Source organism: Pseudoalteromonas sp. Ld19, from assembly GCF_045064135.1.
Lineage (GTDB): Bacteria > Pseudomonadota > Gammaproteobacteria > Enterobacterales > Alteromonadaceae > Pseudoalteromonas > Pseudoalteromonas aliena.
Window position 1 is genome coordinate 229,562 of record NZ_JBISHA010000008.1, and the last position, 54,764, is coordinate 284,325.

The window sequence follows — 54,764 nt, forward strand, 5'->3', positions numbered from 1 at the left end:
ATAGGTATTTACGATGATATTCTTAATATTGTATCGCCAGGCGGTTTACCACATGGGTTAACTATGTTTGATGCGTTAAAAGGGCGTTCTGAAATTCGTAATACGGTGATTGCAAGAGTGTTTAAGGAGCTGGATTTAGTTGAGCAATGGGGCAGCGGTATACAAAGAATAAAAGAGTATTGCATCAAGGCAAACATCGGTTTACCTGTATTCTCTGAGTCAGGTGATTTTACCGATTGGGAGTTTCCAAGAAAAATACGCGACAGTAATGAAGCAGTAGTAACGACTGATGGAATAAATGATGGAATAAATGATGGAATAAATGATGGAATAAATGATGGAATAAATGATGGAATAAATGATGGAATAAACCATCAAACTATTATTCCCAAAAATATTCAGCCATTGTTAACGTGCATTAAGCACTCGCCTTCGTTGTCTACAAAAGTATTTGCTAAGCAGCTTAAAGTGGGCACGGCAACGGTTGAACGTCATATTAAGTGGTTAAAAGACCATAACGTAATCAAGCGGATCGGCGCAAACAAAGACGGATATTGGCAGGTGTTAAACAATGAAAAATAATAAATATAAACAATTCGCACTTAGCCAACGCTTTTATAGCGAAATGAACCAAAGCGATGAGCTAGACAACGCTATTCGACAAAACTTAGAGGCACTGGGTTATGGAAAATAGTAACGCATTAGATAACCCCGCCATATTAATAGAAATTAAACAGGTTATCGAGCAAGCGCGTAAACAGGTTAAACAAGCCGTTAATCACGCTATGGTGAACGCCTATTGGCAAATTGGACGGTTAATTGTTGAACAAGAGCAGCAAGGAGCGACACGAGCTGAATATGGAAAAACACAACTTGCGTTGCTCTCAACACAATTAACCGCACAATTTGGTAAGGGATATTCAAGTCGAAACTTACGCAATATGCGCAGTTTTTACTTAGCCTTTTCAAAATGGCAGACAGTGTCTGCCAAATTGAGTTGGTCGCATTATTCAACGCTTATCCGCATTGAAAATGAAAATGCACGCTTATGGTATATGCAAGAGGCCAGTCAACAAAACTGGAGTGTACGCGCCTTAGAACGCCAAATTGGTACGCTTTACTACGAGCGTTTGCTCTCAAGTAAAAACAAACAACCCGTAGAGCAAGAAGCCCAACAAAACACACAAGTATTGGCAGAGTCCGCAAAAGACTACCTGCGCGACCCCTACATTTTAGATTTTTTAAACCTGCAAGATAAAAGCTATCAAGAAAACGATCTAGAGCAAGGCATTATAAATAACTTACAACAATTTTTATTAGAGCTTGGTAAAGGCTTTGCTTTTGTAGAACGCCAAAAACGCATCCGTTTTGATGATGAAGACTTTTATATCGACCTCGTTTTTTATAATTTTAAACTCAAGTGTTTTTTATTGCTCGACTTAAAAATTGGCAAACTCAAGCACCAAGATATAGGCCAAATGGATACCTACATTCGCTTGTACGATGATCGATACACCAGCAGCGACGATAACCCCACCATAGGTTTAGTTATATGCAGTGAAAAAAGCGAAGCCGTTGTTAAATACTCTGTACTGAGCGACCAAAAACAACTCTTTGCCGCAAAATATTTAGCCCATCTACCCAGTGAAGAAGAGCTGCGCATAGAACTCCAAAAAGAGCGCGAACGTGTGCAAGCGCAGTTGCTTAACCAGCAAGTTAAAGGCCAAGATAATGAATAAACAAATTGGGTGTGTTGTTGATAGCCAAATGAAGCAAAGCGATGAGCTTGATAAAGCGAACTGTAAAAATTTGGAGGCGCTGGGATATGGGGAGTGATTGGAAGTCAGGGAAATTAGGAGATTATGTCTCTTCTTGTTTAGGTAAAATGCTCGATAAAAAGAAAAACAAGGGTGACTATCAGCCATATCTTGGTAATAGTAATGTTAGATGGGGATATTTTGAATTAGATAATTTGTCAGAAATGAAGTTCGAGCCTCATGAATTGAATCGTTATAGTTTGAAAAAAGGAGACCTTATAGTTTGTGAGGGTGGTGAACCTGGGCGATGTGCTATTTGGGAAGAGGACGTTCCAACAATGATGATTCAAAAGGCGCTTCATCGAATTCGACCGTTTAATGAATTAGATTCTAAATATCTGTTTTATTGGTTCCTTAATGCAGGAAGAGCTGGAAGATTAGATCCTTTTTTCACTGGGACTACAATAAAACATTTAACAGGTAAAGCCCTCTCTCAATTACCAATTGATATACCTCCAATGGAGCATCAAAGGTATAGTGTTAATATCCTAAGTAGTTTAGATGATAAAATACAGCTAAACAAAAAAACCAACCAAACCTTAGAACAAATGGCGCAGGCGTTGTTCAAAAGTTGGTTTGTTGATTTTGATCCGGTGTTCGACAATCTACTTGCGAGCGTTGATTTTAACTTAGAAAACCTTGAAACTAGTCTGCCTGACGAGCTAAAACAAAAAGCACAGCGCCGCCTAGTGGCACTGAACAGTTTAGAAAATGCGGCCGAAATAAAAACCTCACTCAGTGCGCTCGCTCACGAGTTACAAGCACAGCTACCAACAAAAGAAGCAACACAAGCAGCAGAGCAAGTATCAGAAAAAGCCGCTGAAACACCCGTTAAAGCAAACCTTAACGCCAACCCTAACATATTAGCCCAACACGCCAACACCGACGCCCACTTCCCCAATGAGTTCGAACACAACGAACAACTAGGCTGGATACCAAAGGGCTGGGAAGTACTTCCTCTAGAGTCATTAATTATATTAATTGGTGGAGGCACACCTAAAACGAGTGTTGAAGAGTATTGGAACGGTGACATTCCTTGGTTTTCGGTAGTTGATGCACCTCAAGATAGCGATGTATTTGTTGTTGATACGGAAAAGCATGTTACGCAGTTAGGTGTAGATAAATCATCCACAAAAATACTTCGCGTCGGTACTACCATCATAAGCGCACGAGGAACCGTTGGGAAATGTGCATTTGTAGGTACACCTATGGCTATGAATCAGTCCTGTTATGGTATTAATGGCATTAATAATATATCGGATGAATTTATATACTACCTTACGAGGCACCAAGTTTCTGACCTACAGAAAAGAGGTCATGGATCAGTTTTTAATACTATAACTCGTGAAACGTTTAAATCTATTTTACTACCATTCTCAGGTGATAAACTAACTAAAGAATTTGGTAAAGCTGTAACCTCATTATTTGATAAAATATTAATGAACAATCGGCAAAACGTAGAGCTTATTAAACTCCGTGACACTCTGTTACCCAAACTCATCTCTGGCGAATTACAAATACCTGATGTAGCCACCGACGATGAAACAGTATATTAATATATAGGCTAAGCACTTAACCATTTAAAATAACAAGAATAAGGATGTTTAATGAAATTTACTGAAGCCAAATTAGAACAAGCAGTGGTTGAGTTATTAGGCGAGCAAGGCTACCCGCATTTATTAGGTGGTGAGCTGAGCCGTAATAATAGCGACGTATTAATTAAAGACGACCTCCGTGCTTTTTTAACTAAACGCTACGCTAAAAATAATATTACCACCGGTGAAGTAGACTCAATAATTGCAAAGCTTGAAAAGCTGCCTGCCAGTGATTTATACGAAAGCAATAAAACCTTTTGTAATTGGCTCAGTGATGGATTTTTACTTAAAAGGGAAGTACTTACACGCGAGCGTGGAATGGTGGCAGGCAGCGCGGCACAAAAAGATTTGTATATTCAGCTGCTAGATTACGACAACGTTGAGCAAGGTATTAAAAGTAGCCTAATAGCAGGCAGTGCGATGGCACAAGCTGCTTTAGATAATGTGAATGAAGCGAGCGTTACCTACCTGCAAGACGGCAATATTTATCGCTTTGTTACCCAGTTAGAAATCGAAAGCCCCACAAGCTACGACAACGTTGAACTGCGCATTCCCGATGGCATTTTATATGTGAATGGTTTGCCGCTGGTGGTGTTTGAATTTAAAAGCGCGATACGCGAGCAAGCCCCTATTTTTGAAGCGTTTGAGCAGTTAACGGTGCGCTACAGACGCGCTATTCCGCAGTTATTTGTATTTAATACCTTGTGCGTTATAAGCGATGGCGTTAACAACAAAATGGGTAACTTATTTGCGCCTTATCAGTTTTTTTACTCGTGGGGCAAAGTAACGGGGCAAGAGCTCACCGCGCAAGAGGGTATAAACTCATTACATACCTTATTGCAGGGCTTGTTTGATAAAGCGCGTTTGCGCGATGTAATGCGCAACTTTATATTCTTCCCTGATTCTGATAATAAAAACGCCGGTAAAAAAGAGATAAAAATTGTGCCGCGTTATCCGCAATATTACGCGGCTAATAAGTTGTTCGAAAATATAAAACTTCATTTAAAGCCAATAGGCGATGGTAAAGGCGGTACGTACTTTGGTGCAACGGGTTGCGGTAAAAGTTACACCATGCAATTTTTAACACGCTTGCTGATGAAAAGCATTGAACTTAAAAGCCCCACCATTATTTTAATTACCGACCGAACCGATTTAGACGATCAACTCTCGCAGCAATTTGGTAATGCAAAAACCTACATTGGCGACGACACAGTTAAAACAGTCACCAGCCGTACTCACTTGCGTGAGTTACTTACAGGGCGTAACAGTGGCGGTGTGTTTTTAACCACTATTCATAAATTTACCGAAGACACCCAGTTATTAACTGATCGCACTAACGTTATTTGTATTTCTGATGAGGCGCATCGTAGCCAAGTTAACCTTGATCAAAAAATTACCATTACCGAAAAAGGCGTGAAAAAGACCTTTGGTTTTGCTAAATACCTGCACGACTCACTGCCAAACGCTACTTACGTTGGTTTTACCGGCACGCCAGTCGATGCCACGCTGGATGTGTTTGGTGAAGTGGTTGACTCGTATACTATGACCGAATCGGTCAAAGATGAAATAACCGTGCGCATAGTTTACGAAGGCCGCGCGGCTAAAGTGTGTTTAAACAACAGTAAGCTGGCCGAAATTGAAGCTTATTACAAAGAATGCGCCGACGCAGGCAGTAATGAGCTGCAAATAGAAGACAGCAAAAAAGCCACCGCCAACATGAATAGCATTTTAGGCGACCCAGACCGTATTAAAGTGTTAGCAAAAGATTTTGTACAGCACTACGAAAAACGTGTTGAAGAATGCTCAACGGTTGCAGGTAAGGCAATGTTTGTGTGTAGCTCGCGTGGCATTGCTTATCAGTTGTATCAAGAATTAGAAGAACTACGCCCAGATTGGTTTGAGGTTGTAGACTCTTTAAACGAGAAGGATAACGCGCAAAACTTATCGGATACCGAGCGAAAGCGCGCTATTAGCGAAGGCCGTATTGCAGCCCCTTCTGAAAAAGTAAAAATGGTGATGACCCGTGGCAAAGACGACGTCGCACGCTTGTATAATTTACTGGGCAGTAAAGACGAGCGTAAAGAGCTTGATAAGCAATTTAAAAACAAACATTCGAACTTCAAAATAGCCATAGTGGTAGACATGTGGCTAACCGGTTTTGACGTGCCATTTTTAGACACCATGTACATAGACAAGCCACTGCAAAAGCACAGCTTAATACAGACTATTTCGCGGGTTAATCGCCAGTTTGAAGGTAAAAATAAAGGCTTGGTAGTCGATTACATTGGTATTAAATCTGAAATGAATAAAGCGTTAGCGCAGTATTCAAAAACAGACGAAACCAACTTTGAAGACATTACCGCGTCGGTTATAGAAGTAAAAAACCACCTAGCATTACTTGCCGAGTTATTTCATAAATTTGACAGCAGCCCTTACTTTACAGGCGAAGCAGTTACGCAGCTAAATAGCTTAAACCACGCCGCCGAGTTTGCGCTAATTACCGAAAAGCGCCGAAAACGCTTTATGGATCTAGTTAAGCGTTTAAAAGCCGCTTACGATATATGTTGTGGTAGTGAAAAAATTAACGAAAACGAGCGTAACCACATTCACTTTTACCTCGCCATTCGCTCTATTATTTACAAGCTAACCAAAGGCGAAGCGCCCGATACCGCGCAAATGAACGCCAAAGTACGTGAAATGATAGCCGAAGCCCTACAAAGCGACGGCGTTGAAGAAGTATTTAAACTCGGCAATGAAGACGGTGGCGAAATTGATATTTTTAATGATGACTACATCGCCAAAATAGAAAAAATAAAACTCCCCAATACCAAAATTAAAATACTGCAACAAATGTTAGCTAAAGCCATAGGCGAGCTTAAAAAAGTAAACCAAACCCAAGGTATCGATTTTACTAAACGCTTTGAATCGCTGGTACAGCGCTATAACGAGCGAAAAGATGATGACATATTGGTAAGTAACGTACTTGATGAGTTTTCAGATACTATGGTTAATATGATTTACAGCGTACGCGACGAAATGAACGCCGGAGACGAGCTAGGCATTGATATAGAAGAAAAAGGCTTTTACGACGCGTTAAAAGCACTCGCAATTAAATACGACTTTGACTACCCCGAAGATAAGCTCATTGAGCTTGCCCAAGCGGTAAAAGTGATAGTGGACGACAAAGTTAAATTTGTTGATTGGAACCACCGCGAAGATATTAAATCATCCCTAAGAGTAGAGCTTATTTTAATACTGGCTAAATTTAAGTACCCACCAATAAGCCACGACGAAGTGTACAAAGAAATTTTTGAACAAGCGCAAAATGTAAAAGCGAATAAAGAGGGGTAAATTAGCCAAGTGTTGTGGTCATTATGCTAAACCGACTTGCATAGGCGTCTGTCTTGTTAAATGTATAAAACCAGAGCCCTCGTATTATGAAAATTTAGACGAGCGGGCACACAAGTGCGTTAAAGTTAGATGAAAGCTGCTGATCTTTAAAACGTGTTTTTTAGTAACACATTAATAGTGTATATAGTTAAAAACTAAAACGAGCGCAGCAGTATTTATCTAACAGCCCTAAATAGGGCTTATCTCACTATAGACGGCGACAAGCTAAACTCTAAATACACTTGATTTGTTTATTTAATAGTCAACTTAGCCCCTGTAACCCTTTATTTGTATGGTTTTTGTACTAAATTAATATTATTTTTAAAAAGTTAAAATAAAGCATTGACCCCCGCTCGAATCTCCTTATAATGCGCCCCCACTGAGACGGGAAAGGCTGAAGCATAGCGAGGCAGCAACGACTCAGAGAGTTAAATAAAACTTCGGTTTTAAATTGTTGAAAGAAAGTTTAAAGCTATTTAAAACAAAGTGTTGACTCGAAAAATAAAGGGTGTATTATTCGCATCCCTTGAGACGCTAAAGCGACTCAAAACGTTCTTTAACAATATAAAGCAATCATCTGTGTGGGCACTCGTACAGATTGAGTTCTAACAGCCAAGCTTAGTTCGCTAAGTAAGGCAAACAAATTAGAGTCTCAATTGAAAGCTGAGTGACCAACAGAAGTAACTTATTTATAAGTTGCTTCGGCACAGTCAATTCAATATCGAAAGATATTAAAATAAATTCAGAATTCATTGAGCTGTCGAAAGACATAAAACTTTTTAATTGAAGATAGGCACTACGACATCACAAGGCTTCAAATTAAAGAAACCCGTTACAGTAATGTAACGGGTTTTTTGCTATCTGGGATTTAATAAATAGCCAAGAACCCATGCTGAACTCAGTAGTGAAACAAAACACAGGCTTCAAATTGTAGAGAGCCCGAATCTAACGATTCGGGCTTTTTTACGTCTGCAGAAAAGTGAGGTTTGAATGATATACACTCGAACTGAAAAAGCTCGAAGACAAGCCTAGCCAATGATAGCGCATCATTGGCACTGTGGCTTTCGTACCAATTTCAAATTTAAAAAAACCGATACAGCAATGTGACAGGGTTTTTACTATACTCCGCTGCGGGCATCGCTTGATAAATTACATAAATTGTCATATTTATGTTCATCTCGCTTACTTTACTTGTTAATTAACGGTATGAATACTAAGATGAATTTATTATCTTAGTATTGCGATTAAGGCACTGGGCTGTTCTGAATGAATTATCAACTTTTTATAGATGACTCCACATCACTCATTGAATTCACACGTATTTATCTTGCTATCTTTTATACATTTGTAGCTGCTTTTTATACATACAGAATTATTTATAAAAACCGAACTACACCTTCTGGCGTCATTTTTCCAGGCAAACAATTTTGCTCTAGTTGGTGGAACCATATGGCATTTAAGTTTTTTAGAGCTGCTATTTGGTTAGTGTGTGTTGTTAGGCTATTTATTCCAGAGTTGGATGATTATTTACTATTATTTTCCCCTCTAAATGGTTGGCCTGGCGTTATGTTTGGTAATGTATTACTAAGCGCAGGTTTCGCATTAAGTATGTTCGTACATTTTGATATGGCATCACTTTGGCGCTCAGGAATTGATCCAAATGGACCAAAAGAGCTTAAAACGACGGGGCTTTATGAGTATTCTCGAAATCCAATGTACTTAGGTGTTGCTGCTGCACAAATTGGCTTTTTTTTAGCGCTCCCTTGCTTATTTAGTTTAGTTTGCTTGCTAGTAGGGTTAACCGCATTGTATAGGCAAATAATGGTAGAAGAAGCGCATTTAGAAAAATCGTTTACAGAGTCATATCAAAAGTATAAGCAGCTTGTTCCTCGCTGGCTATAGATCCCCATTTTATTAAAATAAGATTGTTTTAGGGGCTAAATGATAAAATTTTGCCTTGTTGTCACACGGTTTATTTCCTTCATCATAGACCAGTTTATTAAGGAATTGGTATGGCTAATTTGGTGTACTTTATTAACAATTAGTCTGCGTTTTATACGCTACTTTATAAAATAGTACAAATTAGCGGTTGAGGCGTAAATATTAGTTTATTACAATTATGTAAAATTTTTCTCCTTTAATAATGCAGAGTTGTTCTATAATATTAGTGAATAAAAGCAACCGCTTTATAAAATACAATAACACTGAAGAGATATAAATGAGTGATTTAACCGCAATAGCCAATTTATCAATATTATTAGTAGAGCCTTCAGATGTGCAGCAAAAGCTTATAATAAAATCACTAACTCAATGTGGTGTAAAACAAGTTGAAACAGCGGCGACACAACTTCAAGCTTTAACAATGCTTGAAAAGTACCAACCTGATTTAGTTATTAGCAGTATGTATTTTGCTGATGGCACTGCAGACACGTTATTACAGCAAATAAGATCTACCCCACGTACAGAACACCAAGCATTTATGTTGGTGTCGAGCGAGCGTAATAAAAAGTATCTTGAACAATTAAGGCAGTCGGGTGTACTCGCTATTTTACCTAAGCCATTTAGCGCCGAGGCTATTACACGCGCGCTAAAAGCCACTTTAGACATTATTACCGAAGAAGAAGTAGAGCTTGAGCACTTTGATATAACTTTATTGCGAGTACTGGTTGTTGACGACAGCCGTTTTGCACGTAAGCATATTATTCGTGTACTTGCTGGCATGGGGATCCCTGCACCAGTAGAAGCTGAAGATGGTAAACAAGCGATAGAGCACCTAAACTCACAATCATTTGACTTAATTGTTACCGATTATAATATGCCAGAAATGGATGGCAAAGAGCTGACCGAAACTGTAAGGGGTTCCAACACCTATTCGCACATTCCTATTTTAATGGTGAGCTCAGAAGCAAACGATACTCACCTAGCGAATATAGCGCAGGCAGGCGTTGATGCTATTTGCGATAAACCTTTCGAGCCTGCAACAGTAAGAGAGCTACTATTTAAAATAATGTCTTAAGCGTTTTTTAGTTAAATGTTGATGGGCTGATTTTAGCTAAGCGCATACCAAAAGGTATGTGCTTAGTGCCTGTATTAAGTCTTTCCTAACTTCAATATTGCTGTTTTTGATAAATTGGAATTACTGAGATAAAACAAAAGCTTATTTACTTAATTATTATGAGAGTTTGACCGATTCAACTTTATAACTGACCTAATCTATAAATAAGTAATGCGGTTTTTTTAATGTTTTTATCAAGGCTGGTTAAATCGGCTGTTTCGTTTTTAGTATGCGCGCCGCTGCCCATTAAACCTAAACCATCTAGTGCCATATCAACATGATTTGCGGCAAATGAAATATCTGCCGCGCCTGCATTACGTGGATTAGCTGCCACTACTTTGTTGTAACCTAAATCATGGCTTGCGTCGCTGTATAATTCTAATAGCTTTTTATTACCATCAGTTAATGCCATTGGCGGATAACCGTCTTCAAAAATAAGCTCTGCTTTACTGCCACTTAAGTTTTTAACCACAATTTGTAGCATGGCTCTTTTAGCATTTTCAACCTGCTTTGGTGAAAGTGCGCGTAAATCACCTGCTACATGCACGGTTTGTGCTATTACATTACTTTTACCAAACGCCGTTGCTGACGAGTTAGCACTGTCGTAATCGGCATTTGTACCGCCCACAATAAGCCCCGGGTTAAACGTTAAATTAGGTTGCGTGGCAAGTTGCTCTCTAAAGTCATTTAAAATGCGTGATGCTTCGTAAATAGCGCCATAACCAACGTTTTCGCTAAATATTTGCGAAGAATGCGCCGCATTTGCCGTTACGTTTAGCGTCCAACCAGTATAACCACGGCGCGCCGCCATAGCGGTTTTAATGTTGTTATCGCCATTTTCATAGCCAAGCGCTACATCAGCCCAAATTGCAGCATCAACAATAGCTTGTTTAGATAAGCTAAATGGGCGGCCGCTGCTTTCCTCATCGCCAGTCAGTAATACTTTTATGCTTACATTTTCGAGCAAATTAAGGGCTTGTAAGCTTTTAAGTGCAGTAATTATTATCGTGTTGCCGCCTTTCATATCAGCAACGCCTGGGCCACTTACGGTGTTTTCATCAAGCTGTTTGTAGGTAGTAAAGTTATCGTTTTTAGCAAATACCGTATCTAGATGGCCGATCATCAGTATTTTTATTGCATCGGGGTTTTTACTTTCATGGGTTGCTAATACATGACCTGCGCGGTTAAACGCACTGCCATCAAGCCATTCTACTTTAAAACCAATGGCTTTCAGCTGCTCGCTTGTCAGCGCGCCCACTTTTTTTACACCTTCAATATTAAGCGAACCGCTATTAATATTTACGGCTTGCTCTATTTCTTTAAGTGCTTGGGGAATGTTTTTATCGACCTGTTTTACTATTTCGCGCTCGTTTTTATCAAGCGCAGCATGACTTGTAAGCGGTAAGGTACTAGCAAGTGTGAGAATAAGTGCATGGCTAAATTTTAAAAATGACATAACAGCATAATAAATGAGAAATAAGAGTATTTAATATGAAGTAAAAATACAGAGGATTCAATAGAAGGTGATTATGATTTTTAACTAATAATCAAGCTGTACAACTAAACAATGATTTGCCTGATATTACTGATCTTCACCAGGGGGTATCCACATTTAGTAAAGGTAAGGCGAAGCTAACTATGTGTTTACAGGTGTTTATTTTATAGCTAGGATAAAGTCATTGTAATATAAGGACATTTGTCGGTTTGTAAAGCGACAAATGTCGTAGACTAAATTGTTAGCTTACTAAGGGAAATATGGAACATTTCGTAGAACTAGTTAAAGCATTAGCATGGCCTGTTGCAGTTATTTGGATTGCATACATATTTCGTGCTGAAGTACGTCAGTTATTGGGGCGGGTATCATCTTTTAAATACAAAAATGTTGAAGCAAGCTTTGAAAAAAGTCTAAGTGAAGCTGAAAATAGTGCTAAAAATATTGCCAAGCCTCAAGTAAATGAATCTGAAACTGACTTAAGTCAAAAAGAACAATTACTTCGTATTGCTGATGTTTCTCCAAGAGCAGCCGTCGTCGAAGCATGGACATTAATTGAAACTGCAGCACTGAAAAGCGGACTCTCGACTGGTACAGCAATTAAACGAACTAATCCTAAAATGATTTTGGATCACCTGTCAGCATCTGGTAAGTTTTCATCTGATAGTTTGGAATTAATTAATTAATCAATTGCGACAAATCAGAAATAAAGCAAGTCACTTACCTGATTTTGCTGTCACACAATCAGAAGCAGAGCGTTATTTAGACTTAGCAGTTAAAAGTGCAGCTGTTATTAGTTCAACCGTAATTTAACAACCATTTAAATAATTAGGATGACATCCGTCCTAATTATTGCTGAAACTGTCAATTAAACAAAATGATAAGCTTAACTTATAATCAATAAATAACGAGAAGAGCGATGCATCAATACGGGTAAGTCTTCGCCCGCTCAAATAAGTCACTCAAATACCTATAATCTCTTCCAAAACACAAATTAAACAGCACTAAATTCTCTTTTAATATTTCATGTGAAATTGAAGTAACTGATTGAACCAAAATAGGAACTCGGCTATGGTTTGTTTATCAATAAAGATAACTTTAAAACGAGCTAATCTACAGGCTCGTTAGATATATAAGGATGTTCAATGATAGATTTTGATAATAAAGGTTTTTTTAAGCTTAAACAGGATTCTGATTACGCAGATAAAGTAAAAGATTTACTTTTAGACGATGAGCAAATAATTGATTCATACAAGTCAATGCGTGATGGAGTGGTTTTTACAGATAAAAGAATCATCGCTGTTAATGTGCAAGGTATTACCGGAAGCAAAAAAGATTTTACATCTTTACCCTATAAAAATATTGTAGCCTATTCGGTTGAAACCTCGGGTACTTTTGACCTTGATTCTGAATTAGAGATATATTTTTCAGCTGTTGGTAAAGTTAAGTTTGAGTTTACTGGCAAGTCTTCAATGTTGGAAATTTCAAAAACCATATCTAATCATTTGTTGTAGACAATTTATAGCTAACAACACCTCTGGGGTGGGCAGTAAGTATTAAAGCTCACCTTCCACCGCAAATTCCATCAACGATGAACCCAGCCATTTTAAAAGTGTTTAGATAGGTATACTTATTATAAAGCGTATGCGTTTTTCAGCATTTAAATAGGATCCGTATCCACTGAAATGCCAACAAGCGTGTAGGTCATTAGAGTAACGAGTGGGCATTAATACCAAACTGCATAAATCTTTGATCAATTTAACGAATTAAATTGCACTATAACGTCGTTAAAAATTTTTCTTTTAGAACAACTAGATACAAAAATTTTTGCCTAGTTCTAGCGTCATTTTCTTAACGTTAAATAGACCCCATATATAAGCAGGTTGGTATAACCAAGTCTACTGGGCTTATAAACCTCGGCTGTGAATAAACCTTCCTGAATTGAACCAATTTAAACCCACAAAGATCAACGCAGCTCTGTATAAATAAACATAGCGAGGTTTGGCCCGCTATGTTTTTGTTCGCTTTAGTATTAGCCTTCTAGTTGAAAGTCGTACACTGAACCTAAATTAAGCAGCTGTGTAAGTTCATCAAGTGCTTGGTAGCTTTCGGTTAATAGGGCTGAGTCTGCAAAGTCACTCGCGCCTAATTTGTCGCGGTAGTTACGTTTTGCCCAGTCACACAGTTGTGTGTATTTAGTATCCGTTAAAATAACCTCTGGGTTTACTGCAGCAAGTTCTTGCTCGTTAAGGGCTACACGTAAACGCAAGCAAGCTGGGCCGCCGCCATTTTGCATACTTTGGCGTAAATCAAAAAACTGTACTTGGTTGACTGGGTTATCAGCCATAATCATTTCTTCAATGTAGGCATTAACAGCACTGTTGCGCTTACACTCTTGTGGTGCAACTAACAGCATTGAACCATCATCAAGGCTCACTAGTTGGCTATTAAATAAGTAACTACTTACCGCATCGTTAATACTCACTTTATCGCTTGGTACCTCAATAATGTAAAACTCTTTACTGCCTACATACGCGTCGCGAATGTCTTGTAGCGCCAGTGCTTGATTTAAAAATGCTTGTTGGTGGCACAGTAGTACATTGGCGTTACCGACTGCAATTACATCGTTGTGAAATACGCCTTGATCTATTACATCTGGGTTTTGCTGTAATAAAATTTGGCTAGAATCTTTTAAGTTATGTAAGCGACAAATTGCTTCTGAGGCTTCAAGCGTTTGCCTTGCAGGAAACTTAGCGGGTTTTGGTAATTGGCTGTTAAACGCGCTGGCACCAAATACAAACATTTCAAGGCCTTGCTCGCCATGGCTGTCACAAAAACGAGTATGGTTTGCTGCACCTTCGTCGCCAAAAAAGCCTTGGTCGGGTAAGTGAGTATGGTGCGCAAAGTATTTGTCGTTATTAAACATCGCTTTTAATAAGCGTGTAGTGGTTGCAGGCTCTAATGAACGATGAAACTTATTATTTAAATTAGCTGAAGTGAAATGTACTTTGCCGTCGGTTGTATCGGGAGATGGCGATACCGTAGCAGCATTGGCTGTCCACATTGCTGACGCTGAATAACACGCGCGTAATAAAATAGGATCAGCTTTAAACGCTTTATGAATTACTTGTGCATCATTACCGGTAAAGCCTAAGCGGCGCAGTACGTTTAAGTCGGGGCGTGCATGGGGTGCAAATACACCTTGGGTTAGGCCTTTGTCGTGCATGGCTTTCATTTTTTCAAGGCCTTGAAGCACTGCCTCTTGAGGATTTGAAAAGCTTGCTGCGTTATTTAACGAGGCAACATTACCATACGATAAACCAGCGTAGTTGTGGGTAGGACCAACTAAACCATCAAAATTAACTTCCAAAGCGTGCATACACGTTCCAACTAAAAATTTTCAATAGAGTGCCACAATACAACGCAATTGGGCTGCTTGCAAAGTTATAAACGCAGTGCTTTTATTAATTTTTGATGTTTGTAAATGTGAGCTTTTAGGAGGGGTGTTTTTATACTAGGTGGTTCATAATGCGCAAAAGCTTAGCCTAAAGTAGTTTATACATTTCAGTTTTACGCTAAGCCTTTACACAATACGCTATTATTTAACATAGGCGCGTTCTTTTTCAGCCGTGGTGTGAGTATTTGTCGGATCATTAACTTGCCAAACGCTAATGTCTAAACGCCATAAAAGGTAAAGGGTATGGTATAAGTTGAACATGGTTTTTTCCTTGGTATTTTTACTAGACACATTAGTTAATAGAAGAAGTATGCCAACATTAACTTGAATATTTTATGAATAAAAATCAGGTGGTTAGTATTTAAGTGAAAATATATACTCAAGAATTAGCACCAAAGAGGTGAAGTATTATTAAAAGATGCACCAGTGTGGTGTTTTTTAGCAAAAAGCCCTGCAACTATTTGCAAGGCTTTTTAAAAAATACAGTCACTTAATAAAGTAAATTAACGGCCTACTTTTTATATGCGCCAACAAAAGTAATTTTTTAATATCAGTCATTTTAATTAAGAGCTTAATCGGCTAAATCGCTTACGACTAAATCGAGTAATTGCATAAGTTGCTTCGCTTGTGCTGCATCAACACTATCAAATTTACACAAAATATTTTTAGGAATATTAGCCGCTTTTAACTTAAGTGATAGGCCATTTTGGGTAAGCTGTACGAACCGTTTGCGCTTATCGTGCTCATCTTTAATAACAGCCAGTAATGATTTGTCGCTCATTTTTTTGAGTATTTGGGTCATTGCACCGCCGTCTATCGCGGTTTTATCTATCAGCTCTGCAATTGTTATTTTGTCTTGTTCCCACAGCGCCATCATTACTACGTATTGTGGGTAAGTTAAATTCAGCTTGCTTAAAGGCTCACGATACGTGCGAGCAATGCTGTTAGATGCCATGTATAACCGATGGCATAACTGATTTTTTAACTTTAATTGCTCAAACGACATAGCTTTATCCTTTATTTTAATATCGTTATTTTAATTTGCACGCAAAGTATTTGCAATCTCTAATTACTTGTTCTATTATTTTGCATGCAAACTAAATTAATTACTAAACTTTGGAGTTCATTATGAATGTATTACAAAATGTAGCTTACACAGCAAAAGCTACTGCAACTGGCGGCCGCGAAGGTGTAGCTAAATCTGATGATGGTCGTTTAGATGTAAAACTATCAACACCTAAAGGTTTAGGCGGAGACGACGGACAAGGCACAAACCCAGAGCAATTATTTGCCGCAGGTTATGCTGCGTGTTTTATTGGCGCACTAAAATTTGTTGCAGGTAGCGAAAAAATAGATTTACCAAGCGACACGCATATTGACTCACAAGTGTCTATTGGCGCGATTGAAGGCGGTTTTGGTATTGCGGTAAAACTTGCTGTATCACTTGGTGATATGGATAAAGCTGCAGCGCAAGAGCTTGTAGATAAAGCGCACCAAGTATGCCCATATTCAAACGCAACACGTGGCAACATCGAAGTAGAGCTTTCAGTTATTTAATAACTAAATAAAGAAAAGTTATAAAAGCACATAGCGACAATCAGTCGTTGTGTGCTTTTTTGCGTTTTAAGGTAAAATTACTTTAACATACAAAAAATCATATATTCACTATTCCATATGTTCTGTTTTTGTTTTATTGTATGTGCACTAACACAGTGAGGACAGTATGGAACAATTCAACCCACTCCAATTTTATAAATGCCTAGCGGACGATACGCGTTTAAAAGCAATGCTCCTAATTAGCCGCGAGCGAGAGTTGTGCGTATGCGAACTGGTTGCTGCACTTGAGCTAAGCCAGCCTAAAGTGTCTCGCCATTTAGCGCAGTTAAGACAATGCGGATTATTGAGCGACCGCAAACAAAATCAATGGGTGTATTACAGCATTAATAAAGCCCTGCCAGAATGGGCTAAAACCGTGCTAACGCAAACGCTTACTGCTAACCCTTCATTTTATGAAAATGATTTAACGCGCTTAAACGCGATGGGTAATCGCCCTGAACGTATTACTAGCTGCTGTAACTAACTAATAAATTAACTTATTAAAGGTATTTAATTATGACTATTAAAGTAGGTATTAACGGTTTTGGCCGTATGGGGCGTTTAACACTGCGTGCAGCAGTTGATTGGCCAGAAATCGAGTTTATTAAAGTAAATGATGTAGCGGGTGATGCTAAAACCCACGCACATTTAATTGAGTTTGACTCAGTACACGGGCGCTTAGCACAACAGGTTTCTAGTGATGATAATAGCTTTAGTGTGGGCAAACACACGATTACAGTTACCAACAACAAAACCATAAACGAAACTGATTGGTCAGATTGCGATGTTGTTATAGAAGCCAGCGGTAAAATGAAAACCACTGAACTGTTAAATCAATATTTAGCGCAAGGTGTTAAGCGTGTTGTAGTAACCGCGCCTGTAAAAGAAGACGGTATTTTAAATGTAGTAATGGGTGTAAACGATGATCTTTATAACCCAAGTGAGCATAAAATTGTTACGGCTGCTTCTTGCACAACTAACTGCTTAGCGCCCATTGTAAAAGTGCTGCAAGAAAAAGTGGGCATTAAGCACGGCTCAATGACCACTATTCACGATATTACTAATACTCAAACGATTATTGATGCCCCTCATAAAGACTTACGCCGTGCGCGTTCGTGCGGTACAAGTTTAATACCTACTACAACCGGTAGTGCAACGGCTATTACGCATATTTTCCCCGAGCTTAAAGGTAAATTAAACGGCCATGCTGTGCGTGTACCTTTAACTAACGCGTCAATTACCGATTGTGTTTTTGAGCTAGAGCGAGGTGTTACACAAGACGAAGTAAACACGTGGTTTCAAGATGCTGCAAATAATGAGCTAAAAGACATTTTAGGCTACGAAGAAAAGCCGCTTGTATCTATAGATTACAAAACAGATCCACGTAGCTGCACCATAGATGCACTTTCTACTATGGTTATTAACAACACTCAGCTTAAATTATATGCTTGGTATGATAACGAGTGGGGTTATGCCAACCGTACTGCTGAGCTAATGCTTAAAGTTGCAAAAAGTGATTTAGTTTAATCTCATTTAATAAGGTTTAACGCTATGTTTGCGCAGTTGGCTAACTTACCGAGTTCTATAAAACAATATTTAATAATTACTGGTAACTATTGGGCATTTACTTTAACCGATGGTGCACTGCGCATGCTGGTGGTGCTGTATTTTCATCAGTTAGGTTATGGTGCATTTGCAATAGCCATGTTGTTTTTGTTTTATGAAATTTTTGGTGTGATCACTAATTTAGTCGGTGGTTGGCTTGGCGCGTATTTAGGGTTAAATAAAACCATGAATGTAGGGCTTGGGCTACAACTTGTCGCTTTAGCCATGTTGTGCGTTCCTGGAGATTGGTTAACGGTTGCCTATGTTATGGCAGCGCAAGCACTGAGTGGCATAGCTAAAGACTTAAATAAAATGAGCGCAAAGAGCGCCATTAAGTATTTAGTACCACAAGACGATGCAGGGCAAAGCCAATTATATAAATGGATTGCCATACTTACCGGCTCTAAAAATGCTTTAAAAGGGGTGGGCTTTTTTTTAGGCGGATTACTGCTTACTGTATTTGGCTTTGTAGGTGCGCTAGTAAGCTTAATCGCTTTACTCAGTGTTGCGTGGGTTATTAGTTTAATTTTTTTGAAAGGCGATATTGGCAAAGCTAAAAACAAACCTAAGTTTAAAGAGTTATTTTCTAAATCCCGTGCAATCAACTTACTTAGTGCTGCGCGCTTATGTTTGTTTGCGGCGCGCGATGTGTGGTTTGTCGTTGCATTACCGGTTTACTTAGCCGCTCAGTTTAACTGGGATCACTGGTGGGTAAGCGGCTTTATGGCTTTGTGGGTTATTGCTTATGGGCTGGTGCAATCGCAAGCTCCGCGCATAACTGGGCAAAGCGATTCAAATTCACACTCAGTCAAAAAAGCATATTGGTGGGTGGCTTTATTGAGTGGCGTAACTGGTATTTTAGCGTTGTTGATGCAATTTGATATCGCGATACATTTTACGCTTGTAATAGGCTTACTTATTTTTGGTGGTGTATTTGCCGTAAATTCATCACTGCACAGTTACTTAATAGTAAGTTTTGCTAAAAACGATGGGGTGTCGCTCGACGTTGGTTTTTACTATATGGCCAACGCAATAGGGCGTTTACTTGGTACGGTGCTTTCTGGTTGGGTATTCCAAATATATGGGTTGGTGGCATGTTTATGGGTAAGTGTGTGTTTACTCATAGCAGCAACCTTAATCACCTTTTTTCTTAATAAAATTAGGTTAAATTAGCGCAACGATCTTAAATGTAGTTTTAGTTTAGTAGTTTAGCTAATTTAGCTAGTATGATTTGGCAATTAGTCTAGACTGAAAGTAACTACGTAAAAGGAAGGTAAGTTTAATGCGGGAAATAGCGCTAGCAAAAAAGTTATTGTGGATCAGTGTGGGTGGAATACTACTCACTGTTATCGTTTTATCGACTATTTTGTGGTCTGAGCTTTCATCAAGCAATACTAAGTTGTCAATTGAAGCAGAGCAATTAATTGTCACAGAAGTCGATGAAAAGCTAACAGCAAAAGCCGCTTCATACGGCGAGAAAATTGCCGCTTTTATAAATGAGGTATACCGAGTTCCTTTTTCTTTAGCCTCTATTTTAGGTGAATCAGCAGAAAAAAACGCGTTGAGCCGTGACTCTGCCGTACTATTAAATAGATCGCTTATCACCGACAATGCTTTGTTGTCTTCTATCTATTCTCAATTTGAAAAAAATGGCTTTGACAACAATGACGCTAATTTTACTAACGGTTTTCCCCATTCAGTAAAAGACGTAGGGACGCTAGAAATTTATTTTACTCGCAGTAAACAAGGGGTAGTTAAGCAGCAAGTTGTAGATGATGCGAGTGAAAAATATATTACTAAACTTAATGAGTTTGGTTTACGTGAAGCAGAGTGGTATTTATGTGCTAAGGACAGTGAAAAGCCGTGCATCATGGAGCCTTATTTATACGAGATATCCCCCGGTTATTCTGAAATGATGACCTCTCTTACAGTGCCAATAATGAGGTCGGGCCAATTTATAGGATTAGCTGGTGCAGACATTACCTTACCTGTTTTTCAATCTTTAACCGAAAAGTTGTCAGAAGAATTATACAAGGGTAAAGCAAAAGTAACTTTATTAAGTAGCTTAAATTTAATCGTTGGTAGTAGTCATTATAAAGATAAGCTCGGGCGTCCTTTTAAAGAAGCAATTAATGACTCTGTAAACAAAAATTTTGAGAGCTTAGATGGCGAAGGAGGAGTCTATAAATCTGGGAATGAAATTTTAGTTTCGTATCCGATTAAAATAAAATTAGCCGATGTAAGTTGGACGTTACTAATTGAAGTGCCTGCAGATTTAGCATTAGCTGGACCGGTTACTTTAACTAATAACATGTCAGAAATGGCCAAGTATCTTGGTTTATTAATCTTAGTCTCAGGCTCAGTAATTGCTGTTATTGCTTTTATTGTCATGAAATTGGTTGTTAGTAGTGTGGTTGCCCCTTTAGAGCAGATCCAACAACGAGTTGATAATTTAGCAAGCTCAGAAGGGGATCTTACTCATACTTTAGAAGTTGATACGCATGCTGAGCTAATTGCCTTAGCTGCTGGTTTTAATCGTTTTTTATCTAAATTAAGAGAATTAATAATTCAGTTAAAAGCTGTTTCTGAACAAACAAAACATCAAGGCGAAATTGCATCGCATATCGCCATAGATACTAAGCAAAATGTTCAAGCACAATTTAAAGAGATTGAAAGCGTAGTAACGGCGATGAATGAAATGAGCGCTACGGCACTCGAAGTGGCTAGAGCATCTGAGCAATCGGCGCAACAAGCTGGCGAAATTAATGGCTTAGTAGTCAGTAGCGAATCGAGTTTATCTTCTGCGATGACGCAAGTTAAAACTATGTCAGAAGAGATAAAAGAAGCTAACCAAGCTGTTGAAAAAGTGGCATCGCGTAGTAAAGATATTACACAAATTTTAGATGTGATTCGTACTATTTCAGAGCAAACTAATTTGCTAGCGTTAAATGCTGCTATTGAAGCTGCACGCGCAGGTGAGCACGGTCGTGGTTTTGCTGTTGTAGCTGATGAAGTGAGAGCGCTTGCTTCGAAAACACGCTCATCCACTGATGACATAAGTAAATTAATTGATAGTTTACTTCATGAAGTTGGGAATGCTTCAACGGTTATCGAAAAGGGTGTGGTGCGTGCACAAAGTGCAGTAGAGGAAACATCTGTTGCATTTGATGCATTGCACAGTGTTGTGGTTAAAGTCGATGAAATAACAAACCAAATCACGCACATTGCTACCGCAGCGGAAGAGCAAAGCTTAGTGACAGAAGAGATCAACCGCAATTTAACGCTTATATCAGACGCCGCCTCGCAGTTATCTGACTTATCGGCGCAAGCTGGCGACAGCAGCGAAGTGCTCAATAAGTTGGTCACGCAGCAAGATTCAGAACTTAATAAGTTAAAAACGTAACGTTTGACTCGTGTTAGCATAAATATAAATAGCAGTGATTAAGTCACTGCCATTTTTTACGCAAATAATTGAGGTGTTAGTTTATAAACTCTTCATAATTTTGAACATTTGATTAATCATAGGTTGAGCTAGCGATTCAACACCTGGACGATTAAAGTAACCGCGTAGCCCTGTAAACTGAACCTCAAAAAATCGCGCATAATCTTGTGCAGATATATTATTACTCAGCTCATTATTTGCTATTGCTTGCTCAAAGAGAATTGAAAGATAGCTTTCAAATTTATCTGCTAAATCTAAACTAAGTTGATATAGGCGACAGTCTTTCTCGGCAAATTCGCAATTGGCCTTCACCAACATGCAAATTGTACTGGGTATATTTTCTTTTTTTGTGACTACATCCTCAACAAAAATGCGTAAACCATCAAGAATATTATCTGAAGTAGATAAACACTCGTTAATTTGGGTTTGCATTTGTACTGTGTAGTCTTTTAAAGATTCAATATAAAGTCCTTCCTTTGAACCAAAAGCAGCGTAAATACTGCCAGGGCGCATGTTAACGGCTTCTTGCAAATCGCGCGTTGAGGTTGCATGAAAACCTTTCTCCCAAAATAGCTGACTTGCAAGTCGGACAACGGTTTCACGCTCAAACTTTATTTTGTTAGCCATGTCATTTCTCAATTAATTTGAACACTTGCTCAATTTTAGCTTGAACAGTCGCTCAAAATCAAATAGTATGTGTTTCGAAGTTACTTAAACCTAATTATTTATTGGAGCTAAACATGTCAGAATTTACTTTATACACAGCAGAAAATGCACCTGAAGAGTCAAAGTCTCTAATGGCTGATTCAGTAGCTGCATTTGGTATGGTCCCTAACTTACATGCAGTAATGGCTGAAGCGCCAACATTACTTAAAGGGTATCAAGTGCTGCATGATTTGTTTCAAAAAACATCGTTTAATGCACAAGAGCTTACTGTAGTATGGCAATCAATTAATGTTGAACATAACTGCCATTACTGCGTGCCTGCACACAGCGCTATAGCAGCTTCAATGAAAGTTGATCAAGATATTGTTGATGCATTGGTAAATCAAACACCCCTTGCGGACTCTAAGCTTGAAACACTTCGTGAAACAACATTAGCAATGACACGTGAGCGCGGTGTGATCAGCGATGCGCAAATTGAAAAGTTTTTTGCAGCAGGTTATGGCAAGCAACAACTACTTGAAATCATTGTAGGCTTATCTCAAAAAGTTATGAGTAATTACACTAACCACCTTGCAGATACGCCTGTTGATGAACCATTTAAAAAATACGTAAAATAAATACGATTTTATAAATGACAAAAGGCAGCCTAGGCTGCCTTTTTTGTGTTTATAAATTGCGGCTATTTAAATTTAACCGTTTTTGTACTACGTGTATAAATACGTTGTTCGGGCTTTGTCCACTCACCTTTTTTTAAATAAGAGGTCGACACAATAAATTTTTCGTCTTTTAGTTCACTCATAGATTTAACTTTAGTGATACCTTCTTTACTACCCGTTACATCTTCATAGGCTACAAATTGAGTGGGGCTTAGCACCTTTAATGTGCCTTTAGTATAAAAACCTGCCGTTGTGAAGTAATAAAAAACGAGTAACTCTTTTTTGCTATCGTAAAAAATCATAGATTCGCCGCCATACTCACCTTCATTAATAGAGTGTGCAGTGCGAATAGCCTTGCCATTGAGTGCTCGTTCCCACTTACCTACATCTTGAATTGGCTTTTCGCCTTGGGCTACTTCAAAGTTAGCTTGCCAAGTACCCAAAAAAGGTTGAAATACAGCTAGTTGTTTATCTAAAGTTAGGTTATTTTCATCTGCGTAACTAAACGTAAATACACACAGGCATAAGGCTAAGAATAGCGTTTTAAAATATGTCATACTTTCACTCTCTTTTTTAGTTTTATAAAGTTAGTATAGGTGATAATTAATTGATAAAGAAAACTTTAATAACGATAGCGAGCCTTTTTATCATTTTTACTTGGCTAGCTTATACGCTAATTTATGTACCAATCTATATCAGCGTTTTGAGCGCATTAAGCTTTTTAGTATACGCGTGGGATAAACGCAAAGCTAAGCAATCGGTATATAAAAAAGTAAATCGTACACCGGAGCGAACATTGCAGTTAATAGCGCTTTTCGGGGGATGGCCTGGTGCATTAATAGCTCAACAGTTATTGCGTCATAAGTCGCAAAAAAAACGTTTTATTATTGTGCTGTGGTTATGTATTTTAATTAATATATGCATCTTGGGGTATGCTAACCATTATTTTAAAACACTCTTGTAATACTAATGCATTAATTGAGTGCATATTGGCGTTATAAGTACTCGGAGTTATCAAACATAAAAGGGTTGTGAGTTGAATATTTGGTTAGGTAGTAGAGAAGCTAATATACTTTTATAGAAAAGTACATTAGCTAAAAAGATTTATATTGTTTACAGCGATTATTGGCCTGCCGTCGCTTTTTGCAATTGAACAGTGACTACTGTTTTTTTATCAACAACAACCCATTCTCTGTAAGTAATAAATCCTTTTTTACTTACTTCAATATCGTATTTTCCTTCTTCAAGTTCAATTGCATCTTGGTAGATAGGAGAAATATTCATAATGCGAACACGGGCATCGGCTGGGTTAGCGATAACTGTTAATGAAATTGGCGCTACAACTTCTTCAACATCCATAACGACTTCATTAACTACTTGCTCAGTTTCATCAACAGATGAAGTTGTTGAACAACCGCTTAATAAAAGGATGGCTGCAAATGCGCTTAGTTTTTTCATAAATAGTCCATTTAAAAGTATTGAGTGTTTCGAAAATTTTGGAAGAGTAAATGAAGTATTCAACTTGTCGTCCCTAACTCTCGTTTTAAAAAATAGCAATAGTTTAATATGTATCTACTGCTTATTCAATTATTGTCACTTTCGTTATGTAACTCGCAGAGCAATAACTCTACGAGTTGATATGCTTATTTTAAAGTAAATTATCCAAAGATTTAGTGATAGCTTCACTTCTTTCCACTAACTGCTCTGCCGTTTTATACATTCTTTTTTTCATCAATGCATTGGCCATTGTAATATAACGTCTTGATAACTCTTTTCGAAATGAAACTAAAAGAGAAAAGTCGCTTGGAAGTCCAGTTGATTCCAAATTTACTTGCTCTTCAAAAGCTAATAGTGCTTTATGATCGGTTATATTTTCTAGCATTTCATCATAACGTTGAAATCTTGGCAGATAGAACACAACAGCGTCTGATGTTGGGTAAGTGGCTTGTTCTCCCGCATCTAATTTTGTCTGATACGAACTTAATGCATCAATTGCCGACTCTCTTTTTAGTAAATTGGTAAATAGACTTTCAGCTTTTTGTTTATCAGTAAATATAGCCTTACCAACATTTAATAACGCTTTTTGAGATACGACGTCATCTACTTCAATAGCTTGGTTTAAAGCAACTTCAAAATTCTCAAAATGTGTAGGTGAAGGGCGATATACGTAAGTGTTGTCGACTTCGTTAAGATCGCTAATTAGCTGAGGAATACTGTTGTTATCAATTTCGTTATAACGTGATTGTTCTAATAATAAGTTAATCCTTGATGTAATATCAAAAATTATAGATTGGCGCTCCCTAAGAACACTTTCAAGTTGAACCGAAAGTGTTTCTGAGTCAGGATAATATTCAAGCGCATTAGAATATATAGCAATTATTTCATCAAAGTTTTTAAATTTACTTGTGTTATTGCTACTATCGTTTGCTTGGTCAGCAAAGCTTTTCAATATAGTGTCTTGGTTAACTCTCAACAGACCTTGTTTTAACACATTATACTGTGGAGGTATTTCACCTAACCTTTGCAAAATAGCTGGGCCATTCCACGCCATCCAAGTTTCTATTTGTTGATTAATAGCATTAGCATTATCAAGCTTTGCTTCTAGCTGTTTTATGTTATTGCCATTGGATAAATTTAATTGACCAGCGATGAGGATCAAAGCCGCTGATACTGCGACGAATATCATAGTTGGCTTTAGATTAGACTTAAGTTTATTTGATATGGGCACTAAAGAGTCGTGCCGTTTCGACGTTTCTAATGAAAGTGCTTTATTTAAACTTCCCCATAACCATAGTGGGCAATTTTTAGGACGTTTAGCCGTCGTGTCTTTAGGGAGTTTGTCAGCGGCAACACGATTAAATGGATGCTTACTGCTAAGTAATTCAAAGGCAATACACGCGTATGAAAACACGTCGTCTCTGAGCGTAGCATCAGCGCCTTTTAGCTGCTCAGGACTGGCGTAAGTTGGTGTGTACCCACCAACTACACCTAGCTCGGTATTACTGTTTACTGCGTAGGCATCTTCAATACTTTTATGTTTAGCAATACCAAAATCGAGTACTTTTAAATTACCATTACTGTCAAAAATAATATTAGAAGGTTTAAGATCGTTATGTATTACGCCTCTTGAATGGGCATAATTTAAAGCATCGGCTAGTTGTTCTAAAATAATTTTGGCTTTTTTAAACACCAAACCCGAAGGCTTATTTCGTTTAATGATTTGCTCTAAGGTCTCCCCTTCGATCAGCTCCATTGTAACGTAATATAAGTCACCGTCTGAATCAGCAGAAAAAACTTTAACAATACTAGGGTGAGAGAGTTGCTGTGTTTTTGATGTCTCGTCTTTTAAAAGAGAAATTGCTTCTTCAGAGTGAGAGAACTCTTCTTGTAAAATTTTGATTGCTACAAATGCTTCTGAGCGAGTCGCATTTTCTAAAAATGTATCTCTAGCTCTATAGATATAACACATTCCGCCTTGACCAATAAGTTCTTCGATCAAATAACGACCTGATATTTTTTTACCTATTAGATTAATTTTATTTTTTGGCGGTGTTCTTTTAAGATTAGAGTCAAGTGAAGCAATTTGAGTTTTATCACTTGAGCTATTGATACTGCTCATCGTAAGTCCTTTTGTTGTGTTAATGTAAATAATCGCATAGGTAAGTTTTTTATTCTTACCAACTTTCCCTCTGATACAGTCCACCATTTTTACAAAATTCTCCCACTATAGCAATGATTCAATTGCCTAATATTTAGATCTAAATCACGTCTTTGTGGCTTCGATGTTGTTTTCAATTTGTAACTAATTTAATGTTTGTAATATTTTATAAAAATCTAACGATCTACCTTGGCGGGTACTTTGAATTTTAAAGAGCAGAGCAGTACTTTGGTTGCTATGGGTGATAATTTTCTAAAGCGTTACATAATGTGTTTTTTTATTAAGATGTTTTTAATAAATAGAATTTAAAATGGCGATACACAGCGTTTTTTTAACAACATATTTTTATAGTACTATTTCATTAATAAATTATATATTTCCCGTATTTTTTAGATTAGTAAGATCAAGACAGTGTCCATATATTAATTTCAATGTTGACAATAGTTTCTCTTGTACTTTATCCTAGTGCAATTGAAGATTTATGGGACTAACTTATCAAATGGAACTGATACTAAACATAACTAGTTATCATAGACTCTCACCTGAAATTGAAGCATCTAAGACAACAGAAAATGTACTCACCTTTGGCCGTTCTGAAACATGTGACTGGCACTTTCCCGATCCTGAAAAGATTATATCGAGTAAGCACGGAAGAATAGAAAAAGAAGACGATGCATTTTACGTTTATGACGACTCTACTAACGGTGTTTTTGTCAATTTTGGTGTGACGCCGCTTGGTCAAGGTAATCGACAACGCCTTTCAGATAAAGATGTACTTACTATTGGCGATTTTCAAATTGATGTAAAGTTAGTTGAGCCGCAGGGCGCTGCTACGAGCAATGCTGGTTTGTCTCAACACCGTGATGATTTTATGGTAAATAAGCCTGAGTCATTTTCGCAACCGCATCACTTTACAAACGAATCTCTGTTAGATGAATCTATGCCTGCTGTTGATATGGTACAAGAAAGCTTCTCTGGTGGTAATAATCAAATACCTGAAGATTGGGATGAGTTATCGAGTCTTATGGCTCCTGCATCTTTAGTTGCAGACAAGCCGGTTTTTGAAGAACCTCAAAAACCTGAAATTGCACCCGCACCTCCAAAGCAAAATGTAGCGGCGAAGGTTCACACACCAGAGCCATCATCAGCGAAGGCCGCAGTGAGCAGTGGCTCTGCGCTATCAGATGCTTTTTTAAAGGGATTAGGCGTTAAAGCCGAATTGCAGGATGCTTTAAATACACAAGAACATTGGTTCGAAATGGGGCAAGGTTTAAATTTATTACTAAACGAGCTTATGGAATCTTTGCGCCAAAGAGCGCATGTAAAAAACCAACTTCGCTTAAATCACACGATGTTTCAGACTAAGCAAAACAACCCTTTAAAATTTTCTGCGGATGTTGATGATGTTATTCAGAATTTATTCATCAGAAATAGTGCAAGCTTCCTTTCCTCTAAAGAATCAATAAAAGAAAGCTTTGTTGATACGCGCAGGCATGAACATGCATTATTGGCAGGAGCTGACGGTGTATTGAAAGGAATGTTAGCGCAAGTTTCTCCGCAGCATATAAGTCAACAAGTAAATGATAACGCCAATATACTAAAGATTATACCAGGGCAGATTGATTACAAGTGCTGGAAACTATATGAAAGTTTACATGATGATTTATCGCAAGAAGTGAATACGAAAGGTGCGATGGCGATGTCAGATGACTTCTTAAAAGCATATAACGATAGAATTAAAGAAACGCTCTAGAAAGGAAAGCAATAATGTATAAAGTTAAGCTCTATTTGATGAGTTTTAGTTTACTATTTTTAGTACTCGGTTGCAGTACTGTTAATCAATTGGTTCCGCCTTCAACGGATTTAATTATTAATGTATCCAAGAACGTAAACCCGGATACATCGGATAGACCGTCTCCGGTAGTTATGAAAATTTTTGAACTTAGTTCACGTACTATCTTTGATACGCAGGATTTCTTTAGTCTTTATGATACACCTGAGAAATTACTTGGACCTGACCTAATTAAAAAAGATGAACTTGAATTACAGCCAAACTCAGTGCAAAAATATAAAATGAGTTTAAACAAAAATACTCGTTATGTAGGCGTTGTGGTTGCGTATAGAAATATAGACCAAGCTAGATGGCGATCTGTTATTGAGGTCGATCCAACGGGTTATGACGACATAGATGTTAATGTGGAAGCAATTGCTACATACATGAGAGAGCAATAAAAAGGATTTGTAAATGAGTGACAATACTCGGGTTGCGTGGACTGAAGGGATGTTTTTAAGACCACAGCACTTTCAGCAATCAGATAAACATATTGCGAATGTAATAAAGCAAGTGTGTAGCGGGAATTTGGCCGATCCGTGGGGAATACTTGAAGTAGCAATAGATACTGAATTATTGAATTCAGGTCAATTTGCTATTGAAGCATTATCTGCGATCACTCCAGATCTACTGCCGCTGGATATGCCTCAATCAACCCCATTACCAGAACCTTTGGTAGTAGGCAAAGATGTCTATGATGAGATAGTGTATCTTGCTATACCTGCGTTTAAAAATAGCGGGATTAATATCTCAGCGCCTGAAGAAAATATAGTCACTCGTTACAAATTGCATGATTTGTCTGTAAGTGATGACTTAATTGGCTCTCAATCTCAAGAAATAATCCAAGTTGCGAAAACGTTTAGTAAGTTGGTGTTATCCTCAGATGATCACTCTGGTTATATTTTACTTCCTTTAGCGAAAATTTTAGATGTAAGTAGTGAAGGTAGAATAAAGTTAGACACTAAATATATTCCAGCCTCATTGCAGGTTGGACAGTGTAAACCTCTTGTAGGATTAGTACGTGAAATAGGTTCGATGATTAAGCAACGCGCAGAAAGTATTGCCGTTAGACTATGCCAAGGTTATGCCGGAAGTACGTCTGTTGCTGACTTTATTATGCTACAAACACTGAATAAGTATGATGCGGTATTTGAAAACCTATTAACAGTCAATAACCTCCACCCAAATGTATTTTATACGCGGCTTATTGAGCTCGCAGGAGAGTTGTCTACGTTCAGTACGGTCAACAAAAGAGTGCCTAAGCTTCCCAAATACGACCACAAGAATTTAGGACAAGTATTTAGCGAAGTCGTTAATTTCTTATATCAGTCATTAAGTCATGTAATAGAGCAAACAGCGACTGAAATTAAGCTGGAGCAAAGTAAGTTTGGTATTTCATTTGGTGCTTTAAAAGACAAATCGGTGCTTAATTCAGCTCAATTTGTTCTTGCTATCAAAGCAAGTGTGCCACATGAAGAATTACGTAAAATACTCCCGTCACAAATAAAAATTGGCAGTGTTGAAACAATTCGTGATCTTGTAAATAATCAAATTCCAGGAATAACAATTAGTAGTTTACCTACCGCACCTAGGCAAATTCCGTATCATGCAGGCTTTCATTACTTTGAGCTAAATAAGCATGGCGAACACTGGGAAAAACTTCGCTCAAGTGGTGGAATAGCTATTCATTTATCAGGGAATTACCCAGAACTTCAATTAAGCCTTTGGGCTATTAGAACTTAACTTTTAAAGGAAGAGTTTCAATGGACGAAACCATTATAAAACCTCGCCCTGGTAGATTGGGGCGAAATGCACCAAGTATTAATACTGATAGCAATGACGCTGATAAGACCGTAATGTCGGTAGAGCCACCATCAGCTAGACAAGCAAGCAATGTTAAAGTATCTATATTTAAAAACCCTCTTTTAGAAGCTGCCACAGATTGTTTTTCATTAGTTATCTCAATTAGTCAGTCAAAGGAGATGACTAATTTAGCAGCACTTAAGCATCGCTGTGTTGAAGCACTAAAGCGCTTTGAAGTTGAAGTTCGAAGCCAAAATCTACCTAAAAATGTGATTAATAATTCTCGCTACTGCTTGTGTGCAATCTTAGATGAATCGGTATTAAATTCAAAGTGGAGTTCAATGGAATGGGCCGATGAAAGCTTATTGTCAACATTCCATAAAGAAACGTTTGGTGGCGAATATTTTTACACTCTTCTTGATGATGCATTGGGTCAACCCGAAAAAAACAAACAGTTTTTAGAGCTACAATACCACTGCCTAAATTTAGGTTTTAAAGGGAAATACAGACTAGATACAGGCGGAGATAATAAAGTCGAAGAGTATCGCTCTCAACTTTATCATCTTTTAAATCAATTAGATGGCCCAGTTAGTAATAAATTATCCCCCAATTGGAAAAGCAGAGTCGCTGCAGGTGTTGAACTAAGAAATCAAGTCCCACTTTGGGTCGTTTTCTCTGTGTTAGGTTTAGTGCTGCTCACTGTTTATTTATTTATTAACATGAGGCTCAATGATGCCGTTTTTTCCGTTAATGAAAAGCTTGCCGTCATTCATCCTCTGGCAAATGACGTATCTATTGATAAAAAAGACCAACAATTACTTGTTTTAGAACAGTTATTACAAACTGAAATAACAATGGGCATTGTCGAAATTAAAAAAAGTAATGATCGTATTCGAATCTCGATTAATAGTGAAAGTCTTTTTAATCAAGGAGATTCAAAATTGCTGCCTTCTTTTCAGCCTATTCTTGAGAAACTCGCGCTTAGTTTAGAAGGGACAAAAGGGCGTATATTAATTACGGGTCATACTGATGACACGCCTATTAATACCGATAGATACCCCTCTAATTGGCATCTTTCTTTAGCCAGGGCAACACAAGTCGCTAATTCAATGGCTAAAAGTACAAACCTTAGTGGACGTTTATGGCCAGAAGGTAAAGGTGCTGCAGAGCCAATAGCCAGCAATTCAGATTCAGCTTCTCGGTCATTAAACCGACGAATTGAAATCGATTTATTATTTTAATGGGGCTGACATGAGTTTCTCGCAAAAAATTAAAAAAATGACATACGCGCTTACATCACGCACAGGGATATTAATTATAGGTTTTCTTGCTCTATCATTATTGATCTGGTTTGGCGGTCCATTAATCGCAGTTGCTGATTACGTTCCATTAGAAAGCATAGCCTCAAGATTGTTAACAATATTGCTAGTGCTACTCGTTTTTTCTGTATCAAAAATTTATCGTCTTATGCAACAAAGCAAAAGAGACGAGAAAATGGCTGATGAGCTTATTGATAGTGATGATTCAAATAGCAGTGAAGTTAACGAAGAGATCACAACGTTAAAAACAAGAATGAACGAAGCGATTGATCTGCTTAAAGATGTTAAGTTATTTAAAGGCAAAAATATTTATCAGCTGCCTTGGTACATAATGATAGGCCCGCCTGGTGCGGGTAAAACAACAGTAATACACAACTCAGGGTTAGATTATCCGCTTAAGGATAAGTTGGGAGTTGACTTAGTGCACGGCATAGGTGGCACTAGAAATTGTGATTGGTGGTTTACTAATAAAGCAGTACTGATAGACACAGCTGGCAGGTATACAACGCAAAACAGTCATGCAAAACATGACTCACGAGCATGGGAAGGCTTTTTAGGTTTACTTCGAAAGTACCGCCCACTTAGGCCTATCAACGGTGTCATGATCAGCATGGGTATTTCTGAGCTAATGAGCCAGACCAAGACCGAAAGAAATCTGCATGCTCGCGCAATAAAACAAAGATTACAAGAGCTTCAAAATCAACTTGGAATGACTTTCCCTGTCTATGTTATTTTTTCGAAAGTAGATTTAATTGATGGGTTTAGAGAGTTTTTTGGTGAATTAAGCGAAGAAGAATGTGAACAAGTCTGGGGTGTTACCTTTGAACTTGACCTTGCAAAAGACACCCAAGTTGAAGCTTTTAATAAAGAATTCCATTCGTTGATTTCTAAACTAACGGAAATGCTAAATCGTCGATTGATCAATGAGCGAAATGAAGTAATAAGAGCTAAAATATTTGAATTTCCAAGGCAGCTTAGAGTATTACAAGGTGTTGCTGATGGATTTTTAAAGGAAATATTTACACCTAACGCATATGAAGAATTGCCGATGTTTAGGGGCGTTTACCTAACAAGTGCGACCCAAGAAGGTACACCTTCGAGCTTTTTAAGTGATAGCAATTTAGGAAAATCTGAGCATATAAATCAGTCAAAAAGCTTTTTTATAAAAAATGTTTTAGAAAGTGTTATTTTTCCTGAGCAGAACTTAGCCAGCACTAATAAACACCATGATAAGCAAAATAAATGGTTACGCATTGTGAGCATTACCTTTGCCTGCTTAGCGTTATTTGGCTTTTCAATTTCTTGGTATTTTAGTTTTGCGTGGAACAGTAATTTAATTTCTGCAACAGAAGAAGCCATTGTTACCTATCAAGAACTTGATTCGGCTTCTTTTGATCGTAATAACCTACTTGTTCTCAATGATAGACTCAATGCTTTGAGAAATTTACCTGCAAGTGGACCGCTTGTAAGCGAGTTACAAGAGTCGTCATCGTTTGGCTTTAATAAGTTAAGCGAAATCAAAGAGTCGTCGGTTAACGCTTATGATCGTTCTTTACAAACGTATCTAGAACCTTTTGTAGGCAATACATTAATTAAAGAAATGGAAGCTCACCCGGAGCATCTGAGCTATTTATATGAAACATTAAAATGCTATTTAATGCTATTTCAGCCTGAATACTTCGAAAGCGAAGATATTACGGCGTGGTTTAATGCTTATTTAGAAAGAAACTTACCTGGTGATAAAAATATGCAAACCAGGGATGAGTTAATGGGCCATATTTCTGCATTACTAAACAAAGGCATCACTCAAAGTGACATCGATAATCAAGCTGTGCGTACAGCTCGTAGTGAGCTAACTAAACTACCGATAGCAGAAAGAGCATATCAACGGCTTCAAGCTGATTTTCTTAACAGCAGTATTCCGCCGTTTAGACTCACTGATATTATTAGTTTTGAAAGCGCTCAAAAGTTTACTTTTCGTAACAATGGTGAGCTCACCAGAAGTATACCTGGTTTGTACACGTTTAACGGTTTCCACGGTATTTTCAACGTTGAAAAAAGTAAAATGCTCGGTAATTTAATGGCCAGTAGCTGGGTTTATGGTGAAGAAGCATCGGGCACTTATGACATATCTAAAGACGAAATTGAGAAAAAATTAGAGCAACGTTACTTCCAAGATTATATTTATTATTGGCAGTCATTTTTGGATGATTTGAGTCTTAATCAGTATAGTTCGCCTGCTGAAGGGGTTAATGTTACAGATGTACTCGCGGGCTCTGAAGCACCAATCAAAAACATCATCGCAGCGGTCCAAAAAAATGTTCAATTAACTAAATTACCTGTATCAGAAAACCAGAAGGTCGCAGGTAAAGTTGCCGGTAATGCCGCTAAAATTGCACTGCAAACTAAGGCGAATCGGATCAAGCGATTTTTACCTGATGAAGCTCCCACGTTTGATATTAAATTACCGGGTCATCAAGTTGAAGAAGCTTTTGAAGAGGTGATAGGGATTGACTCGCAACAATTAGATAATATTCAAAAAAACCTAAGAGAGCTTAATGTCTATTTAACCAAGCTTGACCGAGGCGATCAGCTAAAAGATTCAATAAAAGATCAAATTAGCGGTAAAAGTAAGCCTAGCTTTATACGTCAATTAGAATTTCAGAGTCGTGATTTACCGTACCCGTTTAATAGCTGGTTGTTAGACATAAGCCGGGATACAAGCAATATCACTAAAAATAGTGCAAACAGACACTTAAATGAAATTTGGAAGAGTAAAGTGTTAAGAGAATACAACGCTGCAATTGTTGGCAGGTATCCTTTTGCACCGCAGGCTGATAAAGAAGTGAACATGAAAGACTTTACTCGCTTTTTTGGCCCAAATGGCACAATTGACTCTTTCTTTAATAGTTACGTTGCACCGAGTGTTGATATAAGTTCAAGTCCATGGAAGTTCGAAAAAGATATTGGTATTGGTAATGAGGCACTAAAAATGTTTGAACACGCTTACCAAATTCAAACCGCATTTTTCGACCGTGGTAGTGATACACCAAGGATTGAATTTGGGTTACGCCCACTTGAACTTGACCGTACCGTATCTAGCTTAATGATAGAAATTGATGGCCAGTCTATGACGTATCGTCATGGCCCGTTAAAAGTAACTAACTTTATTTGGCCTGGCGCTTCAGGACAAAGTAAAACAAGAGTTGTATTTACTCCTCCAAGTGGTGGACGTTCTATTAACACGACTTATCAAGGTGAGTGGTCACTTTATAGAATGCTTGATGAACTTAGCGAAAAAAGAAGTGAAACACGTAAAGATCTAGAGCTGCATTTCTCATTAATGGGAAATAATGCAAAAGTAGAGCTCTTGCCTAAGTCAATTAGACACCCATTTTGGAATACAAGTGTAGAGAAGTTTTCATGTCCGACGCGATTATAAATATTGGTTACTTAGGCAAAGTGCCTTGTTTAGGTGACTTTGTTCAAGATAATGTCTCTAAAGACTTCTCAGAGCATTGGGAGCAATGGCTGCAAGCAGCCATTGCTGTTAGCAAAGAGCAACTTGGGGATGTATGGCAAGATAGTTATTTAACAGGTCCTGTTTGGCATTTTGCTTTGAGCCCAAATATAGTGGGTGATAAAGGCGTTATGGGGACATTGCTCCCAAGTATGGATGCAGTTGGCAGACATTATCCTTTTACGGTTTTGAGTACTACAGACAATAACCCTATCGATATCTTAAATTCAGGCGTTTTTTCACTTGAATATGAAGATGTAGTTTTAAAAGTTTTAGACGGCTCGGTCGATCTTTTTTCATGGCGAAAAGAGGTCTCTAAAACGATTAAAATCGCGGCTTGTGAAAACAAGCAAGTGACTTACTCCCACTCTGTTGATAAAAATAAAGATGGTGAAGCTTTTGAATTTTCAGGAACAGAACTGAGCAGTGATGTTTTGAAAGATGCGATGCATGCATTATTGTATAAAAAGCATGGTGAATACAGTGTTTGGTGGACACATGGCTCTTGTAATATAAAGCCCATGGTACTGATAACTTCAGCATTACCTCCTATAAATCAAGTTGCGGCAATGTTAGATGGAAGATGGAAGCATTGGGAATGGAATTACACACAGGTAAAAAATAGTGATTAGCAATTTTAATACAAGTTACGCAATTACTCACCGAGGTGTTGTAAGACAGCTCAATGAAGATTCCCATGTAGAGATAAACAGCCATAACTTATGGGTTGTGGCTGATGGAATGGGGGGGCATGAGGCCGGCGAGGTTGCAAGTCAGTTAGTTGTTGACGTAATTAGAGCAAAAGTACAAGAGCGCGACTTAAAAGACTTAACAGTTTCTCACATTGTAAGTGCGATAGAAGAGGCAAATAAACAACTAAACGATTACAGCTCCCAGTATCTCGAAAACAAAACAGCGGGTAGTACCGTTACAGCATTATTTGTCAAAGATGGAAAGTATTATATTTTGTGGGTAGGCGATAGCAGAGCTTACTTGCTGCGCAATGGAGTACTTACGCAAGTATCAAGAGATCATAGCCAAGTTAATGATTTAATTGATGAAGGTATTATTTCTGTAGAGGAAGCTAAAGATCACCCTCTATCGAATGTAATAACGCGAGCTGTGGGTGTAATGGAAATCGTAAACGTTGATGTTATTCAAAATGACATTAAAACGGGCGATCTTTTCTTACTTTGTTCTGATGGACTAACAGGCGAGTTGTCTGATGATGAAATATGTTTATCATTAGAGCCAAGCAGTATTATTGACTCAGGAATGGCCTTAATGCACTCCTCTTTAGTGCGAGGTGCTCGAGATAATGTAACGTGTATTATTGTTAAATATGATGAGACTAAAAGTAATCAGCATAGTGAAACCTTTAATATTCAAGATGAAGCGACAATCCCTTTATTTACTAAATAACCTGAACTCTGGATAATAAATCTATCTCGAGCAGCTATTTTCAGCGCTAACTGCGTTGAATTTACTTGCAATAAGCCCGCTATTGACGCGTAAATTCGCCTTGTTTTCACTGAAAATTTTTGGCTAGAGAAAATAAATTTAAATATCACTATGATTCAATACGTTAGTAAATCTCTTAACCAGAGTTTAGGTTAAATAATCAGATTTGAGGTTAAATAGTTTGTTTACTGGTATAAAGTTTTTTAAAATAGGCGCTATAAATGGAACTGAATATGGTTTGACTGAATCATTTTCACACCAGCAAAAATAGTAAATTAGTACGTGATTGTTTTTGTATTCGCAATAGTCTGCACATAAATGCTAGTGTGGCTAGGCTTGTAATTTCTTATAAAGAATGTAATATAAAATCCGCCTCGCTTTATTGGGGTTTTATGGATAATTATTAGGACGACGGAATGTTTTTATTAGACGAATATATCTCCCCTATTTCAGATACTGAGTTTGCAGGCATTGATCCTCGCTCAGATGTTTCTCCTACGTCCACATATTATGCCTTAAAAGATTTAAGAAACCAGTTAAGAGCGGCTGAAAGAAATGCTTTAGTTGATGAGCAAGGTATTGCATCTTTATCTCGTGACTGGTTACCTTTGCTTGAGCAATGCAGTAAAGCAATTAAAACTGAAAGTAAAGACATTGAATATATCGCATGGTTCATAGAGGCGATGTGTCGTATTTACGGGTTTAAAGGTTTAGCATTTGGTTTTAATGTTGCACATAATTTAATTGACAGTCACTTTGAATCACTTTATCCAACATTGGATGACGATGATGAAATTTCGGATAAAGTATCGGCGTTAGCTGGCTTAAATGGATCCGCTGGTGAAGGGACTTTGATTATTCCTATCAAGAGCATCTACCTTACAGATAGCGTAAGTATCGACTCTTTTTCTTTTTGGGAATATCAACAAGGTTATGACGTATCGCGCTTAAGTGACGACAAACGAGAAAAAAAGATTACTCAGGGCTCAGTTGACTTTGAACTAATTGAAAAAAGTGCAGCAGAGACAAGTACAGAGTTTTTTGTTTCACTTAAACAAGATATAGAAAAAGCGATTGAGCAGTTTTCAATACTCAGTGACGTAATGGATAAAGCAACGGGGCAACCCCAACCAACGTCGAGTATTAAGCAAGCACTTGAAGTCAGCCTTGCGGCTGTGAAACATGTTGCAGCCGATAAGCTTGAAGCGGCTGAGAAAGCGCTTGCTGAAAATAATAAAGAAGAAGAAATTGAATTGAAAGATGATGACGTTGAATCGACAGCAACAGTGGTCGAAAAAGCGAATAATCACGAGATAAATTCAAGAGAGAATGCGATAAAAAAATTGAAAGAGATCGCTCTGTTTTTTAGAAATACAGAGCCTCACTCACCAATGTCGTACACCATAGAACAAGTAATTCGATGGAGCGAATTATCGCTGCCTGAATTATTAAATGAACTAATTACAGATAGCGATGCTAGGACTGGGTACTTTAAGTTGTCTGGCATTAAAATCAGCGAAACTGAAACATAGGTAAAAGGAGTTCTCAATGAGTATCCATGATAAATTAAAACGAGTTCGTAAACCGAGAGTACACATCACTTATGATGTAGAAACGGAAGGCGCAGAGGTAAAGAAAGAATTACCATTTGTTGTTGGTGTAATGGGTGATTTCTCTGGTGATAATACCGATGCTTTAAAACCTCTTAAAGACAGACGATTTATACAAATAGATCGTGACAGTTTTAATGATGTTTTAAAACGTATGAGTCCGTCACTGAGCTGGAAAGTTGCAAATACATTAACGGATGATGGTTCTGAATTTCAAGTCGACCTTAATTTTAAATCAATAGAAGACTTTGAGCCTGCTGCCGTTGTAAATCAAGTAGAACCATTACGTAAGTTAATGGAAACGAGAAACAAACTACGTGATTTAATGACTAAAATTGATCGTTCAGAAGAACTAGAGAATGTATTAGAAGAAGTACTAAGTAATACAGCAAGTTTAGATTCTATCGCGAAGGAATTGAAATTAGAGGAGACTGAAAAATGAGTACTGAACAATTAAGTACAGAACTAGAGTCTACTTCTGAGGCAAGTTCTTCACTTTTAGAACAAGCTATCGGCGCAACTAAACAAACAGATGCAAGCCGCGCTGAAGAGTTACTTAAAACACTGACAGAAGAAGCATTAAAAGGCACTGTTCAGTGGAATAAAAACATGACAGTGACGTTTAATGAAGCTATTCAGTTAATCGATCAAAAAATATCGAAACAGCTTAGCGTTGTTATGCACAGTGAAGAGTTTCAAAAGCTTGAAGGTTCATGGCGTGGTTTACACCACCTTGTAATGAATTCAGAAACGAGTGGTACGCTTAAAATTCGTGTTCTGAATATGAAGAAGAAAGAGCTTCATAAAGATTTAAGTAAAGCGGTTGAATTTGATCAAAGTCAGACCTTTAAGAAAATATACGAGTCTGAATTTGGCACGCCTGGTGGCGAACCGTATGGCACTATTGTAGGTGACTTTGAATTTACTAATCACCCAGAAGATGTTGAAACGCTTAGTTTAATGTCTAATGTTGCCGCAGCTGGTTTCTGCCCATTTATTGCTGCATCATCACCTTCTTTATTTGGTTTTGATAACTGGGAAGAGCTAACAAAACCTCGTGATTTAGAAAAAGTTTTTGAATCGCTAGAATATACAAAATGGCGTTCATTTAGAGATAGCGATGATTCACGTTTTGTATCATTAACTATGCCTCGCTTCTTATCTCGTCTGCCGTATGGTGCGGCGTCAAAACCTGTAGAAGAGTTTAACTACGAAGAGTTTGAAGTTGAGCCTAAAGCGGGTCGTTCAGTGAGTACTGAAAATAAAGACTACTGCTGGAGTAATGCAGCCTATGCGATGGCGACTAATATGACAAAAGCCTTTGCTCAATACGGCTTTTGTACTGCTATTCGTGGTGCTGAAGGCGGTGGTAAAGTTGAAGGTCTTCCTACGCATATATTCACAAGTGATGATGGTGATCCGGATCTAAAATGTCCTACTGAAATCGGTATTACAGATCGTCGTGAAGCAGAGCTAAGTAAATTAGGTTTCCTACCACTTTGTCATTATAAAAACACAGATTACGCTGTTTTCTTTGGCGGACAAAGCTGTCAAAAACCAAAGATATATTCGACACCAGATGCAACTGCAAATGCTGCTATTTCTGCTCGTCTTCCTTATTTAATGGCAACATCTCGTTTTGCTCATTATCTTAAAGTTATGGCGCGCGATAAAATCGGTAGCTTTATGGAAGCTGAGGATGTTGAGTCTTGGTTAAACCGTTGGATCCTGTCATACGTTAATGCGACAGAGGGTGGTGGTCAAGATATTAGAGCACGTTACCCATTAGCTGATGCAAAAGTATCTGTTAAAGAGATCCCAGGCCAACCAGGCGCTTACAATGCGGTTGCTTGGTTAAAGCCTTGGCTACAAATGGAAGAACTGACTTCTTCTTTACGTCTTGTAGCTAAAATTCCAGAGATTGGTTAATAAACTAATCTCAAGCGTTAAGGATAATGCAGTAGAATGAATCACGAAGAGTTTTCATTTATAAATCAAGACATTGCTTTTCAACAAAAAGCACAGTCTCGAATAAGTGATAATGATGCTTTGCTTGATAGATTTTTGAACGAAAAAAATCTAGATAAAGCATTGTTATTATGGCTTGAAGGCTCTTCTGATTCACCTATTTCATGGAATAAGGAATCTATAGGTCCCTACCTACAACGTATAATTGTGGAATTAGATCAACAAATATCTAATCAATTAAACACGATTATTCACGCGAAAAAATTTCAAAAATTAGAAGCCAGCTGGCGTAATTTATGGTGGCTGTTACTGCAAAGTGAGCAGTACGACAAAGAAAATAAAGTAAAAGTAAAATTATTAAATTGCGACTGGGTTACATTATCAAAAGATGTAAATAAAGCGATTGATTTTGACCAAAGTTTGTTTTTTCAATTACTTTACCAAAGTGAATTTGATAGTGCTGGAGGAGAGCCTTTTGGCGTTGTTATTGGCGATTATGAAATAACCAATACTTGCTCTGAGGGAACAACTCACAACGATATCGACACCATTAAAGAAATTTCAAGAACTGCGGCCGCTGCATTTGCTCCCTTTATTTGTTCTGCCTCAGCTAATTTGTTTGGTGCAGATAGTTTTTCAGACTTGGGCTATTATTCAGATCTTTTTAATCATTTTGAGCAGCCAGAATACGCAAAATGGCAGAGTTTTAGAAAAATGGAAGAGTCCCGATTTGTAGGATTCACATTACCCCATGTATTAGTAAGACCCCCTTACCGCAATGATGGAAAACGCCATCAAGATTTTTATTTTAAAGAACAAATAACCAACCCTGAGACAGATATGCTTTGGGGTAACGCCGCTTATCAGTTTGTATCAACAATAATAAGAGCCTATTGTGAAAGCGGTTGGTTTGGTCATATTCGCGGTATAGAACCAGGGAAAATTTCTAAAGGTCTAGTCACAGGACTTGCTCGAGATAGTTTTGCTAACGATACCTATCAAAAAGAGGCAAAACCGCCTTTAGATTTACTGGTAACCAGTAAATTTGAGAAACAATTTTCTGAACTTGGGTTTATTCCAGCATCGTCTGTAACAAATACTGAGCATATTGTTTTTTATAGTAATGCATCGGTTCAAAAAACAATAAACTACGATTCAAATGCTGCGAATATCAATGCCCGTTTATCATCGATGCTGCAATATATTTTATGTGTTTCTCGGTTTGCGCATTATTTAAAACTATTAGCACGTGACAGAGTGGGTTCTTATAGTACAGCACAGGCCTGTGAACGAGATTTACAAGCTTGGATAAATAACTATACCACGGCATCAGATTCCGCTTCTGAGCATATTAGAAGCAAGTACCCATTGAGTAATGCTAGAATAAAAGTCAGTGAAAACAAGGCTAACCCAGGGCACTATTTTTCTGTTTTGCAGTTACAACCACATTTTCAATTAGATCAAATGGTCTCTAGTATAAAATTAATTACAGAGCTCAGTCCTCATCATAAAATAAAGGAATAGTCATGAAAAAAATACATAGCTTAATTCGCGAGGGTAAACTTACTGATGCGTTATCTTGGTGCGCAACACAATTACAAGATGAGCCTTTAAACTTTGATATCAGAAGTATTTATGCTGAGTTACTTTGCATTAATGGCGAGCTTGAAAAAGCGGATAAGCAGTTAGACTTTATGGTTCAGAAAAACCCAGAGTTTGCGGTGGGTGCAGTTAATCTTCGCCACTTAATTAGAGCACAGCAATCAAGAGTTGATTTTTATCAAGGTAAAGGCATCCCTAAGTTATTTCATGAAGCGGATGAGCTTGATACTTTATTTTTAAAAATGCATATGGCTTTACTCGAAGGCGAGATTGATGAAGCGGGCAAATTAGCGAAAGAAATGGAATTGCTAAGAATTGAAACATCTCAAGGCAGCGACTCAGTAGTGAGAGATCTTGATGACAGCCTAGCGCCATATTTAGAGGTTTTAGGCACTAATGGTGAGTTTTATTTAGCAAACTTTAATGAGATAGAAGCATTAAAAGTAGAGCCAAACGCATCGTTACTTGAAAGTATTTGGTTAAGAGTTGAAATTACTATTAAAAATGATGGTCCTTCAGGTACTGCACATTTACCGCTGGTGTATGCAAACGCAGATACAGAACTAGAAAAGCTAGGGCAAGTTTCTGATTGGGTCGATCTTAAAGAAGAGCTTACTATTGGTAAAGGGATGAAAATGCTGTTTGTTAACGACGAGGCAATCACTATCCCAAATTTAAAAATAAACGTGTTCGAAAGCGTTTAATCCATTTGAACTATTATGATTGAACATAAGCAACAGCTTCAAGCATCTATTATCGATAGACTTATCGACGATGAGCCAGACTTTCAAGATGCGCCTTCTCGTACAGAAGGTATTACCATTAGTGAGCTAAGAAATAATGTACGAAGGGATATAGAAGCGTTGCTTAATGCAAGGATCCAATGGCATACCTGGCCATCGCAATATAATGAGTTAGCAACATCTTGCTTATCATACGGTCTGCCAGACTTTTCAAGTATGTCTGTAAGCTCTCACGAAGGGCGAACATTATTGTGTGAAACCGTTCGGGACACAATTTTAAAATTTGAGCCGCGATTCCTTGAAGTTGAGGTGTTTACAGATGAAGAAGTGCCTGTAAATAGAGTGCTTAACTTACGTATAAATGCGCTTTTGTATGCGGATCCTGAACCTGAATTTATCAGTTTTGACTCTGAGGTTGAGCCCGTTAACTTAGGTATGAAGATTATTGAGGCATCTTTATGAACGATGAATTATTAAAATATTACAATCGTGAATTAGCATTTGTGCGTCACTTAGGTAAAGACTTTGCAGATAAATACCCAAAAGTAGCTGGGCGTTTAAAGCTAAGTGAAGATCACATTGAAGACCCTCACGTATCAAGGTTGATTGAATCATTTGCTTTTTTAACAGCAAATATCAGGCAAAAATTGGATGACAGTTTCCCAGAGTTAACGGATGCTTTGTTGGGCCAAATGTTTCCTGATTATCAAGCGCCTATTCCCTCAATGTCGATAGTAAAATTAGAAGCAGAAAATTTATCGACAACCGGTATTATCATTCCAAAAGCGAGTGAAGTAGAAACCAATGTTGAGTCGATGAAACAATGTAAGTTTCAAACTTGCTACGAAACCTACCTTTGGCCTGTAGAAATTACCAATGTGCAGTTTGATAACAGCCCATTTGTTGCACCTAAACCACGTTGGCATGAAAAAGCGAAATCTATATTTAAGCTAGAATTAACCGGTGAGTACGAAGGTGTATCACTTGCTGAAACAGGGCTTGAAAAACTAAGAATATTTATAAATGGACAATGGCATCATACTCTAAAAGTGTATGAGTTATTGTTTAAGCATTGCATCGGTATTGCATTTGATAATGGTGAAGAAGGAATTAAGTACTTATCCAAGAGTCAGCTAAAAGCCGTTGGGTTTAGTTCAAATGAAGCCGTTGTTCCCTATTCACAACGCTCGTCTGCGGGCTATCGTTTATTAGTTGAAAATTTTACTTTTCCAGAGAAATTTAGGTTTTTTGAATTACAGGGGATAAAGTCGTCTCTGCCAAAAAAATCGAATCAATGTAATGTTTATTTTTACCTCGATACAGAGTCAGCTGAGCTTGAAAAACAAGTCGATAAAAATATGTTTTTGCTTGGCTGCACACCCATCATTAACTTATTTGAGCAAGAGCTGGAACCGATTCGTCCGGAAATAAGTGAGTATGAATACAAATTAACGCCGCGCTATATGGATTCAGAGATCTCAGAAGTAATTGGTCTGACTGAAGTCATTGCTTTTGATCATAAGGGTAACAAGCAAGTCGTGTCTCCTTTTTATGGGCAAACACACCCAAAATATCACGGTCATGCTGATTTATTTTGGCATATACGCAGAGAAACGGCCTCATGGGCAGGTGGTTATGTTGAATCCGGAACTGAAACATTTTTGTCTCTAGTCGATGCTACATTTGAAAATACCGCAATGGAGTATGGAGAAGGGAATACTGTTTTAACTGTCCGTGCAAATTGTAGCAACAGAAACTTGCCAGCCAGTATGCCTTTTGGTGATGATGAGCTGGGTTTATTGATGCCTGAGCGTGGTGATGTTATTAAAAAAATTCGCTGCTTAATCCCTTTTACTCACGCTGTTCGGCCTATTTTGGCGGACGCGACGAGATGGCAGTTAGTAAATCATCTAACCCTGGACACATTTAGTGGTGACGATGCTTGCAGCAAACTTAAAGAGGTATTGAGACTTTATGATTTTAGGGCCTCACCACAAACAAAAGGCATGATTGATAATATTTATAGAGTATTAATTACGCCCTCTACTGCACGAGTTGTGCAAAGTGGTAGAGTGAGTTTTGCAACAGGCAGTGATATTGAAATTACCTTTGCTAATGATGATTTCTCTGGCAGTGGTATGTTTTTCTTTGCATCTATTCTGGACCATTTTTTTGCGCAGTTTTCAGCTATAAATAGCTTTACGCGTGTCAGCCTTCGCTTAAAAGAACAAGAGCAAATATATTATCAATGGCCGGCAAGAGTCGGTGATAGTCCTCTTTTATGATTAAGCATATTATTTCTCAAGCGCCGCAAATCGACTTTTATAAAGCGGTTTTCATTATTGAAAATCAGCTTAAAAAGCAGGGATTAGAGCACCGCCATGTTGGTTACGATAGTAATCCCAAACAAGAGTTGATTAAATTTACATCAACTCAAAAGTTTGGCTATCCCGGTAATGCAATTACTAAATTAGAAGAAACCAGCTACGAAGAGGGTTTACATAAAGTCACGATGCAAGTGTCGTTTATGGGGTTAACGGGTTGCTCAGGTGCTTTACCACAGTTTTATAGTGAACTGGTTATGCAGCGTTTGAGATACAAAGATACGACGATGCGTGATTTTTATGACATGTTTAACCATCGTCTAATTTCACTGTATTACAGAGCGTGGAAAAAATATAAACCAGCGCTTAATCATATTAATAAAGAAAAAAATAAAGACTCGTATACCCAAATTTTAGGGTTATTAAGTGGTGGTTATAATGAGCACCAACTTCATTTTTCGGGTTTATATAGTCGAAAAATTAGAAATGCCTCTGATCTAAAAAACATTTTAACTTCTTATTTAGAGTGTAATGTTCAGATCAAGCAAATGGTTGGCCAGTGGCATAAGTTGCGATTACAAGAACAAACATGCTTAGCCAGCCAAGTACTCTACGAAGGACAACATGCTCGTTTGGGCGTTGATACCGTTATTGGTAAGCAAGTGTGGGATATATCATCAAATATAGAAGTTCATATTTCTTGTGATGATCCACTTAAAGCTAAATTACTGCTACCTAGCGGTAGTTTGTTTAAATTGACCAATAAAATAATAAAAGATTATGTGGGAAATACAGTTCAGTTTCGTTTAGTAATTGAAGCTAACTTCCAAGATTTAGAGGCAACAAAACTGTCGAATAATGATTATCAACTTGGTGCAAATAGTTTTTTGAGTGCACGTAAAAACAAGTTAACAACACACCCTACTAAGTTATCGTTTAAAGGATAATTAAAATTAAAAGGAACAGCGTATGTCTTCGATGACACTAAATAAGCTAGTTGAGAAATTAAGTCCTGATTGTAGAAAAAGTCTAGAAGCGGCTGTTTCTATTTGTAATAGTCGCAGTCATTTTACTGTTGAGCTTGAGCATTGGTTACTCGCCATGATTGAGCAAAAGCTAGATGACGTTAGACTAATATTTGGATCATTTGATATCGATATTGATAAGGTTCAACAAGACTTGAACCAGTCATTAGAGTCGTTAAAAACCGGCAGTGAATCATCGCCGAGTTTATCGGTTCATGTCACAAGTTTATTAAAGCAATCTTGGCTAAGTACCAGTATAGAATTTACCGATAACCAAATTCGTAGTGCTTATGTTATTTATACGCTAACAAAAGACGATACGCTTTCAAGCTTAGTAACACGTTGTAGCAAGCTGTTTAATAAAATTGAACCAGGTCAGCTTTTACATGCGTGGCCAGAAATAGTTGCGCAGTCAGAAGAGCGCAATCAGTCTGTGCAAAGTGCAACAACACAGACTAATTTGAATTCTAAAACCCCGAGTCTTGATCAATTTACCGTTGATTTAACTGCGCAAGCACTTGAAGGTAAAATTGACCCAATTTTAGGACGCGATTTCGAAATTCGTCAAATGGTTGATATTTTAACCAGGCGCCGTCAAAACAACCCAATACTTACCGGTGAAGCTGGTGTTGGTAAAACGGCTGTAGTAGAAGGTCTAGCACTTAGAATTGCACAAAAAGATGTCCCTGCAGTCTTACAAAATGTAAAAATCCACAGTTTAGATTTGGCTTTATTACAAGCAGGTGCAGGGATGAAAGGCGAGTTTGAAAACCGTCTGAAATCTTTAATCAATGAAGTGAAAAATGCAATTAATCCGGTAATTCTTTTTATTGACGAAGCACACACTATGATTGGTAGTGGTGGCGCAGCCGGGCAAAACGATGCAGCTAACTTGTTAAAGCCTGCATTAGCGCGAGGCGAACTGCGTACAATAGCAGCGACTACATGGGCCGAGTACAAAAAGTTCTTCGAAAAAGATGCCGCACTTACGCGTCGTTTCCAAGTGGTTAAGGTTGAAGAGCCAACACCAGAAAAAGCGGTGGCTATGCTGCGTGGATTAGTGCCGGTGATGGAGCGTCATCATAAGGTATTTATTTCTGAGCAAGCACTAGAGAGCGCAGTACATTTGTCTCATCGCTACATAACGGCACGACAATTACCCGATAAAGCGGTTGCATTACTTGATACGGCATGCGCGCGCGTTGCAATGAGCCAAGCATCGACCCCAAGTACAATTGAGCAGCTTGTAAATAGATTAAGTGAAATAGAAACGCAAGTATTGATGCTAAATCGAGAGCAAAAAACGGGTTTAGATCACTCAGAGCAGATAAATACGTTAAAAGCAGAATTGGTTGACATAGAAACTCAGCTTTTACCACTTAATGAGCAATTTAAAGTAGAAAAAGAAATTGTTATTGAGCTTAACGAAGCCCTTCAATCAATTAATGCTGAAGATGATAGCTCAACGAGTGAAATGCTTGATAAGTTAAAGGAAAGTAAGCAAAAGCTTGCCTCATTTGAGCACAATATGGTGCATTGGCAGGTTGATGAAGAGTTAATTGCGCAGGTTATTTCTGACTGGACAGGTATTCCCGTTGGTAAAATGCATGAGGATGAAATTCATGGCATTTTAAATTTAGCGAGCCAAATGAAACAGCGAGTTGTAGGGCAAGACCATGCACTGGAATTAATAGCAAAGGTTGTGCAAACTTCTCGCGCTCAACTGGCAGATGAAAGCAGACCAAATGGTATTTTCATGCTGGCTGGTCCAAGTGGTGTCGGTAAAACTGAGACTGCGCTATCGCTTGCCCAAGAAGTTTACGGTAGTGAGGAAAATGTCACTATTATCAATATGTCTGAATTTAAAGAAGAGCACAAAGTATCGTTACTGCTGGGATCGCCTCCAGGTTATGTAGGCTATGGCGAAGGCGGTATTTTAACGGAAGCCGTTAGAAGAAAACCTTACAGTGTTGTATTGCTAGATGAAATGGAAAAAGCGCATCCAGGTGTTCAAGATATTTTTTATCAAGTATTTGATAAAGGAACAATTAAAGATGGTGAAGGCAGAGATATCGACTTTAAAAACACCATTATTATAATGACCTCAAATGTAGGCACCGATACCACAATGAGTTTGTTTGAAGATGAAGAAAGTAAGCCGAGCATTAAAGGGCTACTTAAAGCATTGCAAGATGATTTATTGGGCTCATTTAAACCAGCATTTTTAGGTAGAATTAACGTCATACCTTATATTCCACTAAGTGACGATATCCTTACCAAGATTGCAGGACTGCAAATAGATAAAATAATTAAGCGTGTTAAAAAGCATTATGATGCTGAGCTTACTTATACTGACGACGTAATTGAGTATATTATTGCTAATTGTCAAAATGCAGGTTCAGGTGCACGAAATATTCACACGATTTTACAGAATAAAGTATTACCTTTATTATCAGAGGTTTTACTCTCGAATATGGTAGATGGCAACCAAGTTACCGCTATTTCGCTGCTAATCAACGAAAATGAATTTGAACTGGCGCTGAATTAAGATTTAATTCAATTTAATTAAAAATAACTAGTAATTAAGGTTGTTTCTTTAATTCTAGGGCATTATAATTTTAGCCGTCTTAGGTAACTACATGGAATTTTTGAGACATTGTCTTCATCTAGGGAAAGGAATTCTGAAGACCTTTTCGTTGCTGTAGTAAAGATAATGATTTCAAGGAATTTTGGGAAACCAAAGTAAAGAATCCAGTATTAATGGATAACATTGTTTAATTAAAAGGAGCATTATCAAATGCAAGCAAATACATATTTAAAATACGGTTCAATCAAAGGCGAAACTACTGCTGAGTCTTTCAAAGATTTAATTACAGTTTTATCATTAGATTGGAACGTAAGCCGTGAAATTAGCTCAGCCACTGGTACAGCGATGGATCGTGAATCTAGCTCTACTCGTTTAGGCGACGTAACAATTACTAAACTTCAAGATAAAGCATCTCCGGATCTTTTCAAAGAAGCGACTATTGGTAAAGGTTTACCAGCTATTTTCCATATCACTAAACAAGGTGATAAAGTAGAAGAAATCATGAAAATCGAACTAACAGATGCGATGATTTCTAGCTACTCGGTATCAGTACAAAACGATCGTCCAATTGAAACTATCACTATCAGCTACACAGAAATGATGATGACAGTGACACCTACAGACGACCAAAATAACATTACTGCGCCACTAGTATATGGTTACAGCGGTGTTAAAGGCCAACAAATGTAATATTTGTTGTCTAATAATGGCTCTGGGCTTTGCTCAGAGCTTTTTTTGATCTCTAGGATGGGAAAAGCAAGGAATGCAAAAAGCAACACAAGACAAAAACGTAATTCAAATTAGCACCCCTGCTGGTAAAGATGCCCTTTACTTAACTCGTTTTGTTGCCCAAGAAGCAATGTCAGATTTATTTGTAATGTCTGCTAATATGTACACCATTGGCAAGCAAATAACGCATGAAGACTTAGTGGGTAAGCCTGTCTCAATAAAGGTTAAAAATGCAGATGGGGGCGCAGAGCGTTATTACCACGGTATAGTCAGTCATCTTGTTTCTAATGGTAGTCGCACCGCCGATGTTGACGAACAAAAAAACTACATAGATTACCAAGCAACTATAGTCCCTTTTGCTGCGTCAATGCGTAATCGTAAAAATAGTCGCATATTCCAAAAGAAAACAATTAAAGACATTTTTGCCGATTTATTTGGTCAGCATAATGTCGCTTTTTCAGACAAAACTAGCAAAACCTATCCTAAGTACGAATACTGTGTTCAATACCAAGAATCTGATTTTGATTTTATTCAGCGTTTGCTTCAGCATGAAGGTATTTTTTACTTTTTTGAACACTCAAGCAGCAATCATACACTTGTTTTAGCTGATGATATTACAGCTTACGAATTATGCGATGAGGCTAAAGTTGTTTACTCAACCGGTCACCTTAGCGAATCACATGTATCGCGCTGGCAAGGTGGTTTAAGCATTGCGCCGGGCAGCTTTAAACGTATAGGTTACGACTTTAAACAACCGTCAAGATACCCAGACGGAGAGCAATCTAATCCTGAGTTGCCAACACAATCGGTATCAGAAATATTTGAATACACAGGTGAATCTGAGTGTCACCCGCGTGCTGCTAGCATGGCGTCAGTTCAGTTAGAATCACTGCAAAGAGATATGAAACTATCGAGTGGCCGAAGTGATTGTCGCTCATTCACGGTGGGTAAATTATTTGGCTTTAAAAAGCACGAAGACCCTCGATTAGAAGGTAAAACCTTTGTAATCACGTCAATGATGACGTCGATTACGGTGCCTAATCAATCAGGTGGTCAGCAAAGCGCGGCTGACGAGGTTTATTCAAACCATTTTGAGTGCGTACCTAAAGAAATACCCTACAGAGCACAAATTAATAAGAAAAAGCCTGTAATTAATGGGGTACAAACAGCAATAGTCACCGGTGATAGTGCTGACGAAATAATGATTGACCAGTTTGGTCGCGTTAAAGTGCAGTTTGACTGGGATCGTGAAGGTAAAAAAGACTCAAAAAGCTCGTGTTGGATCCGAGTTTCACAAAATTGGGCCGGAAAAAAATGGGGCGCTTTCTTTTTCCCACGTGTTGGGCAAGAGGTGCTTGTTGATTTTATTAATGGCGATCCAGATCAGCCTATTATCAGCGGTGCAATATACAACGCTGATTTAATGCCTCCGTATGCATTACCCGCTGAAAAAACACAAAGCGGGATTAAAACGCGTTCTACAAAAGAGGGCGGCGCAGATAACTTTAACGAATTACGATTTGAAGACAAAAAAGGCAGTGAGCTTGTTTATATTCAAGCCGAAAAAGATAAGCAACTGTATGTTAAAAACGATCAAAATGAAAAAATAGATAACGATCGAAAAGTCGAAATAGGTAATGACGATAGTTTAAACGTTACGGCAAATCGTCTCTCTGATATAAAGAAAAACGACACGCTAAAAGTAGGTAAAACATTAAATATAGAAGCGGGCGATGAGATTGTTATTAAAACTGGCTCAGCACAAATAAAAATGAGCAGTAGCGGTAACATCACTATCGAAGGCACTAATATAGATATTAAAGGCAGCAATATAAAAGTTGATGGTAGTGCAATCACTTTATCTGCTGGCTTAATTAAATTAAATTAATGCAATTATGGAAATAATAAATAGTTTTCAAGCAGGACTTCGAAACGGCATTAATAATAATGGGCATGTTGTATATTGTCGTTATGGCTTGCCCCATTTAGTGTGTTTACCGATTAATAGGCCGGATGACCCTTTGTTAAGCCCTGCTATCAGTCATTTAAAAGCGATGAATGGTTACTTTGCTCAGCAGTTTTTTATTTATTTGCATAACACACTCAATAGCGAAGATGTTGTATCTGGTTTGTATCAGTATGCAATGCAAAGCCCTGTGGCGCTGTCGGATTATACAAAAGGCGAGCTAATTGAAGAGCTATCTCTTTTAGTTACTCAAAATAAGTTATTAATTATTCCTTTATACGAATAAACGTTAAACCGTAATAAGACAAGGAGTCTCAATGGGTAAGCCCGCTGCTACAATAGGACATATGCACGTTTGTCCTAAATTTATAGGTAATGTTCCTCATGTTGGCGGTCCTATTGTTTTAGGTTCGGCTAACGTATTAATTGGCGGTATACCTGCGGCGCGTAAAGGCGACATGATGGTATGCGTTGGTCCACCGGATAGTATTAAAAGTGGCTCTGGCACGGTTAAAATTAACGGTAAACCTGCAGCTCGACTGAGCGATGATAGCTCACATGGCGGCAAAATAGTTGTTGGCAATCCGACGGTATTAATAGGTGGGTAACCTTGCTGTCTAACTACTTAAGTAATCACCCAGCTCAATTACTTGCTATTAGTAATGCGCAGCTGTGTCCGTTTACGTCGGTAGGGCATGTAAAAATGCTGAAAAAAAGAGTGTTAGAATTATGCTGGCTAAACGCCAAATGCAATAACTTATCCCGGGCATTTACAGCGCCAAAGTTGGATTTACTTATTTCGCTTATAGAAAGTGACGAAAATCCAGCTATTGTTTCCCAAGCATGTATTGAAATAATGGCAAATTTGCCTCAAAACATAAACATAACGTTTATAAATAATGTCCTAAATGAGCCCAAATTAACGGTGCTCGCAAAACTTATTATAAGTAAAGTATTGCTGCAACAGCATAGTTTTAATCTTATTCGGTTACTTGACGTTACTACGTTGTTTTTTGCTTACACGGCTCAAAGCGAGCATTCAGAACAAGCACTTATTGCAATTAATCAGGCTATATTAGTCACTGAAGAGTCGAGTAATGAAAGCATGCTCACTATTTTCGATGAACTTTGTAAAAATGAGCTAATTAACTCACCGTTAATGTCACTTTTTTTATTATTACTAAGCGCCGACCAAGTTAATAAAATAGGTAATCACGCAAGTAACACGCTTTGTATTGATGATACCTTACAGGTGCTATTACAAAGCGGTTTTGTAAAGCTTGTGCCTCTTGCTAATGCGTCATTACTGCAATTAGAGCAACCAAAAAAAATTATAGCGCTAATTAAACGTACATTAGGCGAAACACTAGATTTGCTTGTTAATTTTGAAACACAAGTTCAAGCATATAATGATGATGAACATGCCCTTATAGATTTTCAGCAACAGTTAAAGCTAAATTGGCCAAAATACGAAACTCAGCTCTCAACACAACGATTAATAGCGGGTAAAGTACTCGATGAGCCATTAAATGCAATACAAATGTCAGCAATGGACAGCTACAGCCAAGCTTTATTTAATTTATACACCTACTACCGACATATAGCAGCAGAAAAAGTAAGCTCTGGAGTGCAAAAATGAGCGCTTTCAGCATTGAAATTAATGATTTTTTGGTTATTGCTGAAACAAGCATTGATGAGCTTGTGTATGGTGAGATCACGGTTGCCTCAGCGAAGTCCGTTTGGCAATCGTGGGATATATGTATATACGACTGTATAGTTAAGTCTAAAGCGTTAATGGCTAATCTAGAGGATTTAAATAGACCACTGGTCTGGCTTTTACCTGCGTTGTCATATCAAAATGAGCTTAAGCAAGTTTTTGAAAGTAGTTTGAAGCAACTGTATCCAGATCATGTTGAGCACTTATTGTTTTATGGTGCAACGGGTGCGCATGCATTGGTTGCATTAGCTAAAAAAAATAACTGGGATAAAGTAAACGTTATTGCACTTGATGCCACCTTTAAAGCAAATGCTCAAGGTGAATACAGTTACCAAGGCGTTGGTGGTGCACTTGCCACGTTTGAGCATATAAAATCGGGCTGGTCACAATCTGGTTTTGAGTTGGCACCGACTGTCGATTTTTTAAAGCATAATCAATTAAATGGTATGTTTTCGCGAATAGTAGAGCAAACTCAGCAGCCAATAGACATCATTTTTGCGCCAGGAAATGGCATTAATCCCGACGGCGACGTGTGGGTGAATAATTTACAATTGCTCAGTACTTTAATTAATGAGCATACACATTATGAGCTGCCTAATTATAAACTAGGCCAAATTGGTGCCCTTGAGGGATTAGTTAATTTGTACCAATTAACAACAAGCCCCGTGATTATTAATCATTACGAACATGCCTTAATGATTTCGCAAGAGCAAGCAAAACACCAAGCAACAGCATCATACTTATGGATAAGTGAGGAAGTACACAACTAATGCAAAATAATACAGTTGTTTTACAAGGAACGAGTTACCCTATTTGCCTAGTTGCTGGTAAAGGTAGTACGCCGTCTGGTTATGCCCCTGCCGTGGCAAATACTCCTGAAAGCGCAAGCAAGCAAATTGCCCAAGTTGGCAGTACATTAACAAGCGATGCCACTAAGCGCCTCGATGTCATTAATTTACTCAATAGTGCGGGTGTGGGGTGCTCCCGCAGTGCAACTGCACGCGAAACAGCGAGCGCACTCACCCAAGCCCTTATTTCAGGCGCTGTGACGTGTTACCACCAAAAAGCCAAGTCGGCTATTCAGGTAAGCGATAACACAAACAGCGGCTCAGCGGGTAAAAAATCAACGAAAAAGAGCGCGTCTCCTGCATCTGGTAAAAGCGCCGCACAAGCGCCTAAATCTAACTCAGGCAGTGCCAGTAATGCGACCGCAAGTGAAACCCCTATTACAGAGCAAGCATGCCGCTCAGATCCGGTTTCAATGCTATCGGGTGAAGAAATACTGCCGCTTATTGATTTTACTTTAGCAGGCAGCCGCCAATTAATATGGCGACGTTTGTACCGTTCATCCCATGCCGATGTGTGCAGTGTGATGGGCAATGGTTGGCGACACGACTTTATGGTGCGCTTAACTGAGCATTACCAGCCGCCACCCAACGTAGGGCCTAAACAAAAAGGCACGTATTGGTTAGAATACCAAGACGAGCATGGCGCTAAACACCGCTTTGAAAAAGTAAAGCCTGGGCAATCGAGCTATCAGTTAAGCAGTAATCTGGCACTGCATTATCAAACCAATGGCAAGCACGTGCTTGTGACGCCAGACGACCAACACTTGACCTTTAAAGCCGGTGAAAATTCATGGTTACTTGAAAAAATAATCAATGAGAAAGGTCAACGTATTGGTTTTTATTACGATGCAAAAGAGCGCATCAATCGTATAGAAGTCAACAAAGTACGTGGTTGTATTATTAGTTACAACCAACAGGGTTTACTGAGTAAAATTGCAGCGTATCAGAGCGATAAAAATAATAAACAGCAGCTTATATACCCCGTACTTGCAACCTATGAGTATGATGAAAACAACAACCTTGTTCAAGCCACTAATCAGCAAAACGAGACTGAACGCTACGCCTACAACGCCGCTAATTTATTAACTAAGCGAACCCGAGCCAGCGGTTTTAGCCATCATTTTGAGTGGGATAGCTATTCACCGAGTGCTAAATGTATAAAGCAATGGGGCGATAACAACACTTATACCTATCAGTTTGAATACAACCTTGAGCGCGGCGAAACAACCTGTATAGACTCACGGGGCCATAAAGAACACTTTGTACACAATGCACAAGGTAA

46 protein-coding genes (1 of these 46 cut by a window edge) are annotated in these 54,764 nt (G+C 38.1%); 39 read left to right on the top strand and 7 right to left on the bottom strand.

Annotation, left to right across the window (positions count from 1 at the left end; all coding sequences use genetic code 11):
- From ACJJVZ_RS01005 to ACJJVZ_RS01035, 7 genes are all read left to right on the top strand, one after another.
- Nucleotides 1-582, top strand: the end of a protein-coding gene (locus ACJJVZ_RS01005; protein WP_405597348.1) for an ATP-binding protein. 885 nt of this gene lie to the left of the window's left edge; 582 of the gene's 1,467 nt are visible here — the last part of the coding sequence; the start codon falls outside the window, past its left edge; it ends in the stop codon at nt 580-582.
- Nucleotides 572-694: a hypothetical protein gene (locus ACJJVZ_RS01010; RefSeq protein WP_405597351.1), complete on the top strand. Its 123-nt coding sequence runs from the start codon at nt 572-574 to the stop codon at nt 692-694. The genes ACJJVZ_RS01005 and ACJJVZ_RS01010 overlap by 11 nt, the downstream gene beginning before the upstream one ends.
- On the top strand, nt 684-1,739 hold the full coding sequence (locus tag ACJJVZ_RS01015; RefSeq protein WP_405597354.1) for a YhcG family protein: 1,056 nt from the start codon (nt 684-686) through the stop codon (nt 1,737-1,739). Before ACJJVZ_RS01010 ends, ACJJVZ_RS01015 begins: the two co-directional genes overlap by 11 nt.
- 86 nt (nt 1,740-1,825) lie before the next feature.
- Complete coding sequence (locus ACJJVZ_RS01020) at nt 1,826-3,373, top strand: restriction endonuclease subunit S (RefSeq protein WP_405597357.1); 1,548 nt, start codon at nt 1,826-1,828, stop codon at nt 3,371-3,373.
- 51 nt (nt 3,374-3,424) lie between these two features.
- Nucleotides 3,425-6,763, top strand: coding sequence for a type I restriction endonuclease subunit R (locus ACJJVZ_RS01025; RefSeq protein ID WP_405597360.1), 3,339 nt, complete (start codon nt 3,425-3,427; stop codon nt 6,761-6,763).
- 1,305 nt (nt 6,764-8,068) lie between these two features.
- A complete protein-coding gene (locus ACJJVZ_RS01030) occupies nt 8,069-8,704 on the top strand; it encodes a methyltransferase family protein (protein ID WP_405597370.1) in 636 nt (211 codons plus the stop codon).
- A 316-nt stretch (nt 8,705-9,020) separates the two neighbouring features.
- The gene (locus ACJJVZ_RS01035) at nt 9,021-9,818 is read left to right on the top strand and encodes a response regulator (RefSeq protein WP_405597373.1); all 798 of its coding nucleotides are present in this window, start codon (nt 9,021-9,023) and stop codon (nt 9,816-9,818) included.
- Nucleotides 9,819-9,999: 181 nt separating this feature from the next.
- Here ACJJVZ_RS01035 and ACJJVZ_RS01040 read toward each other — a convergent pair whose 3' ends face one another.
- Nucleotides 10,000-11,313 carry a M20/M25/M40 family metallo-hydrolase gene (locus tag ACJJVZ_RS01040; RefSeq protein WP_405597376.1) on the bottom strand — a complete coding sequence of 438 codons (1,314 nt, stop codon included), beginning with the start codon at nt 11,311-11,313 and terminating at the stop codon, nt 10,000-10,002.
- 299 nt (nt 11,314-11,612) lie between these two features.
- Here ACJJVZ_RS01040 and ACJJVZ_RS01045 point away from each other — a divergent pair, with 299 nt between their 5' ends.
- Nucleotides 11,613-12,035 carry a hypothetical protein gene (locus ACJJVZ_RS01045; protein WP_405597379.1) on the top strand — a complete coding sequence of 141 codons (423 nt, stop codon included), beginning with the start codon at nt 11,613-11,615 and terminating at the stop codon, nt 12,033-12,035.
- Between the two features lie 459 nt (nt 12,036-12,494).
- Nucleotides 12,495-12,863 (top strand): PH domain-containing protein, encoded by a 369-nt coding sequence (locus ACJJVZ_RS01050; protein ID WP_077535528.1) that lies wholly within the window; start codon nt 12,495-12,497, stop codon nt 12,861-12,863.
- 518 nt (nt 12,864-13,381) lie between these two features.
- Here ACJJVZ_RS01050 and astB read toward each other — a convergent pair.
- Nucleotides 13,382-14,728, bottom strand: a complete 1,347-nt coding sequence (gene astB, locus ACJJVZ_RS01055; protein ID WP_193156878.1) for an N-succinylarginine dihydrolase — start codon at nt 14,726-14,728, stop codon at nt 13,382-13,384.
- A 649-nt stretch (nt 14,729-15,377) separates the two neighbouring features.
- On the bottom strand, nt 15,378-15,812 hold the full coding sequence (locus ACJJVZ_RS01060; RefSeq protein ID WP_405597383.1) for a MarR family winged helix-turn-helix transcriptional regulator: 435 nt from the start codon (nt 15,810-15,812) through the stop codon (nt 15,378-15,380).
- A gap of 122 nt (nt 15,813-15,934) precedes the next feature.
- Here ACJJVZ_RS01060 and ACJJVZ_RS01065 point away from each other — a divergent pair, with 122 nt between their 5' ends.
- From ACJJVZ_RS01065 to ACJJVZ_RS01085, 5 genes are all read left to right on the top strand, one after another.
- Nucleotides 15,935-16,363, top strand: coding sequence for an organic hydroperoxide resistance protein (locus ACJJVZ_RS01065; protein WP_149593264.1), 429 nt, complete (start codon nt 15,935-15,937; stop codon nt 16,361-16,363).
- A gap of 166 nt (nt 16,364-16,529) precedes the next feature.
- Entirely contained in the window at nt 16,530-16,886 is a 357-nt protein-coding gene (locus ACJJVZ_RS01070) for a metalloregulator ArsR/SmtB family transcription factor (RefSeq protein WP_138584776.1), read from the top strand.
- Between the two features lie 32 nt (nt 16,887-16,918).
- Nucleotides 16,919-17,929 carry an ArsJ-associated glyceraldehyde-3-phosphate dehydrogenase gene (locus tag ACJJVZ_RS01075; RefSeq protein WP_405597386.1) on the top strand — a complete coding sequence of 337 codons (1,011 nt, stop codon included), beginning with the start codon at nt 16,919-16,921 and terminating at the stop codon, nt 17,927-17,929.
- Nucleotides 17,930-17,953: 24 nt separating this feature from the next.
- Nucleotides 17,954-19,180, top strand: coding sequence for an organoarsenical effux MFS transporter ArsJ (gene arsJ, locus ACJJVZ_RS01080; protein ID WP_405597388.1), 1,227 nt, complete (start codon nt 17,954-17,956; stop codon nt 19,178-19,180).
- A 109-nt stretch (nt 19,181-19,289) separates the two neighbouring features.
- Nucleotides 19,290-21,410 carry a methyl-accepting chemotaxis protein gene (locus ACJJVZ_RS01085; RefSeq protein ID WP_405597390.1) on the top strand — a complete coding sequence of 707 codons (2,121 nt, stop codon included), beginning with the start codon at nt 19,290-19,292 and terminating at the stop codon, nt 21,408-21,410.
- Between the two features lie 81 nt (nt 21,411-21,491).
- Here ACJJVZ_RS01085 and ACJJVZ_RS01090 read toward each other — a convergent pair whose 3' ends face one another.
- Nucleotides 21,492-22,076, bottom strand: a complete 585-nt coding sequence (locus ACJJVZ_RS01090) for a TetR/AcrR family transcriptional regulator (protein WP_405597393.1) — start codon at nt 22,074-22,076, stop codon at nt 21,492-21,494.
- 113 nt (nt 22,077-22,189) lie between these two features.
- Here ACJJVZ_RS01090 and ACJJVZ_RS01095 point away from each other — a divergent pair, with 113 nt between their 5' ends.
- Nucleotides 22,190-22,732: a carboxymuconolactone decarboxylase family protein gene (locus ACJJVZ_RS01095; RefSeq protein WP_405597395.1), complete on the top strand. Its 543-nt coding sequence runs from the start codon at nt 22,190-22,192 to the stop codon at nt 22,730-22,732.
- A gap of 62 nt (nt 22,733-22,794) precedes the next feature.
- Here ACJJVZ_RS01095 and ACJJVZ_RS01100 read toward each other — a convergent pair whose 3' ends face one another.
- On the bottom strand, nt 22,795-23,328 hold the full coding sequence (locus tag ACJJVZ_RS01100; protein ID WP_138584782.1) for a hypothetical protein: 534 nt from the start codon (nt 23,326-23,328) through the stop codon (nt 22,795-22,797).
- Between the two features lie 50 nt (nt 23,329-23,378).
- Here ACJJVZ_RS01100 and ACJJVZ_RS01105 point away from each other — a divergent pair, with 50 nt between their 5' ends.
- Nucleotides 23,379-23,735, top strand: coding sequence for a DUF1294 domain-containing protein (locus ACJJVZ_RS01105; RefSeq protein WP_405597398.1), 357 nt, complete (start codon nt 23,379-23,381; stop codon nt 23,733-23,735).
- Between the two features lie 158 nt (nt 23,736-23,893).
- Here ACJJVZ_RS01105 and ACJJVZ_RS01110 read toward each other — a convergent pair whose 3' ends face one another.
- Nucleotides 23,894-24,229, bottom strand: a complete 336-nt coding sequence (locus tag ACJJVZ_RS01110; RefSeq protein WP_138584784.1) for a PEGA domain-containing protein — start codon at nt 24,227-24,229, stop codon at nt 23,894-23,896.
- Between the two features lie 190 nt (nt 24,230-24,419).
- Nucleotides 24,420-26,390 carry a serine/threonine-protein kinase gene (locus tag ACJJVZ_RS01115; protein ID WP_405597400.1) on the bottom strand — a complete coding sequence of 657 codons (1,971 nt, stop codon included), beginning with the start codon at nt 26,388-26,390 and terminating at the stop codon, nt 24,420-24,422.
- 538 nt (nt 26,391-26,928) lie between these two features.
- Between ACJJVZ_RS01115 and tagH the strand changes: the two genes are divergently transcribed.
- The 23 genes from tagH to ACJJVZ_RS01230 form a co-directional block, all read left to right on the top strand.
- Nucleotides 26,929-28,182, top strand: a complete 1,254-nt coding sequence (gene tagH, locus ACJJVZ_RS01120) for a type VI secretion system-associated FHA domain protein TagH (protein ID WP_405597403.1) — start codon at nt 26,929-26,931, stop codon at nt 28,180-28,182.
- Nucleotides 28,183-28,220: 38 nt separating this feature from the next.
- Complete coding sequence (tssJ, locus tag ACJJVZ_RS01125; RefSeq protein ID WP_282130886.1) at nt 28,221-28,661, top strand: type VI secretion system lipoprotein TssJ; 441 nt, start codon at nt 28,221-28,223, stop codon at nt 28,659-28,661.
- A gap of 13 nt (nt 28,662-28,674) precedes the next feature.
- Entirely contained in the window at nt 28,675-30,003 is a 1,329-nt protein-coding gene (tssK, locus tag ACJJVZ_RS01130) for a type VI secretion system baseplate subunit TssK (protein ID WP_138584786.1), read from the top strand.
- 20 nt (nt 30,004-30,023) lie between these two features.
- Nucleotides 30,024-31,304, top strand: coding sequence for a type VI secretion system protein TssL, long form (tssL, locus tag ACJJVZ_RS01135; protein ID WP_138584787.1), 1,281 nt, complete (start codon nt 30,024-30,026; stop codon nt 31,302-31,304).
- Between the two features lie 10 nt (nt 31,305-31,314).
- The gene (gene tssM, locus ACJJVZ_RS01140) at nt 31,315-34,824 is read left to right on the top strand and encodes a type VI secretion system membrane subunit TssM (protein WP_405597407.1); all 3,510 of its coding nucleotides are present in this window, start codon (nt 31,315-31,317) and stop codon (nt 34,822-34,824) included.
- A complete protein-coding gene (gene tagF, locus ACJJVZ_RS01145; RefSeq protein WP_077535547.1) occupies nt 34,806-35,534 on the top strand; it encodes a type VI secretion system-associated protein TagF in 729 nt (242 codons plus the stop codon). Before tssM ends, tagF begins: the two co-directional genes overlap by 19 nt.
- Nucleotides 35,527-36,324 (top strand): PP2C family protein-serine/threonine phosphatase, encoded by a 798-nt coding sequence (locus tag ACJJVZ_RS01150; protein ID WP_405597409.1) that lies wholly within the window; start codon nt 35,527-35,529, stop codon nt 36,322-36,324. Before tagF ends, ACJJVZ_RS01150 begins: the two co-directional genes overlap by 8 nt.
- 455 nt (nt 36,325-36,779) lie before the next feature.
- Nucleotides 36,780-37,895, top strand: coding sequence for a type VI secretion system protein TssA (gene tssA, locus ACJJVZ_RS01155; protein WP_405597411.1), 1,116 nt, complete (start codon nt 36,780-36,782; stop codon nt 37,893-37,895).
- Between the two features lie 16 nt (nt 37,896-37,911).
- Nucleotides 37,912-38,415 (top strand): type VI secretion system contractile sheath small subunit, encoded by a 504-nt coding sequence (gene tssB, locus ACJJVZ_RS01160; protein WP_077535550.1) that lies wholly within the window; start codon nt 37,912-37,914, stop codon nt 38,413-38,415.
- Complete coding sequence (tssC, locus tag ACJJVZ_RS01165) at nt 38,412-39,902, top strand: type VI secretion system contractile sheath large subunit (RefSeq protein ID WP_138585659.1); 1,491 nt, start codon at nt 38,412-38,414, stop codon at nt 39,900-39,902. The genes tssB and tssC (ACJJVZ_RS01165) overlap by 4 nt, the downstream gene beginning before the upstream one ends.
- A 36-nt stretch (nt 39,903-39,938) precedes the next feature.
- On the top strand, nt 39,939-41,465 hold the full coding sequence (gene tssC / locus ACJJVZ_RS01170) for a type VI secretion system contractile sheath large subunit (protein WP_405597415.1): 1,527 nt from the start codon (nt 39,939-39,941) through the stop codon (nt 41,463-41,465).
- Nucleotides 41,466-41,467: 2 nt separating this feature from the next.
- Nucleotides 41,468-42,247: a type VI secretion system accessory protein TagJ gene (locus tag ACJJVZ_RS01175; protein ID WP_405597417.1), complete on the top strand. Its 780-nt coding sequence runs from the start codon at nt 41,468-41,470 to the stop codon at nt 42,245-42,247.
- Nucleotides 42,248-42,262: 15 nt separating this feature from the next.
- The gene (gene tssE / locus ACJJVZ_RS01180; protein ID WP_077535554.1) at nt 42,263-42,748 is read left to right on the top strand and encodes a type VI secretion system baseplate subunit TssE; all 486 of its coding nucleotides are present in this window, start codon (nt 42,263-42,265) and stop codon (nt 42,746-42,748) included.
- Complete coding sequence (gene tssF / locus ACJJVZ_RS01185; RefSeq protein ID WP_077535555.1) at nt 42,745-44,571, top strand: type VI secretion system baseplate subunit TssF; 1,827 nt, start codon at nt 42,745-42,747, stop codon at nt 44,569-44,571. The genes tssE and tssF overlap by 4 nt, the downstream gene beginning before the upstream one ends.
- Nucleotides 44,568-45,557: a type VI secretion system baseplate subunit TssG gene (gene tssG / locus ACJJVZ_RS01190; protein WP_405597421.1), complete on the top strand. Its 990-nt coding sequence runs from the start codon at nt 44,568-44,570 to the stop codon at nt 45,555-45,557. The genes tssF and tssG overlap by 4 nt, the downstream gene beginning before the upstream one ends.
- A 22-nt stretch (nt 45,558-45,579) precedes the next feature.
- Nucleotides 45,580-48,183, top strand: a complete 2,604-nt coding sequence (gene tssH, locus ACJJVZ_RS01195) for a type VI secretion system ATPase TssH (protein WP_182702328.1) — start codon at nt 45,580-45,582, stop codon at nt 48,181-48,183.
- Between the two features lie 249 nt (nt 48,184-48,432).
- The gene (locus tag ACJJVZ_RS01200; protein WP_077535558.1) at nt 48,433-48,912 is read left to right on the top strand and encodes a type VI secretion system tube protein Hcp; all 480 of its coding nucleotides are present in this window, start codon (nt 48,433-48,435) and stop codon (nt 48,910-48,912) included.
- Between the two features lie 73 nt (nt 48,913-48,985).
- Entirely contained in the window at nt 48,986-50,839 is a 1,854-nt protein-coding gene (gene tssI, locus ACJJVZ_RS01205; RefSeq protein WP_405597424.1) for a type VI secretion system tip protein TssI/VgrG, read from the top strand.
- Nucleotides 50,840-50,846: 7 nt separating this feature from the next.
- Entirely contained in the window at nt 50,847-51,203 is a 357-nt protein-coding gene (locus ACJJVZ_RS01210) for a hypothetical protein (protein ID WP_077535560.1), read from the top strand.
- Nucleotides 51,204-51,234: 31 nt separating this feature from the next.
- The gene (locus tag ACJJVZ_RS01215) at nt 51,235-51,525 is read left to right on the top strand and encodes a PAAR domain-containing protein (protein WP_405597426.1); all 291 of its coding nucleotides are present in this window, start codon (nt 51,235-51,237) and stop codon (nt 51,523-51,525) included.
- Nucleotides 51,526-51,527: 2 nt separating this feature from the next.
- Nucleotides 51,528-52,556 (top strand): hypothetical protein, encoded by a 1,029-nt coding sequence (locus ACJJVZ_RS01220; RefSeq protein WP_405597428.1) that lies wholly within the window; start codon nt 51,528-51,530, stop codon nt 52,554-52,556.
- Nucleotides 52,553-53,404, top strand: a complete 852-nt coding sequence (locus ACJJVZ_RS01225) for a hypothetical protein (protein ID WP_405597430.1) — start codon at nt 52,553-52,555, stop codon at nt 53,402-53,404. Before ACJJVZ_RS01220 ends, ACJJVZ_RS01225 begins: the two co-directional genes overlap by 4 nt.
- Nucleotides 53,404-54,764, top strand: a 1,361-nt coding sequence (locus ACJJVZ_RS01230; protein ID WP_405597432.1) for an RHS repeat domain-containing protein, incomplete at its 3' end; no start/stop codon positions are given. The genes ACJJVZ_RS01225 and ACJJVZ_RS01230, both read left to right, overlap by 1 nt.

Bases quoted from the DNA above. Each gene is read 5' to 3' on its own strand.
- ACJJVZ_RS01075 (WP_405597386.1), top strand. From the start codon at position 16,919: ATGACTATTAAAGTAGGTATTAACGGTTTTGGCCGTATGGGGCGTTTA.
- tssE (WP_077535554.1), top strand. From the start codon at position 42,263: ATGATTGAACATAAGCAACAGCTTCAAGCATCTATTATCGATAGACTT.
- astB (WP_193156878.1), bottom strand. From the start codon at position 14,728: ATGCACGCTTTGGAAGTTAATTTTGATGGTTTAGTTGGTCCTACCCAC.
- ACJJVZ_RS01100 (WP_138584782.1), bottom strand. From the start codon at position 23,328: ATGACATATTTTAAAACGCTATTCTTAGCCTTATGCCTGTGTGTATTT.
- ACJJVZ_RS01030 (WP_405597370.1), top strand. From the start codon at position 8,069: ATGAATTATCAACTTTTTATAGATGACTCCACATCACTCATTGAATTC.
- ACJJVZ_RS01035 (WP_405597373.1), top strand. From the start codon at position 9,021: ATGAGTGATTTAACCGCAATAGCCAATTTATCAATATTATTAGTAGAG.
- ACJJVZ_RS01015 (WP_405597354.1), top strand. From the start codon at position 684: ATGGAAAATAGTAACGCATTAGATAACCCCGCCATATTAATAGAAATT.
- tssB (WP_077535550.1), top strand. From the start codon at position 37,912: ATGAGTATCCATGATAAATTAAAACGAGTTCGTAAACCGAGAGTACAC.
- ACJJVZ_RS01010 (WP_405597351.1), top strand. From the start codon at position 572: ATGAAAAATAATAAATATAAACAATTCGCACTTAGCCAACGCTTTTAT.
- tssF (WP_077535555.1), top strand. From the start codon at position 42,745: ATGAACGATGAATTATTAAAATATTACAATCGTGAATTAGCATTTGTG.
- ACJJVZ_RS01110 (WP_138584784.1), bottom strand. From the start codon at position 24,229: ATGAAAAAACTAAGCGCATTTGCAGCCATCCTTTTATTAAGCGGTTGT.
- tssA (WP_405597411.1), top strand. From the start codon at position 36,780: ATGTTTTTATTAGACGAATATATCTCCCCTATTTCAGATACTGAGTTT.
- tssK (WP_138584786.1), top strand. From the start codon at position 28,675: ATGAGTGACAATACTCGGGTTGCGTGGACTGAAGGGATGTTTTTAAGA.
- tssJ (WP_282130886.1), top strand. From the start codon at position 28,221: ATGAGTTTTAGTTTACTATTTTTAGTACTCGGTTGCAGTACTGTTAAT.
- ACJJVZ_RS01210 (WP_077535560.1), top strand. From the start codon at position 50,847: ATGGAAATAATAAATAGTTTTCAAGCAGGACTTCGAAACGGCATTAAT.
- ACJJVZ_RS01095 (WP_405597395.1), top strand. From the start codon at position 22,190: ATGTCAGAATTTACTTTATACACAGCAGAAAATGCACCTGAAGAGTCA.
- tssC (WP_138585659.1), top strand. From the start codon at position 38,412: ATGAGTACTGAACAATTAAGTACAGAACTAGAGTCTACTTCTGAGGCA.
- tagF (WP_077535547.1), top strand. From the start codon at position 34,806: ATGTCCGACGCGATTATAAATATTGGTTACTTAGGCAAAGTGCCTTGT.
- ACJJVZ_RS01115 (WP_405597400.1), bottom strand. From the start codon at position 26,390: ATGAGCAGTATCAATAGCTCAAGTGATAAAACTCAAATTGCTTCACTT.
- ACJJVZ_RS01050 (WP_077535528.1), top strand. From the start codon at position 12,495: ATGATAGATTTTGATAATAAAGGTTTTTTTAAGCTTAAACAGGATTCT.
- tssI (WP_405597424.1), top strand. From the start codon at position 48,986: ATGCAAAAAGCAACACAAGACAAAAACGTAATTCAAATTAGCACCCCT.
- ACJJVZ_RS01060 (WP_405597383.1), bottom strand. From the start codon at position 15,812: ATGTCGTTTGAGCAATTAAAGTTAAAAAATCAGTTATGCCATCGGTTA.
- ACJJVZ_RS01040 (WP_405597376.1), bottom strand. From the start codon at position 11,313: ATGTCATTTTTAAAATTTAGCCATGCACTTATTCTCACACTTGCTAGT.
- ACJJVZ_RS01065 (WP_149593264.1), top strand. From the start codon at position 15,935: ATGAATGTATTACAAAATGTAGCTTACACAGCAAAAGCTACTGCAACT.
- ACJJVZ_RS01085 (WP_405597390.1), top strand. From the start codon at position 19,290: ATGCGGGAAATAGCGCTAGCAAAAAAGTTATTGTGGATCAGTGTGGGT.
- ACJJVZ_RS01215 (WP_405597426.1), top strand. From the start codon at position 51,235: ATGGGTAAGCCCGCTGCTACAATAGGACATATGCACGTTTGTCCTAAA.
- ACJJVZ_RS01175 (WP_405597417.1), top strand. From the start codon at position 41,468: ATGAAAAAAATACATAGCTTAATTCGCGAGGGTAAACTTACTGATGCG.
- ACJJVZ_RS01020 (WP_405597357.1), top strand. From the start codon at position 1,826: ATGGGGAGTGATTGGAAGTCAGGGAAATTAGGAGATTATGTCTCTTCT.
- tssL (WP_138584787.1), top strand. From the start codon at position 30,024: ATGGACGAAACCATTATAAAACCTCGCCCTGGTAGATTGGGGCGAAAT.
- tssG (WP_405597421.1), top strand. From the start codon at position 44,568: ATGATTAAGCATATTATTTCTCAAGCGCCGCAAATCGACTTTTATAAA.
- tssM (WP_405597407.1), top strand. From the start codon at position 31,315: ATGAGTTTCTCGCAAAAAATTAAAAAAATGACATACGCGCTTACATCA.
- ACJJVZ_RS01070 (WP_138584776.1), top strand. From the start codon at position 16,530: ATGGAACAATTCAACCCACTCCAATTTTATAAATGCCTAGCGGACGAT.
- ACJJVZ_RS01045 (WP_405597379.1), top strand. From the start codon at position 11,613: ATGGAACATTTCGTAGAACTAGTTAAAGCATTAGCATGGCCTGTTGCA.
- tssC (WP_405597415.1), top strand. From the start codon at position 39,939: ATGAATCACGAAGAGTTTTCATTTATAAATCAAGACATTGCTTTTCAA.
- ACJJVZ_RS01025 (WP_405597360.1), top strand. From the start codon at position 3,425: ATGAAATTTACTGAAGCCAAATTAGAACAAGCAGTGGTTGAGTTATTA.
- ACJJVZ_RS01225 (WP_405597430.1), top strand. From the start codon at position 52,553: ATGAGCGCTTTCAGCATTGAAATTAATGATTTTTTGGTTATTGCTGAA.
- tagH (WP_405597403.1), top strand. From the start codon at position 26,929: ATGGAACTGATACTAAACATAACTAGTTATCATAGACTCTCACCTGAA.
- tssH (WP_182702328.1), top strand. From the start codon at position 45,580: ATGTCTTCGATGACACTAAATAAGCTAGTTGAGAAATTAAGTCCTGAT.
- arsJ (WP_405597388.1), top strand. From the start codon at position 17,954: ATGTTTGCGCAGTTGGCTAACTTACCGAGTTCTATAAAACAATATTTA.
- ACJJVZ_RS01090 (WP_405597393.1), bottom strand. From the start codon at position 22,076: ATGGCTAACAAAATAAAGTTTGAGCGTGAAACCGTTGTCCGACTTGCA.
- ACJJVZ_RS01200 (WP_077535558.1), top strand. From the start codon at position 48,433: ATGCAAGCAAATACATATTTAAAATACGGTTCAATCAAAGGCGAAACT.